At 44.3% G+C, this 57671-nt stretch carries 32 protein-coding genes (1 of these 32 only partly in view); 25 read left to right on the forward strand and 7 right to left on the reverse strand.

What is annotated here, in order from left to right:
- Positions 1-175: 175 nt before the first annotated feature.
- Positions 176-1666, reverse strand: coding sequence for a ligand-binding sensor domain-containing protein (locus BMX56_RS05090; RefSeq protein ID WP_090641879.1), 1491 nt, complete (start codon positions 1664-1666; stop codon positions 176-178).
- Between the two features lie 425 nt (positions 1667-2091).
- Between BMX56_RS05090 and BMX56_RS05100 the strand changes: the two genes are divergently transcribed.
- From BMX56_RS05100 to BMX56_RS05115, 3 genes are all read left to right on the forward strand, one after another.
- On the forward strand, positions 2092-3840 hold the full coding sequence (locus BMX56_RS05100) for a response regulator (RefSeq protein ID WP_090641884.1): 1749 nt from the start codon (positions 2092-2094) through the stop codon (positions 3838-3840).
- A gap of 673 nt (positions 3841-4513) precedes the next feature.
- A complete protein-coding gene (locus BMX56_RS05110) occupies positions 4514-5599 on the forward strand; it encodes an AAA family ATPase (protein ID WP_090641889.1) in 1086 nt (361 codons plus the stop codon).
- A 6-nt stretch (positions 5600-5605) separates the two neighbouring features.
- Positions 5606-7966: a S8 family peptidase gene (locus tag BMX56_RS05115; RefSeq protein ID WP_090641892.1), complete on the forward strand. Its 2361-nt coding sequence runs from the start codon at positions 5606-5608 to the stop codon at positions 7964-7966.
- A gap of 720 nt (positions 7967-8686) precedes the next feature.
- On the opposite strand, the gene BMX56_RS29825 is transcribed toward BMX56_RS05115, so the two are convergent.
- From BMX56_RS29825 to BMX56_RS05130, 3 genes are all read right to left on the reverse strand, one after another.
- Positions 8687-9304 (reverse strand): hypothetical protein, encoded by a 618-nt coding sequence (locus BMX56_RS29825; protein WP_143065367.1) that lies wholly within the window; start codon positions 9302-9304, stop codon positions 8687-8689.
- A 635-nt stretch (positions 9305-9939) separates the two neighbouring features.
- On the reverse strand, positions 9940-10104 hold the full coding sequence (locus BMX56_RS30055; RefSeq protein WP_177183719.1) for a hypothetical protein: 165 nt from the start codon (positions 10102-10104) through the stop codon (positions 9940-9942).
- A 40-nt stretch (positions 10105-10144) separates the two neighbouring features.
- Entirely contained in the window at positions 10145-10594 is a 450-nt protein-coding gene (locus BMX56_RS05130) for a DUF6934 family protein (RefSeq protein WP_090641902.1), read from the reverse strand.
- A gap of 2324 nt (positions 10595-12918) precedes the next feature.
- Between BMX56_RS05130 and BMX56_RS05155 the strand changes: the two genes are divergently transcribed.
- Positions 12919-13872 carry a ligand-gated ion channel gene (locus BMX56_RS05155; RefSeq protein ID WP_090641915.1) on the forward strand — a complete coding sequence of 318 codons (954 nt, stop codon included), beginning with the start codon at positions 12919-12921 and terminating at the stop codon, positions 13870-13872.
- A 99-nt stretch (positions 13873-13971) separates the two neighbouring features.
- Here BMX56_RS05155 and BMX56_RS05160 read toward each other — a convergent pair whose 3' ends face one another.
- Together BMX56_RS05160 and BMX56_RS05165 are read right to left on the reverse strand one after the other, a co-directional pair.
- On the reverse strand, positions 13972-15669 hold the full coding sequence (locus BMX56_RS05160) for a GH39 family glycosyl hydrolase (RefSeq protein WP_090641917.1): 1698 nt from the start codon (positions 15667-15669) through the stop codon (positions 13972-13974).
- A gap of 90 nt (positions 15670-15759) precedes the next feature.
- Positions 15760-16440, reverse strand: coding sequence for a GNAT family N-acetyltransferase (locus BMX56_RS05165; RefSeq protein ID WP_177183720.1), 681 nt, complete (start codon positions 16438-16440; stop codon positions 15760-15762).
- A 314-nt stretch (positions 16441-16754) separates the two neighbouring features.
- Here BMX56_RS05165 and BMX56_RS05170 point away from each other — a divergent pair, with 314 nt between their 5' ends.
- From BMX56_RS05170 to BMX56_RS05225, 11 genes are all read left to right on the forward strand, one after another.
- Positions 16755-17039 (forward strand): hypothetical protein, encoded by a 285-nt coding sequence (locus BMX56_RS05170; protein WP_090641923.1) that lies wholly within the window; start codon positions 16755-16757, stop codon positions 17037-17039.
- 278 nt (positions 17040-17317) lie between these two features.
- Positions 17318-17836 (forward strand): RNA polymerase sigma-70 factor, encoded by a 519-nt coding sequence (locus tag BMX56_RS05175; protein WP_177183721.1) that lies wholly within the window; start codon positions 17318-17320, stop codon positions 17834-17836.
- Between the two features lie 196 nt (positions 17837-18032).
- Positions 18033-19127, forward strand: a complete 1095-nt coding sequence (locus BMX56_RS05180) for a S41 family peptidase (RefSeq protein WP_090641930.1) — start codon at positions 18033-18035, stop codon at positions 19125-19127.
- Positions 19128-19171: 44 nt separating this feature from the next.
- A complete protein-coding gene (locus BMX56_RS05185) occupies positions 19172-20284 on the forward strand; it encodes a helix-turn-helix domain-containing protein (RefSeq protein ID WP_090641933.1) in 1113 nt (370 codons plus the stop codon).
- A gap of 225 nt (positions 20285-20509) precedes the next feature.
- Complete coding sequence (locus BMX56_RS05190; RefSeq protein WP_090641935.1) at positions 20510-21592, forward strand: FecR family protein; 1083 nt, start codon at positions 20510-20512, stop codon at positions 21590-21592.
- 189 nt (positions 21593-21781) lie between these two features.
- The gene (locus tag BMX56_RS05195; RefSeq protein ID WP_090641938.1) at positions 21782-25150 is read left to right on the forward strand and encodes a TonB-dependent receptor; all 3369 of its coding nucleotides are present in this window, start codon (positions 21782-21784) and stop codon (positions 25148-25150) included.
- A 4-nt stretch (positions 25151-25154) separates the two neighbouring features.
- Positions 25155-26630 carry a RagB/SusD family nutrient uptake outer membrane protein gene (locus BMX56_RS05200; protein WP_090641940.1) on the forward strand — a complete coding sequence of 492 codons (1476 nt, stop codon included), beginning with the start codon at positions 25155-25157 and terminating at the stop codon, positions 26628-26630.
- Positions 26631-26994: 364 nt separating this feature from the next.
- Positions 26995-29193: an alpha-N-acetylglucosaminidase gene (locus BMX56_RS05210; protein ID WP_090641945.1), complete on the forward strand. Its 2199-nt coding sequence runs from the start codon at positions 26995-26997 to the stop codon at positions 29191-29193.
- Between the two features lie 729 nt (positions 29194-29922).
- Positions 29923-32868 carry a beta-galactosidase gene (locus BMX56_RS05215; RefSeq protein ID WP_090641949.1) on the forward strand — a complete coding sequence of 982 codons (2946 nt, stop codon included), beginning with the start codon at positions 29923-29925 and terminating at the stop codon, positions 32866-32868.
- 190 nt (positions 32869-33058) lie between these two features.
- The gene (locus tag BMX56_RS05220) at positions 33059-34186 is read left to right on the forward strand and encodes an acyltransferase family protein (protein WP_090641952.1); all 1128 of its coding nucleotides are present in this window, start codon (positions 33059-33061) and stop codon (positions 34184-34186) included.
- A gap of 278 nt (positions 34187-34464) precedes the next feature.
- Entirely contained in the window at positions 34465-37821 is a 3357-nt protein-coding gene (locus tag BMX56_RS05225; RefSeq protein ID WP_177183722.1) for a GH92 family glycosyl hydrolase, read from the forward strand.
- Here the strand turns inward: BMX56_RS05225 and BMX56_RS05230 are convergent.
- Positions 37818-38822, reverse strand: a complete 1005-nt coding sequence (locus BMX56_RS05230; RefSeq protein ID WP_090643884.1) for a LacI family DNA-binding transcriptional regulator — start codon at positions 38820-38822, stop codon at positions 37818-37820. The two genes, BMX56_RS05225 and BMX56_RS05230, sit on opposite strands and share 4 nt — an antisense overlap.
- A 201-nt stretch (positions 38823-39023) precedes the next feature.
- Between BMX56_RS05230 and BMX56_RS05235 the strand changes: the two genes are divergently transcribed.
- From BMX56_RS05235 to BMX56_RS05285, 10 genes are all read left to right on the forward strand, one after another.
- Positions 39024-40553: a glycoside hydrolase family 28 protein gene (locus tag BMX56_RS05235; protein ID WP_255369776.1), complete on the forward strand. Its 1530-nt coding sequence runs from the start codon at positions 39024-39026 to the stop codon at positions 40551-40553.
- Positions 40554-40827: 274 nt separating this feature from the next.
- Positions 40828-41697: an inositol oxygenase family protein gene (locus BMX56_RS05240; protein WP_090643896.1), complete on the forward strand. Its 870-nt coding sequence runs from the start codon at positions 40828-40830 to the stop codon at positions 41695-41697.
- A gap of 269 nt (positions 41698-41966) precedes the next feature.
- The gene (locus BMX56_RS05245; RefSeq protein WP_090641959.1) at positions 41967-42563 is read left to right on the forward strand and encodes an RNA polymerase sigma factor; all 597 of its coding nucleotides are present in this window, start codon (positions 41967-41969) and stop codon (positions 42561-42563) included.
- A 336-nt stretch (positions 42564-42899) separates the two neighbouring features.
- Positions 42900-43901, forward strand: a complete 1002-nt coding sequence (locus tag BMX56_RS05255) for a FecR family protein (protein WP_090641964.1) — start codon at positions 42900-42902, stop codon at positions 43899-43901.
- Positions 43902-44156: 255 nt separating this feature from the next.
- Positions 44157-47426 carry a SusC/RagA family TonB-linked outer membrane protein gene (locus BMX56_RS05260; protein WP_177183723.1) on the forward strand — a complete coding sequence of 1090 codons (3270 nt, stop codon included), beginning with the start codon at positions 44157-44159 and terminating at the stop codon, positions 47424-47426.
- A 20-nt stretch (positions 47427-47446) separates the two neighbouring features.
- Complete coding sequence (locus BMX56_RS05265) at positions 47447-49039, forward strand: RagB/SusD family nutrient uptake outer membrane protein (RefSeq protein WP_090641971.1); 1593 nt, start codon at positions 47447-47449, stop codon at positions 49037-49039.
- 457 nt (positions 49040-49496) lie between these two features.
- Positions 49497-51716 (forward strand): alpha-N-acetylglucosaminidase, encoded by a 2220-nt coding sequence (locus tag BMX56_RS05270; RefSeq protein ID WP_090641974.1) that lies wholly within the window; start codon positions 49497-49499, stop codon positions 51714-51716.
- Between the two features lie 18 nt (positions 51717-51734).
- The gene (locus tag BMX56_RS05275) at positions 51735-52934 is read left to right on the forward strand and encodes an acyltransferase family protein (protein ID WP_090641977.1); all 1200 of its coding nucleotides are present in this window, start codon (positions 51735-51737) and stop codon (positions 52932-52934) included.
- Between the two features lie 273 nt (positions 52935-53207).
- Complete coding sequence (locus BMX56_RS05280; RefSeq protein ID WP_090641980.1) at positions 53208-55493, forward strand: GH92 family glycosyl hydrolase; 2286 nt, start codon at positions 53208-53210, stop codon at positions 55491-55493.
- Positions 55494-56628: 1135 nt separating this feature from the next.
- Positions 56629-57671, forward strand: the start of a protein-coding gene (locus BMX56_RS05285) for a glycoside hydrolase family 78 protein (protein WP_090641983.1). 1612 nt of this gene lie beyond the right edge of the window; 1043 of the gene's 2655 nt are visible here — the first part of the coding sequence; the start codon lies at positions 56629-56631; its stop codon lies off the right edge, out of view.

A 57671-nucleotide genomic window follows, 5' to 3' on the forward strand; every position in this document is an offset into this window, starting at 1 on the left:
GGAAAGAGGGGCTTGCACGATTGAGTATATAATAATATTTATCCGAACACTAATAAAACACTTCCAAGCCCCTCTTTCCGGCGAAGCCGAAGAGAGGGTGGCGGGCGTAGCCTCGCCGGGTGAGTATTAACCAGCGTTCCCACCGGCTAATTCCATCTCACATCTCACATCTAACTCAAAACGTTCCTCTTTTCCTGATCCTCAGCAAGCCATTGGCCGTGGTAACATAAATAACCCCTTTGGAATCCTGCACCACCTGGTAAATTTTAAAGCCGGGGGCGGGCGAGTTGGCGTTGTTATAGTTTTCCCAGCTGTTTTTTAAATCGTACCGCACCAGGCCCGATTGATCGGTGCCCAGCCATAGTACGTGTTCAAACTTATCGTACATAATGCTGGTTACATGGTTTGATGGCATGCCCGAGTTTTTGTCGGTTAAGTGCAGCCAGGTGCCATCGGGGCGTAGTACGGCGATGCCTTCGTTATCATCGTCGGCCGCGCCTTTGGCGGTGCTTATCAGCGAGAAATAGAGGTTGCCCTGCTCATCTTCGGCGGCACCGGATATGCTGGCGTTTTTCAATGGCGAATCGGATGTGGTAAAAGTAGTTGGCAGCAGGTCTTTCTCGATGAGGATAGTGCCCTTTGATGTACCAATCCACAGGCGTTTGCGGTTATCTACATAAGCAAAAGTTACGTTGCTTGAGGGCAGCAGCGGGATGGTTTTCTTGTTCAGCACCACCACTTTATCTTTACGCACTACTACCATACCATCTTTGGTGGTAAACAGCAGTTCGCCGTTGCGGCTTTTTATAATACTGGTGACCGGGCTTTTTATAAACTTTTTAAAATCGTACACCTGCCAGCCGGCATCGGTGCATTTGTATATGCCGTTGTCAATATAGGCCCATTTGGCGTTCTCCTTATCAACAGTAATTTCCTGCACGGCGGTTTCGGATGTAAAGGGGGAGTTGTACTCATTAACCGGGTTAAAGGTAGTACCATCAAAACGGGTAAGGCCGTGGGCGGTGGCATACCAAAGTACGTCGGTGGCATCAACCGCGCTCGATTGGCTTACGTTATCGGGCAGGGGCGAATCGTATTTGGTCCACTTGGTAAACTCGTAACTGTTGAGCGAGGGGTTGGTATACTGGGTACTGGTGTTGTAAATTGTTGGCGGGCCGGCCGGTTTCATTTGCTCCAGGTCCATCCGCAGCATCTGGGCCGAAATACGACCAAAAGCTATTTTAAACTGCACATTTACCGATGATGCCACCCGTTTGCCATGGTCAACAGCGGCTTTCCACAGGCTGCCGTTTAGCAGGCGAATGATATCGGCGGTAAGGGGGCTGTTGGTAACATCGGTATGGCTTAGCACGCAGCTAAAGCCCGAAGGCTCAACCAGTACCTGGAAAGTGAGCGAGCCATTGGCATCTTTAAACGAATATTTGCGGTTAATACGGTCGCACAGCTGGTCGAGCGTAAACTGGCTGCAGGTAGCTTTGGGGCTGCCGCAGTCGATACAATAATTTTCGGCGCTGCACAGTTCAATCTTTTGCAAAAAAAGATTTTGCGCGCAAACTACCGCGGGAAACACGAAAACTAAAAAGCAGGTAAGCAGCAATAGCTTACAGGTTTTGGGTGGGTATAACAATGTCAGCATTAATTTCATAAAATAAAGAAAGCAAACGCAAACCACCAAACTTATAATAGTTAAATTAGGTTAAAGTTTTGTTACAAAGGGGGAGGGGGGAGTTTGCTTATCGGTTTTTAATAGCGGCTTGTAAGCACAGTATCCAATTTTCCTGTCATCCTGAGGAACGAAGGATCTATCAGCCGTGCATGACCGAAAGAAAAGTTCGTCAATAGATGCTTCGTACCTCAGCATGACAGAGGTGAGCGTTATAAAGATGACATAGCAATCGGCATGACATTCAACTCCCATTCCCATTACAATTTTTCAAGAATATATAAGTACTTTTACAAAGCCAAATACTTGTTACACACGGTTGTAAGTACTTCACTTACAACCGTTAAAATTCTTTTGGCAAAATACAAACATCACATTTAATCAAAGCAGCGGGCCTGCTTACCCCTATGGATAAAATTACCGATAAATACCATCAGCCGGTTAATGCGGGCGCTACGCGCCAGGATCTTTTGTTTGATTTAAAGGAAGTATCCAAACGCACTTACCAGCTGGGGCTTTCGGCCTTGTCGCTGGGGGTGTTTTTGTCGGTTTATGATGCCTTTATCGGCATGTATGTGTCGTCGTTTTTGCTGGCTTGCTTTTGCCTGGCTATTTTAATGTTTGTGGTGTTAAAATGGCAGGATGCCATTAAAGACCTTACCATATCCATATTTTCGGTCATATGCGGGCTGCTGGTTTGCCTGGTGCTGCTTGAAGGCTTGCAAACCGACCAGTACCTCTTCTTTTTCCCCGCCCTGATAGCCGTACCGCTGGTTGTCGACCTGAAGCATAAGCACGCCAAAAAGCCCGGCATTTTTGTGGGCATCATGATATTTGCCTTTGTTGCCTGTATTGTTATTGGCAATTACGTACCTCCGCTGGCCAGTTTTACGCCCGGGCAGGCAGCGCGGCTGGCCCTGGTCAACCGCTTTACGGCGCTTGGCTCAACCATTGTGCTGGCGGCGTTGTACACGTTTTTCGAAAAAAAGTATATCGAAGAGATTGTTACCCAAAGCAACCGGGTTATTAATACCAAAACTCAGTTCCTGGCCACCATGGGGCACGAGCTGCGCACCCCCTTAAACGGCATCATCGGTATTGTAAACCTGCTGAAACAGGAAAACTCGGCCACGCGCCAGGCCGAGTACATCAGCATCCTCCAAAACTCGGCCGACCATATGCTGCAGCAGGTAAATGATATCCTCGATTTTAACAAGATAGAGGCCGGCAAACTGGAGCTGCACCCCGTCACCATCAATTTAAGCAACTTTTTGCTCAATGTATGCCTGCCCTTTAAAGTGCTATCAGCAAACAGCAATGTGGAGGTACTGGCCGAGATTGACCGGCAACTGGATACCCTGGTACTGGCCGACGATATGCGCCTTACGCAGGTGCTCAACAATATTTTTGCCAACGCCCTTAAATTTACCGGCAACGGCTACGTAAAGCTAAAAGCCACCTGCCTTAAAAAAACCGACAAGCTGATAACCGTCGACTTTGTGATTGAAGATACCGGCATCGGCATTGATAAGGCCGACCAGGAAAAGATTTTTGAGGGCTTTTGGCAGGTGTACCACGAGGGCACCCGCGAGCTTACCGGCACCGGCCTGGGCCTTACCATTTGCAACCGCATATTGCAGATGATGGGGTCCAAACTATCGCTCGAGAGCGAAAAAGGCATGGGCAGCAAGTTTTCGTTCGGTTTAACGTTTGGCATTGCCGATGCGGCGCCGCTTCCTATACCGCTAAAGCCCGCAGCAGGCAACGGCGACCTTAAATTGCTAAGGGTACTACTGGCCGAAGACAACAAAATAAACATGATGGTAGCCAAAAAGGCCCTCACCGGCTTTGGCGCCACCGTTGATGCCGCCTACGACGGCGTGGAAGCCCTGGCCCGGCTGGAAGATTTCCCCCACTATGATGTGGTACTGCTCGACCTGGAAATGCCGGTAATGAACGGCTACGAAGCCGTTTTCGAAATCAAAAAGAAATACCCGCAGGTACCCGTCATCGCCTTCACCGCCTCGCTGGTAGATCAAAAAATGCTTGCCGACCTGCTGGCCAGCGGCTTTAACGATTGCATCCTGAAACCCTTCAACCCGCAGCAGCTATCAACCGTTATTAAAAAACATACGGGTATTAAGGAAGGGGTGTAGTTTGATTTCGGATTTCGGATGTTCGATTTCGGATTTTTTTATTTTAGAATTAAAAGGCCCAGGCATGTGCGATTCCCTCCCCAGGGAGGGTAGGGAGGGGGTTCTCCACCCTGCAAATCCCAGTGTTAAGGAAGTGAACCCTGATTTTTTTTTTCAGAATTTGAAAGCATCCCGGCCCCGTAAGGAAGCCAAAAAAAGTCTTGCTACTTACTACTTGATACTAAAACGGGCATGTCCCCCGCCGGTAGAAGCAGGGGCCGGGCTTTCCGTTCATACTGCGCAAGGCATTAGCCACAGGCCGGTACCCACTTCAATCCCTCATGCGGAAGTTGGGGAGTGTTTGGCTTTGCGGGTTATTATAACGCTGTAATATGTATGGGCACATCCCGGCATTACCGAGGCGGCGGCGGTCGACATTTATTTCCATAACGCGAACGCCGAAGAGTGGGCTTAATGCTTCATAAAATATCGTGATTTGCATGGGGAGAGCTGGGTGGCGGGAGGAGTGTCTGACACTGCTGAGGTTTTTCGTAAATAAGTAGTTGTGTTGTAGTGTGTTGTGGTATTTTAATTGCGATTATTGCTTTAATAATTACGATATTCGTTATTTTTATTACATTTATTGTAACTTTAATTACGATTATTTATATATTTGTACACATCAATTGAAAGCATGTATACTGAAATTATTAAAATTATTGAAGGTGGCTTAAATAAAGACACTCAAAAAGTATCTAACTATGCGCGAATGCTTGCCGAAAATCTTGCAAAAGGTGGTGACGGGAAACTATCTGAAAAAATAAATAGTCTATTAAAGAATACCAAATCGCAAGCCGTGTATCTCGATCAACTCGTTGCAACCCCGGTTGATCAGGAGACTAGATTAAATATTGTAGATTTTGTTATGCCCAATGATAACCAGATTGATCTCGTTTTCTCAAAACAATTGGAAAACGCCATTGGACAATTTGTTACAATGAACGCCCACCAAAACATTTTACGATCAGCAGGGCTTGACGTGAATTCATCTTTGTTGTTGTACGGTCCTCCTGGTTGTGGTAAAACTACAATAGCGCGCTATATATCTAAAACACTGAATCTTCCATTAGTTGTGGCAAGGCTTGATTCCCTGGTGTCGTCGTTGTTAGGTAACACCTCAAAAAACATAAGAAAAGTATTTGAATTTGCCAGCAAAACACCCTGCATACTCTTTTTGGATGAATTTGATGCGATAGCTAAAGCGCGTGACGATCAGCATGAACTTGGAGAATTAAAACGAGTGATCAATAGTCTGTTACAGAATATCGATGAGTTTACAAGTAATAATATTTTGATTGCTGCAACAAACCATCATGAGTTATTAGATAAAGCTATTTGGCGCAGGTTCAATCATATTATTGAAATAGGACTGCCAGGTAAAGATGAGATACCGGATCTTCTTGAGCTGTATTTTAAGAATTATGAGTGTGAGTTTTTATCAGACAGTAAAAAAATAGATAAAGCGATTGGTTTGCTAGAGGGGTTATCACCAGCTAATATTAGGTCTATCGCGCAAAATACGATTGCAAAGAATATCATATCATCAAAGAACACTATAAGTTTTGAAGATTTTATCTTTCAGATATTTCTTTCCAATCAGCATGGTGCCTACAATCAGGAACAACTAATTAATTTTCTAAATACCCAGGGGGTTGCCCAAACAGTTATTAGTGAATTGTGCAATATCTCTATCAGACAAGTAAGGAACGTCCTAAAATAGAATACTATGGAAAATAAAAACTTACCCATCAAGCTGTTTAAAAAACGCGACGAGGTGGATGACCGTCGTACTGAAGGTATGTCCAATGATGAATTGCCAAAATGGGCACCAAGTCGTGAGAAATTGATAGAGCGGTCGGCTCAATTCATCAGTGTGATGGAGGTTACTAAATCAATATTGACAGAAAGAAGGCAACGTCAAAATCATTTGCCTGCTGTAGTGAAGGTAACACTTAACGAAAAAGCAATCGCAAAAACGCACCGCAGCCACGTGGGTAAAATATTTAATGTTAACCATAAATTCAATTTTGTGGGTATGTCTGATGAATGTGATCTGCTTATTAAAGTTGACAATATGCAGGATGCAGATAATATATCCAGAAATCTGCGCCTTATAGATGATAACGCGCATGGTTTAGCCTCAATAGATAAAATACATGTTTATAGCCCGTTTGTGGAAACAGAGGATGGAGGTACACTAAAGGCCAGGTTGTTTAATTACAACGATTACAATCTTAATCGAATTGTAGAACAGCTTTTTAGAGAAAGTTTAGAGTTGCGGGATATTGCATTCAAAAAAGTACAATATGCTGATGATTTAACTATCTATAAACTGGAAAACGTAACGATTGACCAGTTACATGAAATAGAACATTTTGAAGCGCTTTATTCAATTACACCGATGCCTAAAGTAACTATCGGGATGGATTTTGTAGAAGCGGATAAAGCCGTGGAAATTAAGTTGCCAATAAAAGGAGTTGAATATCCAATTGTAGGCGTATTGGATTCTGGAATTGAAGCCAATGAACACCTAAAGCCTTGGTTATTGCCTGATTCGTTTTCGCCTTATCCTGAAGATTTAATGGACAGGTCCCATGGTACTTTCGTAGCTGGTATAATTGTTTATGGTGATGAATTGGAAAGTAGGCCGTGGACTGGGGTTGACGGATGCATGTTATATAGTGCAACTGTATTTCCTGATTTAAGAAAGGAAGGTATTGATGAAGACCAGTTAATCGAAAATATCAGGGAGGCAATAAATTCAAAGCCAGATATAAAAATTTGGAACCTTTCGGGCGGCCTAAAAATGGAGTGTGACCTGCACGATTTTTCAGATTTTGGCAAGTTTCTAGATAACATACAGCAGAAAAACGATATCGTGATTTGTAAGTCCGCGGGGAATTGCCAAAACTTTATAATACCGGCCACGCCGCAAAGGATACCGAAATCAGCAGACACATTACGTTCGTTGGTTGTTGGCAGCATTGCCCATACAAAAGGTCTTAACGATATCGCTGAAGTTGATTGGCCGTCGCCATTTAGCAGGACCGGCTTTGGCCCTAATCATTTGATAAAGCCTGACGTAACCCATTATGGCGGAAACGCAGGTAAATTACCAGGTGGGCGCCTAAGTACCTCTGGTGTATATTCATTTGCGACAGATGGTAAAATCGTGAGCAATGTCGGTACAAGTTTTTCAACGCCTCGTGTAACTGCTTTAACTGCAGGCTTAGATCACAAGATTGCAGAGAATTTTAATCCGCTGCTATTAAAGGCACTAATCGTACATTCAGCAAAATATCCATCTACTGTCAGCCTTAATGCGGTCGAAAAGATTAAGTCAATGGGCTATGGCCTACCAGACGATGTTAATAACATACTTTACAATTCGCCCAATGAAATCACGCTTATTTTACAGGATACAATTACCAAAGGGAGTTACTACGAAATTCTAGATTTTCCTTACCCAACGGATATGGTCGAAAATGGTTTATACTATGGTGAAGTTATAATTACTTTGGTTGCATCGCCACTTTTAGATAGCAGCAGTGCAACGGAATATTGCCAGTCGAACATTGACGTGTCTTTTGGTACTTATGATAAAATAAAGGAAAGGGATATATCAATGCGGCATATTCTAAATGAGTTTGGGCCTGATGGTGCATTAAATTTATTAAGAGAAGCACTTTACAGTAAACGGGTGATGGATAGCCCGTTGAATCGTTTTTCAAACGAGCGTGTGTTAAGAAACTATGGCAAAAAGTTCCATCCGCTTAAAAAATATGCTATAGATCTTACTGAACTTACGGAAAGCAATTCAGTTAAGGCCCTAACTGTGCCAAAAAAATGGTTTTTTCGTTTAGAAGGGTTATTTAATGCCTATGCCGAAGCTAAAGCTGCCAATGACGATAGTATTGAACTTTCTCAGGAGTTTTGTGCAATTGTCACTATTAGAGACAGGAAAAATAACAGAGAGGTTTATAATTCCGTTTCTCGTCAGTTAGATAGTAATAACTTTATTGCCCAAAACATCAAACTGAGGAATGAGGTAAATCTTAGATATGGCAGCGGAAATGCAAAGCCATAATTTAGCAACTTCTAAACAAAAAGCCCTGTCAAAAATTAACACGGGGTAAAATAAATTTTGTCAGTCCTTGTCGACCCACGGGCCAGCAAGGACTGATTGCTACGTCAGATCCAATATCATTCTGCGCCTATTTGTAGTTCTACTATGTTGGAGAACAACACCAAAAACTCTGCCCTCCCTGGTGTTCCTACCTGCAGTTTGTTGAAGTTGTCATCCAACAAACTGGTTACTCCTTATGTTATCCCGGAAAACCGTAGCATCTTCCGCAATAGCCTAAAATTGGGTTGGCGAATATTTGTAACCTCCTTTTTTTGATGTTGTTACCAGCCAGCCAACATATAGTAAAAAAACACGAAAATATTTAAGCCACTTTACACGCCAAGCCAAAACGATTTAATTACGTATGGCTCGCACTTTGTTGGAGTTGTCCTCCAACAAACTCGTTATCCCTTATGCTGTCGCTGAAAACCGAAGCATCTTTGGCATTAGTACAAAATCGGGCCGATGACATTTGTAACCTTCGGCCTTTTTGATGTTGTTACCAGCCAGCTCACGTATAGCCAAAAAAATATAAGATATTTGAGCCATTTCACGTGCCAATTTTTGTTGGCGTTGTCGCCAACAAAGTCCAATTCTGTAAACACGCCAAGCCAAAACGATTTAATTACGTATGGCTTCTTGCCATCCCGGCACTTGCGCCATCGGAGCTAAAGGAAAGCCCTAAATTTTATTTATTGGCAAAACCCTTAAAGCAGGTGATAAATAAAGTAACATAGTATCTTTTTTAATTTCCATATTTTTCTTGTCGGTACCTAATAAATTGAAAGTGACTAAAAAACCCCTAAAACCCTTTGGTTTGTTTTTCCTGATTTTTAAGTCGTTTTCAATCCTCTGCATTTCGGCGTTTACTTTTTTGGCAGAATCAATGTAAACAGTACTTTTATCCAAATTTTCTTTAAGGCTTGCAATTTTTGATTTCGCATCATCTGCTGACATGCTACCCAGTGTTGAGGAGTTTAGATACTCATAATATAAAGTCGATTGTTGTTGACTAAGTTTTGCAGACCGACCATCTAATTCAGCTTGTGTTTGATACATTTTAGATCGAGAAAGATAGTAGTCAAAAAGCTTTGATTTATTTAGCAGTCGCCGCTCGGCATATAATGAATCTGTTAGGGTATCGATTTTTAATATTTTGATTGAGTCGATTTTGTGAACTAAACTATCTTGAATAATAGCATTCGTTAAAACTGGCAGAATACTCTCTTTAAGTTGTTCCTCTTTTGATTTACAGGATGTTAAAGCCAATATTATCAGGAATGGTATAACGTACTTCATTTTTTAAGGTTAAGGAGTACAAATATATCGAAAAGCCAACTAATTTCTATAGGCTTTTCGATAACAATAACTTGATAATTAAGTCCTTTTAGCCAAGTGTTGCGTGGCAGCCTGCAAATTAGGGTATTTGCGCCTTTATAGCCGGAACCTATCGTGAATTACAGGTTGGTCATCGCAAAACCTGGGCACAACACCTATGCTAAAACATTTTAGCATGGTAGCTATTTTTTTGAAAGGTAGATGCACCGCCTTAATAACCTGCACGAAGATCAGTACAGCTTGTATGTAGTTTAGCCCCTACGCAAAGTTCGGCGGCTGATATGTCACCCTTTTCAGGGCTGTTGGTTGATGCATTTTTAATCGATGGGCGATGCCCATCGCAGTTGGATGCCGCCCTTTCGGGGCTGTGTAACCGGGATAGTTTTGGTACAGCGCTTGTTTGGTACAAGATATCGTTTAAAAGAAATCCGTCTATTACTGCCGCCCGGGAATTTTTAGAGTGTAATTAATGGTAATGATTAGATTCTACTTATCGGTCAGACAGATCAATAGGCTTGCTATAATTACAAATACCACTAAAAAGAGAAAAGGCCGGATTAAATATCCAGCCTTTAATTTATAAACCGTCAAATACGCTATTTCTTTTTTTTGCCCGGCAAGTCAACCCTTAGAATGGTCTTGGTGGCTTCCTCGACCTTTTTTACCACGAAAGGATCATTAGCATGACTTTTAACCTGGTCGCTGACAGTACCGGCACCAAATCCTTTTTTTACAGATAAGCTATTTGTTATCGTTGCCATTTTATTTCCTTTTCTTCTTTAGTTATCCAAATTTAATCAATTACATACGCTTTACCCAAAAAGCATCATAATTATAACTGTTGGGTTCAAAATCCCACCAGTCGTTATCTTTAAGTCCGTACACCTCAAAATCTATACTGATTTCTTGCCATAAGCTTGTTATACCCATTTGATAAAGCCTTGTAGGGGACGGCGTACTGCCTTTGGCATAGATGTAATGGTTACCATGATGGTTACAAAACTCCGCAATAGTGTTGGCTACAGTGGCCAATACTATATCTCTGTCCTGATTATTACTAATTACGGTATCGTCCAATTCCCCGGTATCGGTATTTAGATCGCCAAATGCTAAATTATAAATAGCCGGGTTGGTATTTGGGATACGGGAAAAAGTAACCATTTTACTAATTCGTCCATTGGGCCCCTCGCTATAAAATTCATAATCATGATAATCATTACTGTTAAAATATTGATAGCGTTCTAAATTCATTTTATGGCATTCCGTAAATAATCGGTTTTAAAAATAATATTATTTAGCCGGTTTCTTTGTAACTGTAGCTTTGCTCTTTATTTTTTTAAGCTACCCTATTTTAGCACAAGGTATGCGCGGCTGCTTGCAGGTTAAGTCACTTGTAACAGCCCTCCCGCGGCCATGAGCGGGCCGATGTTGTAGCTTCTGCAAAGTAATTTCGTAATCCACAAAACATGAAGCAGAGCGATGATGCTGGCGTAGTGACATGTTTTGCTAAATCGTTCCCCGGAAAGCAAATAGTTCATTAACCCCTCCCTGCCTTTGCCCGCATTGCTATCGCGCCCCTGCCAAGGGAGGGAATTGGGGAAAGTGGCTTTGGAATTCGAAAAAGTTCTCGTGATCCCCAAAGTGTCAGCAGAACAGCTTCGGGCGAAAACGGGCAAAACAATGCGGGGTGGTGCGGCTGCAGGGCATAGGAAGTTTTTGCATGCGCGTTGGGAAAGGAGCCTCGGGGCAAAATAATTCCAGCCCAGGTTTTGCCCGTTTTGCAGGGCAGAGGCCCCGAGCGCAAAGCATTTCTGGTGACAGCGGTTTTGGTTCCTTTTGCCAAGACAAAAGGAAATAGGCCCTCCCGCGGCCATGAGCGGGCCGGTGTTGTAATTTCTACAAAGTATTTTCGTAACCCACAAAACATGAAGCAGAGCGATGATGCTGGCGTAGTGACATGTTTTGCTAAATCGTTCCACTAAAAGCAAATAGTTCATTAACCCCTCCCTGCCTTTGCCCGCATTGCTATCGCGCCCCTGCCAAGGGAGGGAATTGGGAAAAGAGCCTTTGGAATTCGAAAGGGCATCGTGTTCCCCAAAGTGTCAGCAGAACAGCTTCGGGCGAAAACGGGCAAAACAATGCGGGGTGGTGCGGCTGCAGGGCATAGGAAGTTTTTGCATGTGCGTAGGGACAAAGTGTGCCGGGGCAAAATAATTCCAGCCCAGGTTTTGCCCGTTTTGCAGGGCAAAGGCCAGGAGCGCAAAGAAGCATTTCTGGTGACAGCGGTTTTGGTTCCTTTTGACAAGACAAAAGGAACTAGGCCCTCCCGCGGCCATGAGCGGGCCAAAGTTGTAGTCTCTACAAAGTAATTTCTTAACCCACAAAACATGAAGTCGGCAATATAGCTTGGCGCAATGACATGGTTTTTGTCCTGCTAAATCATTCCCCGGAAAGCAAATAGTTCATTAACCCCTCCCTGCCTTTGCCCGCATTTCTATCGCGCCCCTCCCAAGGGAGGGAACTGGGGAAAGTGCCTTTGGAATTCGAAAAAGTTCTCCTGTTCCCCAAAGTGTCAGCAGAACAGCTTCGGGCGAAAACGGGCAAAACAATGCGGGGTAGTGCGGCTGCAGGGCATAGGAAGTTTTTGCATGCGCGTGGGAAAGGAGCCTCGGGGGCAAAATAATTCCAGCCCAGGTTTTGCCCGTTTTGCAGGGCAAATGCCAGGAGCGCAAAGAAGCATTTCTGGTGACTTGATTTATTCGCTTGTTATTGGCTTTTTTGGTGCTCATTATCTCGCTACGCTCGGTCTTGGTTACTTTGTATCAAGACAAAGTAACAGCCCTCCCGCGGCAATTGAGCGGGCCGGTGTTGTAATTTCTACAAAGTATTTTCGTGACCCACAAAACATGACGCGGAGCAAACAATAGTCTTTGTTTTGCTAAATCGTTCCCCCGAAAGCAAATAGTTCATTAACCCCTCCCTGCCTTTGCCCGCATTCTATCGCGCCCCTCCCGATGGGAGGGAACTGGGAAAAGCAAATTCGGAATTCCCGGATTCTACAACTTATAATCACATAAAATTATGTACCCCGCAGCCTGCGTTAGGGATGGCAGCGGATACCGGCCCGGCGCCTAAGGCCGGTGTAGTATGAGCGTACAGCCCGGGCCCCGTTTCTACCAACGGGGGCAACGCCCGCATGTTTTTTTATGGTGTAAGTTTGGTGCCATAAGGGTGCCGCTTCGGTGCCGCGGCGGGTTGGTTTGGGGTGTTTCGGGGGTGCCGGAAGTGGGGTAGAAGTGTGGCTATTTTGGGCTTTTTACTTGTTTAAGTGTGAAAATAACAATTAATAACCTGCCAAAAACGGGCCGTTTTTTAAGGGAATTACCGGTTTGAATTTATATGCTATTTGTGTGTTTTTTTGGAACTTTTTGAAACTTTTTTGGATATTTCCGGATCATTTTAAAGCTTTTTGTATAGTACATAAAAATTGGGGCGATGGAGGGTTTTTAAAACCAACGCCGGTATTGCCCGGCTATTTTGTTATATTAGCGTCGCAACTATTTTAACCATTGCCCTTGAAAAACAAGCTGATTTTTGCACTGGTACTCCTGCTGGCATGCACGGCCGCCCATGCCAGCAAGCCACACGCCGATACGGTGAAAACCGGGGTGTACATTACCAGTATTCACGACATTAACTTTAAGGATAAAGAGTACACCATTGACCTTTGGTTATGGCTTAAATACAAAAACCGCGACTTTGATTTTGTGCAAAACCTGGAGGTACCGCAGGCCAAAACGGTTACTAAATCGTTTTCTACCATCGATTCGTCGGGCAGCAAGGTGTACCTGCTCATGAAACTGCAATGTGTAATGAAGGACTCCTGGGCCATTAATAATTTCCCTTTTGATAAGCAGAAACTGCGCTTCTCGATAGAGAATTCGCAGTTTGATTCACACTCGCTGATATTTGTGCCCGATACGCTGGGCAAGCATTTCGACCCCCGCTTTACCCTGCGCGGCTGGCGTGTTGACAGCCTGGGCATTGCTGCCGGCATCAAGAAATACGAAACCGGCTTTGGCGATACCACATTGGCCAAACCCCATACCGAATACAGCAACTTTAAAGTTACCCTGAAGATAGCCCGCGACGCGATGGGCTTGTTTTGGAAGATGTTCCTGGGTATGTATGTGGCCTTCCTGATAGCGTATATGTGTTTTTATATCCACACCGATAGCATCGATTCGCGGTTTGGGCTGAGTGTGGGCGCGCTGTTTGCGGTAATTGGTAACAAATACATCATCGATTCGTCGCTGCCCGAGTCGACTACCTTTACGCTGGTGGATACACTGCATGGCACAACGCTGTTTTTTATACTCTGCATTATTATTTGCACCGCGTACTCGTTACGGCTCATTAAAAAAGGCCAGGAAACCAAGGCCAGACGCTTTGATTTTATATGCGCACAGGTGTTGCTGGCGGTTTACCTGCTATTGAATGGCTGGTTTATATATGGGGCTATTGATTGAAGCTCTAAGTCTGAAGTCCAAAGTCTTAAGTCAGGAAAGTTTTTTTTGACTTAGGACTTCAGACTCAAGACTCAGAACTCAAGACTTCAGACTCAAAACTTACTCCCAGTTTAACTTCAACAGAGCTACACCTTGCCGGGGCAGGGCAATGGTGGTATTTAAAAGCCCGGCTTTAACCTGCACTTTTTGGGGTTTGCCAACGGTTTGCAGTAGCCCGGCCTGCTCCAGTTGTTTTACCTGGTCGGGCGTGGGGCTTTGTGGCGATCCCATTTTTTTCCATACCTCGTAGGAGTTACTGTGCTGGTTATCAATTTGGTATTGTACAAGGGTTGCGGTGCGTGCGGGCAGGTTGCTGAGTGTTATTGCTACGGGTTGCCCTGCAGCCTGGATATCATCGTCGTGGTAATTCCATACCATTACGGTTGCCTGTTTTTTGCCTTTGGCGGCCAGCGCGCCAATATCGGTGTTGGCCCCCCGCATGCCCGAATCGGTAACGGCGGTAAGCGGGTACATCTGACTGGCGTTAACCTTAAGCCGTTTGCCCTGCATCATCCCAAACATCCGGAATACGTTAAGCACCGGCTTATCAACCCCGTTGGTAGCCAAATCCCTGAACCCATAAAACCAGGGCTGGTTTTCAAACTCAAACGACCAGGATACCGCCCCCATAAAGTTTACCCCCAACGAGTCGGCCAGTAAGTACTTGCGCGCAAACGACGCCGCTGTATAGCTGGAATACATGGTGCCGTTGCGGTATGCGTTGGATGGATTGGTGGCCATACCGCAGGCCGCGCAGCCTTCCGGGTCAGATTCGCCGATAACAATGGGGATGTTTTTGGTTTGCGGGTACGATGCCACTATTTTAAAGCCTTCACGGATATCGCACATCTGCGGGGCCATATTCATGCGTACGTGGCCATTAACCAATGTAGGCTGCCCCTTGGCATGAAAGGAAATAACATCCAACGGCGAGCCTGTTTTGCCGGTGGCATAGTTGGTGCCGGTGAGGCAATGTTCAATAAATGCCCTCAAAAACTTCATCCCGCTCTGGCTCGATCCGCCTGCTATTTCGGGGCCGCCAATTTTGGCGGTCGGTAAAGCCCTGCGCAGGCCCTGGGCGGCGTAGTCATACATCTTAAAAAACTCGGGCATAGTGCCTTTCCAATAGCTAATGTTGGGCTCGTTCCATACTTCCCAGTACCAGCTTTCTACTTCTTTTTTGCCATAGCGGGCAACCGAGTGTTTTACCCACTGGTATATCAGTTCTTCCCATTGGTTGTAATCTTTAGGCGGATAGGCCCAGCCGGTGTAAATATCATTATAGTCGTCGCCCGGTTTCCAGTGATGGCGGTAAGGCTCGGGATGGGTGGATAGGGCCTGGGGCATAAAGCCTATCTGGGCGTAGGGTTTCATGCCCAGTTTAATATAAGTATCAAATATGCTATCAACCAGGTGCCAGTTGTAAACGGGCTTCCCCTCAGCGTCTTCAGTATACGCATTAGTCGATCCCCACTTGAGGGCGGCCTCGCCATTGCCGGTGGTAAGCAGGTTATGTACCCGCATATGCACCGGTGTGGGGCTTAAAGCGGCCAGGTGGGAAAGCAGTTTGCGGCCATCTTTCATGTAGGTGTAGTTGGGCTCATCGTGCCCAAACCATGCCCAAACGGGGCTCATGTTGCCGGTTTCGGCATTTAAATCTATGTTGATGGTGGCGGTTTGCTGCTGTGCGCAAATGCACTGGCTTTTTAGCAGCAATGTAAGTAAGCTTAAAAGCGCAAATCCTGTTTTGATATTCATATCCGGAATGTATAGGTTTATTATCGGGAATAACAAACATAGCACATTACTTGTAATTTACACACTTAATTAACAAAAGTTTTACGTTGATTAATTCTTAACTATTGCGCAGATATTCATTGCAGTACGGGTGACAAAGCCCAGTTTTTCATATACTTGAATGGCATTTGTGTTGCTTTGCAGCACATGTAAAAACGGGACTCCGCCTGCTTCTTTAATCAGCCGCACCTGGTGCATAATAAGGCGGCTGGCGTAACCCTTCCCCAGGTGATCGGGGTGATTGCAAACGGCGCTTACTTCCATATAGGGTAAAGGCTGTAACCTGCGCCCGGCCATGGCCACCAGCTCACCGCCAATAAAAATGCCAAAATAGTTGCCAAAATCGATAGTCCGGTCAAAAAAGGGACCCGGATTTGTTAGTTTGGTGAGCGCCAGCATAGCAGGGATATGCTCATCAGTTAACGGGCTAAATATCAAGTCGGTAATTGCCAGCGGCGCAGGGTTTTCATACACCATTTGCAGGCATTTCATGGGATTTACTACTTTCCAGAGTTGTGGTATTTCGTAGTCTCCGGGGCTGAAAACAGCAACCGTGCGTTTGGGTTGAACAATATCGTAAAGGGCAGCAAAGTTTTCGGGCGTGTTTTGTATCATCCCGGCAAAAGGCGATACATCAGGCAAAAAACATTTAACCGTATCCGTACCTTCGGCAAGGTTTTGATTGCCGGTGATTGAGGCGTTCCAGGCAGGATTATCAAGCGGGTGTTCCATATTTGCAAATGTAATGATTGGCTTTTTTATCGATGTGATAAATACCGGCAACGTCATTTACAATTGGATTGTAGGGCGATAAGTTAAGGCTTTTGCTGATAGCCGTTTATGCTGATGTACTGAAAGCCAAACAATTGATGTATTTAAATTCGCAATGGCTGTATTGCCATCACCCGTAATGTTCATATTTCAAATTAAAAAATATAACTAATTGATTAATAATGTATTTTTCATGAATTTGGTTTAATTTTTGTTGCGTACAACGTAACAAAACATTCTAAGTTTACGTCTATTACCTGTAAAAATGATCGATCATGAAAAACAATAAAATAAAACTTAATAATCAACTCACCAGCAGGGTGATAGACCTGCATAACCAGGGTTACACCGACGATTTTTTGCCCGTAAAAGATGAATTCTTTTGCCTTCAAAACAGCGAGAACTTTTCGCCTGCCGATTTAAACATCCAGGTAATTGACCAGTGTTTTGATCAATTCAGCAATACGTATAAATATATCCATACTATCGAAACCACCACCGGCAACAAGGGTTTGTTAATGGCCGATTTGATGTTTGCCGATATGGAAGCGGTAAGTTAATATGCATGCCTGTTAATGACGGGCTTCATTCCGGTTACTCGGTTTTGCCTTAAAAGAACACCCGCAAGTTTAATTTGCGACAGGTGACTAATGGGCGTTTATACCACTACAATAACGGCCCCGCGCTGCTCTAATTTCTACATTGATAAATTACTTAAAACGATTTTTTCTGATCCGGCTTAAATTGTTAAAATTGCAGTACTGAAAGCGTTACATTTATACTGCTAAACAGGCAATTTCATATACTGAGAAAATTAACCGGTTTGAGTATACAGGATTTGATCAGACGTATCCAGATTAATCAAGATGAATCTGCATTTAATGAACTTTACAGGCAACTGTTTGGTAGGTTGTTTCAGTTTGCCTATTCGTTTTTAGGAGACAAGGAACCTGCGGAGGAAATTGTTAATGATATATTTGTTAATGTTTGGTTAAGCCGTAAAGATGTGGGCAAGGTGCTCAATATCCAGGTATACCTTTACGTTACTGTAAAAAATGCCTGTTTAAATTATTTAAGGGGCACTTCATCAAAACAACTTAAAGAAGTAAACATAGCCGAAGCTTATTATTTTCACCTATCGGTTGATCCGGCTCAACTGCTCATTAGTAAAGAATTGCAGGCAGTGCTTTTAACGGCTGTTGATAGCTTGCCCCCGCGTTGCAAACTCATTTTTAAAATGGTTAAGCAGGATGGCCTGTCCTGCAAAGAAGTAGCCGCCATCCTCGGCCTATCCGATAAAACCGTATTTGCACAACTGGCTATCGCGCTAAAAAAGCTCGAAAGCATCCTGTTATAGGCCTCTTCACCCGGTATTTTTTGTAAATGGCATAAGCCGAGTTTACACCTTTTACATTATAAGACTTTACACATCAGGACATTTGTTATCAGGCAATCGTTCACCACTCAAATCGGGATTTGAGCGTTATACTAATTGGAATTCGTCAGGAACTCTTGCAATTTTGGTCCCTTAGAAAGATCCCAGGATAAACCTTATGAAAAAAATTGTATTCACCTCGTTATTGCTGATCGCGTATGGTTTGCCCGTACAGGCGCAGGATAAAGCAACTCAAAAAATGGGCGCTGCTGAACGTAAAGCAGTGATCGACACGCTCGTCGTCAAAGTCAATGCTCTTTATGTCTATGAGGACGTCGCTAAAAAAATGGCCACAGCGATCCGGCAACATCAGCAGCACCATGACTACGATACGATAACCAGCCGCCAGGTGCTTGCTAAAAGATTAACCGCAGACCTGCATGCCATCGCTGGTGACGGGCATTTAGGTGTAGAAGCTTCGGCTACGCCGATCATCGAGGAAAAACCTGAAGCGCCGTCGCAGGAAGCTGCCGATGCCTTCCGTAAAACCTGGGCACGCAGCAATTTTAATTTCAAAAAGGTGGAGCTGCTGGACGGCAATATCGGCTTGTTGCAGGTGGACTCCTTTTTTCCCTCGGACTGGATCAAGGACCTGGCCCTGTCTTCCATGACTTTCCTCGCTAACTCAGACGCCATTATCATCGATATCCGTAAAAATTACGGTTTTGCCGACGGCGGTTTTTTGATTGCGAGTTATTTCTTCAATGATCCGGTACACTGGAACGATAATTATGACCGCGATGCCAGGACGCTGCGGCAGTCGTGGACCTTACCGGTGGTTCCCGGTGTAAAGCTGGCCGACAAGGAGGTTTATATACTGGTCAGCAAGGACTGCTTTTCTGCATCGGAAGATTTCGCGTATAATATGCAGGCCCTCGGCCGCGCAAAAGTCGTCGGGGAGGTCACTGGCGGCGGGGCGCACCCTACCAAACCCTACAAGATAGGCACTTATTTCCTGGCCGATATTCCATTTGCTTACAGCGTAAACCCTGTTACACACACCGATTGGGAAGGCAAAGGTGTACAGCCGGATGTACAGGTACCCGCGGACGAGGCGCAGCTCACCGCGCAGCTCATGGCGATCAAAGCCCTGGTCAAAAAAATACCTGCCGGAACTGATCGTACCGCCGGGCTCCAAAAAGTGATCGCGCAAAAAGAGCAGGAACTGGGTCAACTCAAAGCAAAAAAGCAGAGAGCCGTGGAAACTTTTTGAGTGTGCTGCCCATTGCTTAGCTTTACGCTAAGATTCAGCCAGCCATGGGTATTCACTTTAATCTTTTTAATATTGTCTTGCTTTTTGGCATCGTACAAGGGGTGATTATCAGTTTCACCCTATTGTTTCCCGGAAAAGATCACCGGCAGGCTAAATATTTCCTCGCGGCTTTCCTGCTGGCGCTGGCCTATAATAGCTTTGGTACCTTTTGCTGGAGTTCCGGGCTCAGCCTTCCCTGGTTTTATCTTTTTGACCGGAGTTTCCCTTATACGTTTATTTTCACGACCGGGCCCAGCTTATACCTTTATGTCAAGACGATCACAGGCGCCGAAAAAATACCGGCAAAAGTTATATTGAAAAACTATTTGCCCGCTATCGCAGACCTGGGCCTGCGGTTGGCTTTAATGAGCTACGGCCTAAAAAAGACCAATCATCTTTACCACCCGGCGGCCCTCATCCTGATGGTCGTTATTTTCTGGGCTTACCTGCTATCGGCAATTCGCCTGTTCAGGCACTCATCATTGCAGATGCCGACGGCAGAACAATTTCAGTTAGCCTCCTGGACCAAAATATTCCTGGCCGTTTTGATGGGTGTCGCATCGCTTTGGGCAGTGACGATCTTCGGCACAGTGCTGTTCCAATTGCGCACACTGGCGTATTTTGAACCCATTGAAGTCCTTTTGGTCATCTTTGTTTACTGGATAGGGTTGAGAAGTTATCATTGCGCAAGGGTTGTATATATCCGGGCTCAACATGCCGTCAAAGCGACTGCAGATAAACTGACCATGGAAGATGCGGAGGTTTATATCAACTTGTTAAAAAATGCCATGGAGACCGACCGCTTATATCTTGACCCTGCACTGTCGGTCAGCAAACTTGCCGATATATTGAAACTCAATGTCAAATTGCTGTCGGCTGTTTTGAATGGGCATCTGAACAAAGGATTCAACACCTTTGTCAACGAATATCGCGTGAATGACGTCAAACAACAACTGCTTCAACCAGCCTATGACCACCTGACCAATCTGGGTATTGCTTTGAATTGCGGATTTAAGTCGGAGGCAACCTTTCATCGTGTCTTTAAAGAGATTACCGGCATGTCTCCGTCCGCATTCCGGAAAAACAACCATCAACATGCCGCTGACAGTTTAACTTAATCAATCCAGATTTAGCAATAATAAGCTAAACCTAACCAGATGTACGCGGAACACTTGGTCCCGTCTGGTTATGATGTCCAAAATGTTAGCAGTGTAAAGTCTTCTGATGTAGAAAGTGTAAACTCACCTTATGTTATTTACATTTTTGGCGCGGTTAAAATTTATTTCAAATTCTTTTAGGAAAATCGCGGTTGCCAGGTGTCCTTACACCAGATCGACTAAATTATGGGAAAATCAAGATTTATTGAGCTGATGGCTAAAAGTATGGACGGATCGGCCAATAAGGAAGAGTTGGATGAACTCGAACTATTTTTAAAACAACACCCCGGATATAAAAAAATTCAACAGGTAACAGATGCCTTAACAGGTACACTTAATAACAACGACGAAATTTTGCCCACAACCATAAACAGTAAGCTGGATGAGTTATGGGTTAAAATAAAAGATTCTGAAGAAACAGAAACCGAAATTTTTGCAGGCAATGTACGGCCATTTAACTGGAGGTGGCTTGGCGCGGCTGCGGCTGTCGCCGTGCTCGGTTTGTTTGGCTTTTTGTTTTATAGCCAGCGGGCCAATCAGCAACTTAACGCCGCTGTAACAAAAAAAATTGATGTGCCTTTTGGCAAAATGATGCAGGTTACTTTATCAGATGGTACCAAAGTGAAGCTGAATGCGGGCAGTCATTTTTCGTACCCTTCGGTTTTCGAGGCCGGGCAAAGGGAGGTTAATTTAGAAGGTGAGGGCTTTTTTGAAGTGACCAAAAATCCGAAGAAACCATTTTTGGTGCACACCGCCGGCTTCACGGTAAAAGTTTTAGGTACAGTATTTAACGTAAAAGCTTACCGCGATGATAAAACTACCGAAACTACTTTATTAAAAGGAAAGGTGCAGGTTGAGCTGGCCGATGACCCGGAAAAGAAGATCATTTTATCGCCGCATGAAAAACTGACCATTAATAACCCGGCGCAAGGTGCGCCTAGCCAGGCCGTTAAAACGGCAGTTGCCAAGATTAAATATGAAGTAGCCACATTGCCGGTTGTAAGCAATGATGTGTATGCAGAAAATGCCTGGATAGACCACAAAATTATGTTTGCCAATAATGATTTTGAAGATGTTGCCCGGCAAATGGAACGCAAATACAACGTAAAAATAGTTTTTGCAGACGAAGCCCTTAAAAAAGAGCAGATAAGCGGCGTGCTTGAAAATGAAAGCCTGGATACTGCCCTGAATTTCCTGAGGCAAATTGTGCCGTTGCAATCAAAAATCGATGGCAGTACGGTGTACTTATCCTATAAGAACAAAAAATAAAACAACATAACTAATATTAACTTAACAGCAGCACATGAAGAGAAACAATTACTTATCAGATTCCTGAAAACCCATAAATAAACAAGGGAAGAGGTGCAACTCTTCCCCGCAAAAATCTGGGATTTATCATTGTGAGTAAGCGAGTTGGAACCGAGCTTACTCTATCCATTAATTTTCAAAACAAATGTAATGAAAAAAACAAGAAGGGCATTTGCCATTCCGGGTGCCCCCGTATGCCTTAAAGTTATTTTGCTAATGAAAGCAGTTTTCTTGCTAATCCTGGTTACCTGCATGCAGGTTTCGGCCAGTGTTTATTCACAACAGAAATTTACACTCAGCATTAAGCAAACCGAGGTAAGTACTATACTTGCCAAAATTCAAAAACAAAGCGATTACCGTTTCTTTTACAACTACGCCGCCATAAAAAAACTGGGCAAGGTTGATCTTGACGTTAAAAACGCTTCTATCGAACAAGTGTTGAGCTCGCTTATGGACAATAAGCTGCCCTACAAAATGGCCGATGACCACGTAGTGATCATATCAACAGCCGAAACCACCAATGCCCTTTTGCTTGTAAAAGGAAAAGTGGTTGATGGCAAAGGCGAACCGCTCATTGGCGTAAACATAAGGCTGCAGGGTACCAACCTTGGGGTAACAACTGATGTTAACGGTAACTTCGTGATAAATGCCCCGGTTAACGGTGTATTGGAGTTTAGTTATATAGGCTTCGAGAAAAAGATAGTGACCGTAACCGGCGATCAGGCCTTGTCTATCACGCTTGTTGCCCTGCCATCGGCTTTAACTGAAGTTGTTGTAGTAGGTTATGGTACCAGTAAAAAAGTAGATGTAACTGGTTCTGTAGCCAGCGTAAAAGGTGCCGAGATTCAAAACTTGCCGGTAGCGTCTGCAGCGCAGGCATTAGATGGCCGTGCAAGCGGTGTAAACATTGTACGTAACGATGGTTCGCCTGGCGCGGCCCCAAGTATCCGTATTCGAGGTACCGGTACGTTAAATGATGCCAACCCGCTGGTGGTTGTTGATGGTGTGCCTACCAGCAACCCCGATGCGTTAAGTGACATCAACCCTAACGATATAGCTTCGGTAGATATATTGAAAGATGCATCCGCTGCGGCTATTTATGGTACGCGTGCTGCCAATGGCGTAGTGCTGGTAACTACCAGAAAAGGTAATTACAATCAAAAATTGGCCACCAATGTTAACTTTTACAACGGTTTTTCAAATACCACCAAGTATTTGAGCCTGCTGACAGCCCCCGATCTTTACAAATTGAAAAGGGAACGCTACACTAATGATGGTGTTGCAATTGACGCGCCCTGGAACGATACTTATTATTCCACCCAAAGAACCGACTGGCAGCGGGCCATTATGAAAACCGGCCATGTTACCAACGGCGATGTCAGCATTACAGGTGGTAACGAGGTATCCAACTATTATTTTTCGACCGCTGTTTATAATGAGGATGGTATCATCGATAAAACCAACTTCAAACGCTTCAGCACCCGTATCAATTCAGAACATAAAGTAAGCAGCTGGTTAAAACTGGGCGAAAATATCCAGTTGAGCTATGCCAATAACAATGGTTTTGATAATAACAATTCGCAAACAGGTTTAATTTTTTCGGCGTTACGTTTTAATCCTGCCATACCATTGGTTAATGCCGACGGATCATATGGTACTTCAAAGGCTTTTGCCAACCAGTTGGGCGATATAAACAGCCCTTATGCAACCATCCAGGAGGCAGATAGGTTTAACAAAAAATACCGCGCCCTGGCCAATGCCTTTGCCGAGGTTACGTTTTTGAAAGAATTAAAACTACGGGTAAACTATGCATATGATGGTACCCTGAACCGCACATACAATTTCAACTTAGCCGATGTTAACCAGGCACGGCAAAATACAACTTCGCAGTTAACACAAACCGAAGGCGAACTGTCATCTCAATTGCTTGAATCATTCCTTACCTATGATAAGGTTTTTGGCAAAAGCCACGTAACGTTTACCGGTGGCTACTCCTACCAAAACTTTAAAACCTACGGCTTTAACGCCTGGCGATTAGGGTATGATGATACTTCAGAAGATCAAAGGGTGCTTAGCCTTGGTAACAGCCAGTTCAATTCAAGCGTAGTTCCTGATGAATCGTCATTACAATCGGGCTTTGGCAGGTTATTTTATGATTACGATAGCAGGTTCCTGGCAACATTAACCTTCCGTGCGGATGGATCATCAAAGTTTGCACCAACCAAAAGATGGGGATATTTCCCGGCATTTTCTTTGGGCTGGAGGTTATCAAACGAGCAGTTCATCAAAAATATATCGTGGATAAGCAACCTGAAGCTAACCGGTGGTTATGGCGAGTTGGGTAACCAAAACATAGGTACATTTCAATACGCCAGCTTAATTAAACTGGGCAGTACCTATGAAAACAATGGCTACACATTTGGCGGCACAGGTTATACAGGTGCAGCAGTTTACAGCCTGGCCAATCCTGATATTGCATGGGAACGTACAGCCATGACCAATGTGAGCGTTGATGCCGGTTTTTTAAATAACCAGTTATCAACAACTTTAACCTGGTTTAACAAAAACACCAAGGATATGCTTTTATCGCCACCTGTTGTAGGGGCGGCAGGCTCTGTATCTATCCCTAACCAAAACATCGGTACCATGAACAATCACGGTGTTGAGTTTGAAGTTAATTACCAGGGCGGTAATAAAGTAAAGTACTCTGTTGGTGCTAATGCCTCGTTCATCAAAAACAAGGTAACCAAGCTGAACGGCGAAGGTACATTTGTGGGCGCCACAGTTTACGGCCGTTCAAGCCAGGAAATTTCCAGAACCTACCAGGGCCAGCCAATAGCCTCATTTTATGGCTGGAAAACCAATGGCTTGTATCAAACGCAGGCTGATATAGATAATGATCCTGCCTTGAAAAATGACCCCCGCAAGGCTAATATTAAACCGGGCGACGTACGTTTTCTTGATTTAAATAGCGATGGACTGATTGATGGTAACGATCGTACTAATCTTGGTAATCCAAACCCGAATGTTACGGCAGGTTTACAGGGCAGTATCTCCTATAAAGGGTTCGACCTTTCGGTAAACTTTACCGGGGTATTTGGTGTAAGCCTGTATAATGCCGATAGGATGCAAGGTATAGATCCTACTTATCCGTTTAACCTGTATGCCGAAGACTTAGGACGCTGGACAGGCGCCGGTACAAGCAATACCATCCCAAGAATGTCTTTGGATCGTGCGAACGATAACTATCGTACATCTGACCTGTTTGTAGAAAGCGGAAACTACGTGAGCCTTAAAAACGCCACGTTAGGTTATACGCTGCCTGTTACCTGGACAAAAAAGGCCGCTCTGAAAGGAGTAAGGCTTTATGCATCGGGCCAGAACCTGTTTTTTATAACCAACTATAAAGGCTATACGCCCGAGTTAGGTTATACTAACGGTAACCTGCAAAGAGGGGTCGACGTAGCACAGTATCCGTCGGTAAGAACAATCACATTCGGTTTAACAGTTAAATTATAAGATCATGAAATCGAAAAAAATATTATATATGCTTACGGCACTTGCTCTGTTTGGCAGCAGCTGTAAAAAAGCGCTCGATTTAAAGCAACAAGGTGTTTACAGCTCAACAAACTATTTCCGTAACGAAACGGATGCTGTTAATGCAATAACCGGTATCTACAGCATTTTACCGGAAGAAGATTATATTGGTCACGCGGAAGCTACATTTGATACACCATCTGACGATTACTGGCGCTCGGGCGACCACGGCGAGGATGAAGGTATTGAAAATTTGACTTATGATGCATCAAACGCGGCTATCAGGTACCCATGGAAGTGGAGATATGAAGAAATTAACCGCGCTACTAATTGTATCATCAATATCCCTAAAATCACCGCCATTTCTGCCGATGTTAAAAGCCGCAGCATGGGCGAAGCTTATTTCCTTAGGGCTTTTGGTTACTGGCGGTTAATGGTTATTCATGGTGATGTGCCTATCATTACCGAGGATGACTATACCAAACTGAATTTTAACGTACCTAAATCGCCTATTGAAGAAGTACGCAAACAAATAGAAAGCGACTTATTGAAGGCGGTTGACATGCTGCCCGAAAGCTATGGTGCAGCAGATCGTGGCCGTGTAAGTAAAGGAACAGCTCTTGGCCTTTTAACCAAGCTGTACATGTATTGGGAAAAACTTCCGGAGGCCATTGCAACCGGTCAAAAAGTAATATCCAATTCGCACTATGCATTGGCTGCTAATTACAGCGATAACTTTACCCGTGCAAATGAAAACAGTACCGAGATTCTTTTCTCTATCCAGGCGGTACAAAACGTGGTACAAAACGATTTTACGGTTTACTACATTCCACGCCCTTGGGGTGGTTACGGCTTTAGCCAGCCTTTACAGGGCTTGGCCAATGAATTTGAACCGAATGACCCCCGCAAAGCAGCAACGTTATTAAGTGTTGGCGATAAGGTTGACCTTGGCGATGGTAACGGCTTAACCACTTTTACCGCCGATTTGTCGGCAACCGGTTTTGCATTTAAAAAGTATGCCGTATTTAATACTGCGGCCGATGGCGGCGGGGTTGATCATAGCTTCGCGGTGCCTTTAATGCGGTCGGCAGATATTTACCTGCTGGTAGCCGAGGCGCTTATCCGTACACAGGGTGCAGGTGCAGGTGATGCCTTGATAAACCAGGTGCGCCGCCGCGCATCAACGTTGTTGCCACCCGTTGTAGGTGCAGGCATGACACAACTGATACACGAGCGCCGTGTTGAACTTGCCGGCGAAGACCAACGCCATCAGGATTTAATGCGTTGGGACAAGAAAAACATTGTTGATATAGCCGCCATATACAACAAAGCGGTATCAAAAGCACCTATCGACCAGTCGAAAACAGTGACTTTTGTTCGCCCTAAAAATTATTATTTCCCGCTGCCGCAGGTAGAAATTGATAAGAGTAAAGGCGTTTTAGTACAAAATCCAAACTTTTAAGTAAAATGATCTATTAAATGCCGGTAGCCAGCAATAATTTGTTAAGTCAATTTGTGTTGGTCACCGGCATTTTTATTTATTTAAACAGAGTACGATTTAAACAGAGTACGATGCGTACCGCTCTTTTTAAAACAAAAAAATGTCATTTCGATGGAGCGGCGCAGGAATGGGCAATGGGGCGAAAGAGAAATCTTATACGCCCTGCATAGATTGATTTGTCGGATTGCAAGGCGTACAAGATTTCTCCTCGTACCTCGTTCGAAATGACAATAGTTTTATGAAATTAGAATTTAGAAGACGTGTACAGTAATCGTTTTAAGAAAGCTTGAAAGGGCTTATTTATTTTAGAAAGCAAGGCATATCAATGAGAAAGTGGTTGTTTATTTTTATAGGAGTCGCATGCGGCTTAAATGCCAATGCGCAGGTTGATCAGCAGGCATCCATCAGCTTTATAAACCGGGTAATTCCAGGCAGGGCAAGCGCTTTTGTAATTGAAGCTATCCCGCAGGATAACAATAAAGATGCGTTTGAGCTGGATAGCCGCGACGGTAAAATAGTATTGCGTGGTAACAACGGGCTATCTGTAGCTGCAGCTTTAAATTATTACCTTAAAACCTACTGCTTTTGCGATATAGGCTGGAATGGTACTAATTTAAACCTGCCTGCAAACCTGCCCGGGGTAACCGCCAAAATTCATAAAACCACGCCTTATCAATACCGCTATTACCTTAACTACTGCACATTTAATTATACCATGGCCTGGTGGGACTGGGCCCGCTGGCAAAAAGAAATTGACTGGATGGCGCTCAACGGTATCAACATGCCGCTGGCTATTACCGGCGAAGAAGCTATTTGGCAGGATGTATACAAAAGCATGGGCTTTACCGATAAAGAACTGGACGCATTTTTTTGCGGGCCGGCCTATTTTTCCTGGTTTTGGATGGGCAACATTGATGCCTGGGGCGGCCCGCTGCCACAGCATTGGATGGATAGCCACAGGGCACTGCAAAAAAAGATCCTGGAGCGCGAACGTTCATTCGGCATGAAACCGGTATTGTCGTCATTTACCGGCCATGTACCGCCGTCGTTTAAAGACAGGTTCCCGAAAGCCAAAGTAAAAAGAACAAACTGGGATGCAGGCTTTCCTGATGTATTCATTCTTGATCCTGATGATGAACTTTTTGAAACCATCGGCAAAAAATATATCGAAGCTCAAAACAAGGAGTTTGGTACCGACCATTTATACTCGGCCGATACTTTTAACGAGAATGTACCACCCACAAATGATTCAACCTACCTGGATGGCATGAGCAAAAAAGTATTCCGCTCCATGACCGCTGCCGACCCAAAAGCGGTTTGGGTAATGCAGGGCTGGATGTTTCATTACAACAATAAATTCTGGCAGCCGCAACAAATAAAAGCCCTGCTGAACGCGGTACCTAACGACCAAATGATTGTACTTGATTTGTACAGCGATTCGCACCCGGTATGGAACCGTACCGAAGCCTACTATGGCAAGCCCTGGATTTGGAGTATGCTGCAAAACTTTGGCGGCAACATCAGCCTGTTTGGCCGCATGCGCCACGTGGCTGCTGATCCGGCCGTCGCCCTGCATGATCCCGAATCAAAAAACCTGGTTGGTATAGGCATAACGCCCGAAGGTATTGAACAAAACCCGGCCCTGTTTGCCCTGATGCTGGAGAATGTTTGGCGCGATACACCGATTGATGCCGATGCCTGGGTAAATAATTATGCCCACAGGCGCTACGGGCAAACCAATGCCAACGCCTCCGAAGCCTGGCATATATTACTGAACACTGTTTACAGCAGTGGCCTGAGCGAGGGTGGCCCCGAATCGATCATTGTGGCCAGGCCAACCATGCAGAAAACTATCGACAGGGTTTTAACCAAATTGAGCTATGATCCCCTAAAACTGGCCAAAGCCTGGGAGCTATTGGTAAACGCTGCCGATAGCCTGAAACAAAGCGACGGCTATCAATACGATATAATTGACGTAACCCGGCAGGTGCTGGCCAACTATGCGTCGCCATTGCAGCAAAAAATGGCATCGGCCTATAAAAGCGGCGATAAGGAAGCCTTTAAACAATACAGCACAGCCTTTTTACAGCTGATGGATGACATGGACGATTTGCTAAGCACCCGCAAAGATTTTTTATTGGGCAAATGGATTAACGAGGCCAGGGCCAACGGCATTACCGACAAAGAAAAGAACCTGTATGAACTAAACTCCCGCGACCTGGTAACCCTTTGGGGCGATAAAGAAAGCGGATTGAGCGAATACTCCAACAGGCAATGGGCGGGCTTAATAAAAGGCTATTACAAACAACGCTGGGAACTATACTTTAGCCAGCTAAACAAAGCCATGGCCACAGGCGCCGCCTTTGATGCCAAAGCATTTGACGCCCAGGTGAAAAACTGGGAATGGCAATGGGTAAACAAACACGATAACGCCTATACCGATGTTGCTAAAGGCGACGGGGTACAAAAGGCGAAGGCGCTGTTTGCAAAGTATAATAGTTTGGTGTTGCAGGCGACGTATTGATAAAGTAGGTTATTTTCCATCTGTCATAATGAGTGGTAAAATCCATTGATTAGGAAGGAAAAGTGACGACTATCGCATGGCGGCCAAGACTCACCCGGCGAGGCTGCGCCCGCCACCCTCTCTTCACCTGCGGTGGAAAGAGGGGCTTGAGTGTTGAAAATCAACATGTTATAAAGGGAAAAAAATAATAAATTTTCAAGCCCCTCTTTCCGGCGAAGCCGAAGAGAGGGTGGCGGGCGGAGCCTCGCCGGGTGAGTCTTAGCCAGCGTTTAAAGCCGACCGTATCGGTGAAGATGCCTATAGAGACACAGGCATCGGGAAAAGAATGACGTATGTTGCAGGCGGCGACGACTCACCCCGAACATCGCTACGCTCGTTCTGCCCCTCTCTCCGACTGCGTCGTATAGAGGGGCTAAAAAAGAAAAAGGTAAGAAAATAAAAATGAGCTTCACCCTCTTTGCGGCTTTAGCCGGAGAGGGTCGGCCAGCGCAGCGTAGCCGGGGTGAGTCGTCGCCTGCGTTCAAAGCCGGGCGTATCAATAATAATGACTGTTGGGTCACTGTCATCGGAAAAAATATCTCCGTGTCATTTCGAACGAGGAACGAGGAGAAATCTTATAAGCCCTGTAAACCGAATATGCATATAGAATGCGGCTCGTATAAGATTTCTCCTTCGTCGAAATGACATGGTTGTTTTATAATTTATAACAACAATCAGGTTTTCGTAACTATGATGAAACATCACATCCTTTTAGCTATCTTACTATCAGTAACCATTACCACTGCTCGCGGTCAGGATAGTAACGACCACATTTTCCCGCCATCTGCAGCAGCTAGACCCTATATCAATTTTGACAGCAAGGGCTTTTTGATAAATGGCAGTCGCACGTTTATTGTATCGGCAGGGTTGGAGTATGCCCGCATTCCGCATCAGCTTTGGCACGATAGGTTGCTGCGTATTAAACGTGCGGGATTTAATTGTATCGAGATATACACCATCTGGAACTTTCATGAAGCCCAGGAAGGCAAATTTGATTTTACCGGCGACCGCGATCTGAACCTGTTTTTAAAGCAAGTTAACGACTTAGGTATGTACGCCATTGTACGCGTTGGCCCGTATTATTGTGCCGAGTGGGATAACGGCGGCTACCCCATCTGGCTTAAATTTAAGAAAGGCCTGAGTGTTCGGGAAGATAATCCCTTGTTTGAAAAATATGTCGACAGGTTTTTTGATCACCTTTTACCTATCGTGATGAATAACCAGGTAAACAAAGGGGGGCCGGTAATACTGGTGCAGTTGGAGAATGAGCATCCCAAAGGATGGGGTACCGTGATGCCCGATGGCTATTTTAAACATTTGCAAACCAAGGCGCTGAGTATGGGCCTGCAGGTGCCTTACTTTTTCAGCGGCCTGCACCATGCCAGCGATCCGGCAGGAGATGGCAAACTGGACGACGCTGCACGACCAAACCCATGGTTTTCTACCGAGTTTTGGAGTGTATGGTATTCGCAATACGGCGCCAAACCGGGCGACGACCAGCTTTACGACAGGCGCACCTGGAAAATCATCGCCAACGGCGGCAATGGTTATAATTATTACATGGCACACGGCGGATCGAACTTTGGATATACCAATAACGACGAAGACGCGGCATCGTACGATTACGGCGCTGCTATTGGCCAGGCAGGCGATTTAAGACCGATTTACTATGCCTTTAAACGGGCGGCCTGGTTTAGCCGGAGTTTTGAAGAGGTGCTGGAGAATAGTGTTGACAATAATGCCGCTTACAGCAATATAGTTTCGGAGCCTGCCTTAAAAGTAAGCGTGCGCAGAAGCCCCGCAGGTGCGATTATATTTTTGGATAACACGGGGCAGCAATCCATAACTACATCATTGGATATTGCTGATAAAAACCTGACTGATAAAAAGGTAAGCGTTTTGCCCGGCGAGATTTATCCCTTAATCCATAACTATAAACTGACAGATGGGGCTACCCTCAACTGGGCTTTAACCAGGGTATTTGCCATTGTAAGGCAGGATAATACCACTACGGTTATTACGGATGCCGAAGCCGGATCGCCCTTGTGTTTATATTTTAAAGCCAATGGAAAGGCATCAACAGAGAACCCCAACGTAAAAATTGACGGCGAAAATGTAAGCATTAACCTAACTATGCCCTCCATTACCCAGCCATTAGCGTATAGCTTTAAAGCAGGTACACAAACCATCCGTGTACTGGCCATGAACAGGCAGCTAACAGATAAAACCTATATCGATAAACCGCGCAATACCCCCTACATTATATGTGGTGCGGATTATGTAGGAAAAATTGAGATTAATGATCAGCCTTTTACCGCTGATATAGAGCAGCCCTTACTAAAAAGTAAAAAAGACCCGGTTTGGATTTACACGGCTCAAAAAACGGTGCTTTTAAAACAGATTCCATCAACAACGGTCAATCAGCCCAAAACAGTAGCACTCAGCAATTGGGAATTTAAAAATGCATCGGGTGCGTCTGCCGTAAATTATAACGCGGATAAATGGCTATCCTCAAAGAACCCTGTACCGATGGGTGCCGACGGCGATGTAACGGCCGATGCCTGGTACCGCACCACGCTTACAACCACGGTTGCAGGTAAATACACCTTGCAGGTAAAAGGCGGCGGCAGGGGGCAGGCTTTTGTTGACGGTAAGCCTGCTGCTAAATGGAAACTGAATGATGGGGAGCTAACACTCGATCTGAAAAAAGGGAAACATACCCTCGCCATTTTTGCGGCGCATGATGGTAGGGACAAACTGGCAGCTTATCTTGGGCCGATTGATGAGGTGGACAGTAAAGGTGTGTTTGGTGTGGCGCTCATCAAAAAAGGAGGTCCGTTTATCAGCGAGTTAAGCAACTGGTATTTTGCCAGGGCCAATAAAATAAGCGATGTTAAACAAGGGCCACCAGCGTTTGATACCACCATATTTAAACCGTATAAAATAAACACCGATGTTTTTAATTTAAAGGAAGGATATGGTTGGTTTACCACAATTATACCACAACAGCCCGCAGGCACATCAAAAATCACCCTGCAGTTTAAAAGTGTGGACGAAAATGCTACGGTATTTATCAATGGCGAACAGGTATTTAAACACGATGGCTGGAACCAGCCTTTTGAAGTGAATATTACCGATGCAACTACCTTAAAAGCATCTATACGGCTTGCAGTATTTATAGAAAACTACTCTAATGAAGGCGGTATTGATCAGCCTGTAAAAATTAATGCCATTGGCGACGCGCCTGCCGTAACCGGCTGGAAAATGAAAGGCGGTCCCGTTGATGCGCTGGCCGTAAAAGGCTGGCAAAACTTTACCGGCAAGGTTAAAACCAATGCCCCTGCGTTTTACCGGTCAACCTTTACCGTACCACGGGCAAAAGGAAAAACCTTTATCTGGCGGTTTGAGCCAAAGGGGCTGGGGCATGGCTCGGTATGGGTTAACGGGCATAACATTGGGCGGTACCCGGAGAAGATATCCATTACCAGTTTATACATTCCCGAATGCTGGCTGAAAACAGGCCCGAATCAATTGGTGATTTATGATGAAGATGGAAAACAACCCGGTGATACTTTGATAGTGGCCGAACCGGAAGCAGGCCGCACTTTAACGGAAACTAATACAGATATTAAATAATCAATGAGTATTCGTTATTTGGTTTTAAATTCTCCTCTTGAGAGGGGGCGGGCAGGAATGGTGTAATGGCAGGGGTGTGTTTGAACGCGCGATAACACACCCCTGCCCCTCTCGAGAGGGGAACCCACTGCACCGGGCCGTTTGAACCAAATAGCAAAATAGCATATAGTCAATAAATAATCAATACAACATGGCAATAAGTACTGAAAGGTTTACCGCATTAGATATTTTTAGGGGGATGACCATCTGTTTCATGATCATCGTAAATGCCCCCGGCTCGGGCGCGGATGTATGGACACCGCTTGACCACGCCCCATGGATAGGTTTCACACCAACCGACCTCGTTTTTCCCTCGTTCCTGTTCGCAGTAGGCAACGCCTTAAGTTTCTCTAAAAAGAAATTTGAGTCGGACACCGCCTTTATCAGCAAAATTTTTAAACGTACGGTTATCATCTTTTTATTGGGGTACCTTATGTACTGGTTCCCGTTCTTCCATCGCGTTGCCGACGGCTGGGCTTTTAACCCGCTAAGCCATACCCGCATCATGGGCGTGTTGCAGCGCATAGCCTTATGTTACTTTTTTGGCGCTTTGATTGTTCACTATTGCTCTCAAAAAACAGCGGTTATCATATCGGGTTTACTGCTTATTGGCTACTGGTTGTTTTTAATGCTATTTGGCGAGGCAGGAAAAGAATATACCATGCTGGGCAATGCCGGCACCAAACTGGACATTGTGTTATTAGGCAACGATCACTTATACCACGACAAAGGCGGCCCCATAGCTTTTGACCCCGAGGGCTTGTTGAGCACATTAACCGGGATAGTAAATGTGATAGGCGGTTTTTTAGCGGGCGCGTTCATCCAGCGTAAAGGTAAAACTTACGAAACCGTGGCCAAGCTCATGATTTTTGGCGGGTTGCTTATCGTATCTGCCTTGTTCCTTGGCCAGTTTTTCCCTATAGCCAAAAAATTGTGGACAAGCACATTCTCGCTGCTCACCATCGGTATCGACCTTGCCATATTAGGCCTGCTGATATTTGTTATCGAAATAGAAAAAGTAAAACGCGGCACCAACTTTTTCCTTATCCTGGGGCGTAATTCATTAGCCATCTACCTGCTATCTGAATTGCTGCTTACCGTTTTTCAAACCATATGGGTAGCCCCCAAACTGAGTTTTTACGATTGGATAAACCAGGTATTTTACCAGCGGTTATTCCCCGGCGCCTTGGGCACGTTGGTATTTGCCATTTGCTACATGATGCTGTGCTGGCTGGTAGCTTATGTATTGGATAAGAGGAAGATATATATTAAAATATGATAATGTTAAAAGCATTAGGATCTTATTGGAGAATGGTATTATACGGAGATAAAATGTCTATTCTACCGTCATTGCTAGGGACGAAGCAATCCAGAACTTTACAGGGCGGGTTTGCAAATCTGCTTAGTATATTGGGGTGTATCCGTTACGTTTCGGAGAATTTTCCGTTTGAACGCTCGCTTAGACTCACCCGGCGAGGCTGCGCCCGCCACCCTCTCTTCGGCTTCGCCGGAAAGAGGGGCTTGAAAATTTATTATTTATTTTTTTTATCTAATATATTGGTATTAAGCGTTCAAACCCCTCTTTCCACCGCAGGTGAAGAGAGGGTGGCGGGCGCAGCCTCGCCGGGTGAGTCTTCGCCGCCATACGATAGTCGCCACACGACTTTTGCCCTTTTTTTGTTAACGTTCATTTTAACCATCTTCCTTACCAACACCGCCTCAGCCCAACACACCAACCACCTGCCCTATGTAAACCCTTTCATCGGCACAGCCCAAAGTAATGTACTTACCAAATGGGGGAGTGAAGGTGGCACCTATCCCGGTGCTGTAGCGCCATCGGGTTTTATACAGTTAAGTCCTGAAACCAGGTTTGGAAAGGGGTACAATTATGGTGATAGCGCTATTTGTTATTTCAGCTGCTTCGGTCATATGAGCGGCTTTCCAGAGGGCTCAGCCGGCAGGTTTTATGTGATGCCGGTTAATACAGATTTATTTGAACCCGGTAAATACAGCCGGAAATTTTCGCATACCAATGAAACTGCAAGCCCTGGTTACTATAAAGTGAGCTTTGATGACGACCACAGCACCACCGAGGCAACAGCTACAACCCGTACGGGAATGTTCCGCTTTACGTTTGCTGCCGGTTCATCACCTCAGTTATTTATCGGCGAAGCCGGCGAGATCAGAGTCATATCTTCCAAAATATTGCATGCGGCAAACGGTAATATGGTCATCAACTTTACCGAAGCGTTTACCTCAAAAAAGCAGGTTAAAGGCGGTTGGGTATTCAGTTTTGCAGCTGCGGTAAACGGCACTAAAACTATTGGGCTTAAACTAAGCGCTTCGGCCGTTGGTTACGCAAGTGCCCAAAAAAATATCGATACGGAAATTGGTACATCGTCTTTTGATCAGCTGCGTAAACTTACTGCTGATGAGTGGCAGAAAAAACTGGCCGTTGTTGAAGTAACCGACAGCAACTATGCAAATAAAACCGTTTTTTATACCGCCCTGTATCATTCGCTTTTAATCCCCTGGGTTATCGACGATGTGGATGGCCGTTACCGGGGGTACGATGATAAAATCTATCAAAAAACAGGTACTCACCAATATGGTGCTTTCTCTCCCTGGGATACTTTCCGTTCGTTGCACCCACTGCTTACCCTGTTGTACCGGGATAAGCAGCAGGATGTGATTTTATCTATGCTGGATATTTATAAACAAACCGGCCACTTGCCAACCGAATCGATGACGGGTAACCATGCTATACCCATTATTGTGGATAGCTACCTGAAAGGGATTACCGGTTTTGATAAACAGTTGGCTTATACCGCCATGAAAAAAAGTGTACTGGAGCCGCCGTTTATCCAGCCCGACATGGAGATCTTTAATCAAAAAGGTTATATCCCCTTTACCCGGTCCGAGTCGGTTACCCGCACGGTTGAGTATGCTTATGACGATTGGGCTTTATCGCAATTTGCTAAAAACGTTGTCCATAATGATAAAGATTACCAGTTGTTGCAAAGGCGTGGCTACAGCTACCGCAACCTTTTAAATAACGACCAACTATTACTATTGCCCCGCAACGATGATGAATTTAAATTACAGCCGGGCATGTCGGGTTATAAAGAGGGGGATAAGTGGGTGTATTCCTACTTCGTGCCCCAAAACATTAACGATCTTATTAACCTCACGGGCGGCACCGACCAATTTGCCACCCGGCTCGATTCGGCGCTTAGCAACAATGTGATCCTGTTTGATAACGAGACCGTGTTCCATTTACCCTACCTGTTTAACCAGGCAGGCAAACCGGCTTTAACCCAAAAATGGTTAAAGCAAATTATGCTGCATCGTTTTAGCAACAACCCCGGTGGTTTGCCCGGTAATGACGACCTGGGCTCAACCTCCAGCTGGTATGTTTTTAGCGCCATGGGTATTTACCCCGTTTGCCCCGGCAGGCCTTATTATGCTATCGGCATGCCCTTGTTTAAATCGGTTACTCTGCATCTGCCAAACGGAAAACGGTTTAGCATAAATAATAAAGCGGCATCAGCTAAGGATGGTTACATAAAGGCCTTAACCGTTAACGGGAAACCCTGGCAACAGCTAACCCTGCCGCATTCAGTATTAACGGCAGGCGGTTCAATGGGTTTTGATTTAACGCATAAGGTGGGCAATTGGCCAAAGGATAACAACCCTGTTGAATTATCCGAAACAAAACAAAGCCCTGGTTTTAAAATATTAAGTTGGTCCGTTTCAAAAAACAGCGTCGCGCCCGATGAACCTTTTACCGTTCATTTTTCAATCAGCAACGCGGGAGCTACCGGGGTTAAAATTGTTACGCTATTGGTAAACGGCAAATCGTATGCTCGCAAAAACTGTATGGTAGTTTCGGGTGGTACTCAAAAAGATTCGCTGGTATGCCGGCTTTATCCCATCGGGAAAACGGAGCTTAAATTGGAGGGGCTGCCTCCGGTTGTGGTTGACGTAAAACTGTCGCCAAATCCGCCGGTGCATCCCTTTAAAATTACAGGCCTTGCAGCTACCTCAATGCTTAAAATAAATGAGCCGCAGCACCTCGCTTATGTCATCCAAAATATTGGCGGCGTTAAGCAAACTTTTAACGTCCCGGTAACAAAAAACGACACCTTAATTTTTACCGATACCGTTGTTTTGGAACCCGGCGAAAAAAAGGTGATCGGGCATGTACTGGCGGGTGCTTCAAAAGGGTTCCAAAGGATATTGGCAGGTGATCAAAAGGTGGTTTACAAGGTGTACCGGGACAACACAGAATCACTTTTGCTTGATCTTTCTCCAATAGATTATTCGGCCAATAATTTGGTAAAAGACAACTCCGGGTTCCAAAATAACGGGCAAATAATTATCACCCAAAATACAAAAAACAGCGGCAGGCTTGAGTTTAATGAGCACACTTTTGTTGAGGTTCCCAGCACTCCCTCCCTTGATAATATGGGCGAAACCATCACCGTGATGGGCTGGGTATACCCTACCGGGAACGAAAAAGGATTGGTGGATATGATAACCAAAGGCGATAGCCACGTTTTGCAGGTAACTGATCACCAAACGCTTACTTTTTTTGCAGGCGGCTGGGGTCGTGGCGATTGTACCGTTAACCTGCCCGCCAACTGGAATAATCATTGGCACCACATTGCCGGGGTGTGTACAGGTAAAACACTCTACCTGTACATCGATGGTGTATTGGCGGGGACCACCGTGATGGAAACCACCGCAAACCTATCGGTAACCAACAAATGGACTTTAGGCAGGAATGAGGAATTTCCGTCTGAAAGGATTTTTCATGGATATATGGATAAGGTAAAGGTGTTTAAAGCGGCTTTAACAGCTGGTGAAGTGTCGGAGATAGTAAAGAAAGAAAAACCTGATCAGAATCGTTAAAACCCCGTCGATTCCCTTTTTATTATGGTTGATTTAAGTACCAGCGTTTCGTTCGGTTCAAAATACTTTTTGTTCAATATTTTAAAAAGGATGTTTGCGGCTTCTTTGCCCATCTCAAAAGCTGGCTGTGTAATTGTGCTGAGTGAGGGGTTTAAAAGCGGCGCGGTTTTGAGGTTCGAAAAGCTTATTATTTTAATGTCCCGCGGGATATTCAGGTTAAGATCCTTACAGGCGTAATAACATGGCAGGGCCAGATTTTCAATAGAGGTAATAATGCCGTCGGGTTTTTCGTTAGCGAGCAGTTTTTTTATCAGCTGATAGTTTTCATCTTCATTGTTGGTGTCATGTACAATTAATGCATCGTTTTTGGCAATATGGTTGTCGTTTAACGCTGCGCAATATCCTGCAAACCGTTTTTTTCCTGTAGATAGGTTATTTAAGGCCATAAGGTAGGCAATTTTCCTGCACCCGCGTTCAATTAAATGGCAGGTAGCGCTATAAGTGCTTTCGTAATCATCTGTAGTTACCTTTACGGCGTCTATATCTTCATTTACCCTGTCAAAAAAAACAACCGGCAGCTGGTTAATAATATCCTTAAAATTTTGATCGTTATTGGTTTCACTTGCTACCGAAATCAGGATGCCGTCAACGCGTCCACTCAGCAAACGGCGCATAAAGGCCATTTCCAAATCGCTGTTTTCGTGCGTTTGGTATATTAAAACATGGTAATCATGCTGGCGTGCTATTTCTTCGATGCCATTAATGGCCTGCGAAAAAAAATTATTGGTTACTTCAGGAATAATTACGGCAATGGTTTTTGTTTTGTGGCTCCTTAAATTACTGGCGGCCGGGTTGGGCTCATAGTTTAATTGTTTAGCCAGTTCCAAAACCTTCTTTTTGGTTTCGGGGCTTATTTCATGACTGTCCCGCAGCGCCCTTGATACTGTGGCGGTTGATAAATTTAGCGCTAAAGCGAGTTCTTTTAAATTAATGTTACCCATTGCGGATACCTTTTTATAACGGTATAATTTTACTAATATAAAGGAGTTTATGCAAACGTTTACGTAAATAAATGGATGCCGTTGCCCCAAACTAAAGTAAAAGTTTAACAACTTAGGTGCCTGATGTAAAAATAAACCCCTGTCGTGTGGCATACACAGGGATAATAAACCTGCTTAATTTTTCTTTATCGATAGTTTATCATGAAAATATTTTCTTTTTTGGCTTTGCTTGCAATGCCTTTTGCCGGTTATGCGCAGCAAAAAGTTTTTAAAATAACTGATTATGGCGCTAAAGCCGATGGTATTACCAATAACACCGCAAGCATTCAAAAGGCTATTGACAATGCAAACGCACAAGGCGGCGGTATAGTGCATGTTCCGGCAGGGAAGTTTTTAACGGGGGTTATCAACTTAAAGTCAAACGTTACACTAAACCTGGCAGCCAACGCAGTATTGCTGGGGAGCGCAAAACGGATTGATTATGGCGAAGGGCATGCTTCGCCATTAATATTTGCCAAAGATCAGCAGCACATTGGTATCACCGGTAAAGGAACAATTGACGGCAACGGCGACGAATTGCTGAAAGACCTTTTCGCGATGCTGAAGGCCGGGAAATTGCGCGATTCGTTGTGGCAAAGAACTAATCCCTGGGGGCAGGTCCAACCCGAAGAACCCAACCGCCCCAAGCTAATCGGCTTTTATAACTGCGCTGGTATACAGGTAAAAGGTATAACTATTCAAAATGGCCTGGTGTGGATACAGGATTATCGGGAGTGCCACGATATGGTTATCGACGGCATTAAAGTAATAAGCAACACCTACTGGAATAATGACGGCATAGACCTGGTAGATTGTAAAAACGTAAAGCTCACCAACAGTTTTTTTAATGCCGACGATGATGGCATCTGCCTGAAATCGAGCAACCGGAACAGCTGCTGCGAAAATATATACATAGCCAACTGTACCACACGTTCAAGCGCCAGCGGTATTAAATTTGGCACTGCTTCATGGGGTGGTTTTAAAAAAATAACCATAAAGGATATTAAAATTTATGACACCTACCGCTCGGCAATTGCCCTGGAATGTGTTGATGGGGGAGTGATGGAAGATATTGACATTAGTAACATTAATGCCGTTAATACAGGTAACGCCATTTTTATTCGCCTTGGCCATCGCAATAAAGATACGGTAGTAAGCAGGATTAATGGTATCCGCATAAGCAATGTAACGGTTGATGTGCCCAAAGGAAAACCCGATAAAGGATACCCAATGGAAGGGCCCGAAGTTAAAGGCAGGCACAACCCCTTCCCATCATCAATTGCCGGTTTACCGGGGCATCCTGTTCAAAACGTAACCCTACAAAATATCAAAATAGTATATCATGGCGATGCCAGTAAAACTGTTGCCCGTGTAAGTTTAGATTCACTGACCAGGATACCCGAAAATCCGCGTGATTACCCTGAGTTTTCAATGTTTGGCGAATTGCCCGCCTGGGGTTTTTATGCCCGCCATGCGGCAGGGGTAAGCTTTAAAAATGTAACACTTAGCTGCGCCGGGCGCGATTTTAGGGCTGCCTGCGTGTTTGAAGATATTGATGGGCTTACCCTTAACTCGCTCAAAATACCGCAGGTTAAATCATTACCCGTAATAGCGCTTTTTGGCGTTACTAAATCGGTAATGCAAAATATTTTGATGCCCGGAAGCGCTAAAAATAAGGTACTTACAAAATAGATAACGGCGTGAGTACGTAATCGTTTACGTAAATAAATACCCCCAATTATGTAAAACCGATGTTTTTTTTAGTGAATTTTAAAACATTATAAAGCTAAACTGTGCCTTTAAGCGCAGCTCATTTTAAAATTTATTTATCGGATAGCCAGTTTATGAATAGCCTGCCGTAGTTTTTACTTCAAGGTTTCTGGGTGTAGCAATAAGTATATTTTAGAGTTTAACAGAAGAAGGCTTTACCAATGTTTAATAATTAATTGTTTGAATGGTTTACGATATGGAAAAGTTAACTGAAAAAGAAATTTCGCCGCTGCCAAGTTTGGATGTTTGGGAAGATGATGTATTAAGCAGATACCCTGAGCCTGGTACCGCTAAAGCCAAAGAGGAGTTTAGGGTTTATAACGATGCCGAAGACAACCCGGTAAGGGAGTTTTACAGGCTTAACCATACCTACCAAACCTATGGTAACGTTTTAGCAAAAAAGGCTAATTTTTTACAGTTTGATAAAATGGAAATGCCATGGTGGTCGGCAATGGAATATTTGAATACGCTGGTTGATGAATCCGACCCGGATATTTCGCTCGATCAGTTACAACACTTACTGCAAACATCTGAGGCTATTCGTGCCGATGGTCATCCCGATTGGTTTGTACTAACCGGCTTTATTCACGATTTGGGCAAGGTGCTTTGCCTTTTTGGCGAACCGCAATGGAACGTAGTAGGCGACTCGTTCCCCGTGGGGTGCAAGTTTTCGGATAAGATAGTTTACCCTGAATTTTTTGCGGCCAACCCTGATAGCACTGATGAGCGCTATAATACCAAATATGGTGTTTATACCCACCAATGCGGATTAGATAATGTGCACATGTCATGGGGGCACGATGAATATCTGTACCATATTACCAAAGATTATTTGCCCGAAGAAGCGTTGTATATGATCCGTTATCATTCCTTTTACTCGCAACACCGCGAAAAGGCTTACGATCATTTGCTGAACGCGCATGACCAGGAGATGTTTAAATGGGTTGATAAATTTAACCCGTATGACCTGTACTCAAAAAGCCCAAAACCACCGGTAGTATCGGAGTTAAAGCCTTATTACGAGGATTTGATTGCCAAATATTTGCCGGCTACAGTTAAATTGTAATTAATGTACCCCTATAACAACGAGTTTTTTTGATTTATTTGATTTTAGCCTGTTTGCTTAACCTGTAAAAAGCAATGCCTTTTTACAGGTTAAGCTTAAAACAGGCCATCTTAAAAAAAGCAGCAATCGTGCTTTTGAAGTTATTGCTGAAAAATTAAATAGATTATCAAAAAAGCCGGTGCAGGGCACATTTGTTGGTAAATAAATATTTGTACTTTTCACAATAATTTTTGCTTGTTGATTAATGATTAAATAGTTACCCGTTTGTTATGAATATGGATGCAGATAAAGATTTAGTGCTTCGCCTACACGATGATGACATCGGCGCATTTGATCTGCTTTATCAAAAGTATCACCAGGCCATTTATCGTAATATTTACAAACTCACTAAGGATGATGATATCTCCTGCGATATTTTACAGGATATTTTCATTGCACTATGGGAAAAACGCGCCGAAATTAATGCCGATCAATCTGTAAGTGGCTGGCTTTTTGTGCTGAGTTTTAACAAATCGATATCATATTTACGTAAAAAGCTGCGGGAAGCTACGGTTGTTAATACGATGCCTTTTGCCGAAATTGAGCAGGAAGATAGCAACCTTCACCTAATTGACGATCAGTATTATTTATTGCACCAGGCCATTAACCAGTTATCGCCCCAGCGTAAAAAAGTTTTTACACTTTGCAAGTTAGAAGGGAAAACTTACGAGGAGGCTGCCGAAAAACTGAACATATCTAAACATACCGTTAAAGAATATCTCGGGCATGCGGTCGCTGCCGTTAAAAACCATATCCATGAACACCAGGCCGAGTGGAAAACCGCCGGCGTATTGCTGGCGTGTTATTGGATTGGTATCGACCAATAGTTCCGTGCCTTTGTAAAATCAACAGGAGTAGTTTCGGTTTATTAGTCCAAAGCAATAAATTATCTTCAATTGCTTTCCCCGGGCAAACGCATCTAATTGGGTTAACATAACTTAACACATTTCAGATAAAATATTTATAAGTATTTAATAATCAGTATTTTGTATTTTATCATGGTTAACACTAAACCGATGGCACAATTTAAGCGCATCCAAATATTTGTGCCAGTTATTGACCAATACAAGTACCCTGTTTGTAATTTTTGTTTTTTTTTAAAATTATTTACAAAACCATCCCCCCGTTTTAAACCTCCCGGCGTATTTATATAAAAATTGCTCGTGGAAACCATTGTTCAACGTTTAGAAAGGCTTTATAAAACTGATATCCTGACCCAGGACGACAAGCGCTGGCTTGCCGAATACCTGAAGGGAGATATCTCGGAGTTATATCTTATAGCCCTTGATGGTTTCAGTAAAGACGTGCTGGAACAAAAACTCACTCTTAGCGATCAGGCATCCAGCCAAATATTAAAAAACATCCACCAACGTATAACTAAACCGCCTGAACAGGCGTTTCCCATAAGGCGTTTATTAGTAAAAATGGCCATTGCGGCATCTGTTGCCACTGTTTTTTGTACCGGCTACTTATTCAGAAAACAATTGGATAATTGGATAGACCCGGTTAAGTACCAGGAGACGGTAGCCCTAAACGGCGAAATAAAACTGATTAGTTTATCTGATGGCACTACCATATGCCTTAATGCGGGCAGCCGGTTAAGCTATCCAGATAAGTTCAAACAAAATACAAGGGAAGTGACCCTTACAGGCGAAGCTTTTTTTAAAGTAGCGCATAATAGCGCTAAGCCATTTATCATCCATTCGGGCAAAATTACAACCACAGTTTTAGGTACCAGCTTTAATGTTAAAGCTTATAAAGAAGATAAAGCAATTAAAGTAACCGTGGTAAGTGGTAAGGTGGGGATATTAAACACAAAAGCAAAACAGCCTGCCGTTTTGCTTACACCCAATATGCAGCTGGTATATTCCAAAACTGACGAAACACTGGTTGCAAAAAAAATTGACGATGCCTTATCGGTAATTAGCTGGCAGGAGGGTAAACTACAATATCATAATACACCATTGTCTGATGTTCTGGCCGATGTTCAGCGCAAATATAACGTAACGATCAAGGCCGATAAAAATCTGCTCAACTGCACTTTGTATGCCGATTTTAACAATATGCCATTGCAAAAAGTATTAAAGCTGATAGAAGCACTTATAAATGCCCGCTTTAAAAAGGAAGGCAGCATCTATACCTTAAAAGGTAAGGGATGTAACTAAAACACCAATTGTATAAAACAAATAATGTTTGACACCTAAATAAAAGCTATGAGTTAAAACCCAGGGAAAGAGAAAATGATCCTCCAAAATGGCCGGGCCAGTTTTGGAGGAATAAAATGCCAAAGATTTATTAATGGAGCATGCAGGAGGCCTCAAGAACCATAGCACGTTCCAGCTTGACCTATAACACTTTAATATAGCAAAAATATGAAAAAAACCATACCCGAAAGATTCTTTCGAGCCATAACACTCGTTATGAAAATTAATGCGATTATTTTATTAGTTGTCTGCTCGCTATCGTCCATTGCTATGGCCGATAACTCATACGGACAAAGCGTACTGGAAAAGCCAGTTACCCTTAAGTTGAAAAAAATGCCGCTTTCTGATGCGCTTGAACGCATTTCGGCAAATACGGGTGTACGGATTATGTACACCGGTAAAAATATAGAAAGTGATGTTAAAGTAACGCTGACAGCGCGAAATGAGAAGCTGGAAGCCGTTTTAAAGAAGGTTTTGCTGGACAACCAGTTTACCTACACTGAAGTTGAAGGCAGCTTATTGGTTAAGCCTGCACCAAAGCCACCGGTGGAGAAAAAAGAGGAATTGCCACCGCCTACCATTATTACAGGTACCGTTGTTGATGATAAAGGACTGCCGCTTATAGGTGTTTCGGTAAAAATTGCAGGCCTTTCAACAGGAGCTGTTACAGATGTAGACGGTAAGTTTAAGGTACAGGTTGCCAACGAAAATGCGGTGTTGGTATTCTCCTACATCGGTTTTGATACGCAAAGAATAACCGTGGGGTCGCAAACCGTTTTAAAGGTTACTTTGGTGCCTTCGGCCAATTCATTATCAACCGTAGTAGTTGTAGGTTACGGTACCACAACCAAAAAGGAGCTAACCAGCGCCATTGCTACGGTTAAGGCCGAGCAATTTAACGCCGGTGTGGTATCAAGTCCTGCCGACTTGCTGGAAGGTAAAGTAGCCGGTTTAAATATTACCAATGATGGTAACCCCAATGGAAAAGCTTCTGTTACCCTCCGTGGGCCATCATCAATAAGAACAGGCGACGCTTCGGTACCATTTTATGTGATAGACGGTGTACCCGGAGCCGATTTTAACTTGCTTGCTCCATCGGATATTGCTTCGATTGATGTGCTAAAAGATGCCTCTGCTGCTGCAATTTACGGAACCAGGGCTACCAATGGTGTAATTATAGTAACTACCAAAAAAGCCAAAGCCGGGCAGATGAGGATGACTTACAATGGTTATGGCGCATTTGAAAAAGTATCTAACCAGTTTGATGTAGCCAGCGCCGACCAGCTGAGGGCCTACGTAAAAGCTAACGGGCAAAGTTTTACCCCCGCAAATGATAATGGCGGAAATACCGACTGGCAAAAAGCGGTTGAACGCAACACTGGTTTTTCGCAAAACCATAACCTGTCTTTTGGTGGCGGTACCGATAAAACTACTTACAACGGAAGCTTAAATTATCTTGACAACCAGGGTATTGTAAAAAGCAGCGGTTTAAAACGTATTACGGGCAGGCTTAATATTACCCAAAAAGCGCTGAACGATAAATTGAAACTGGATTTTTCATTGAGCAATGCGGTTACCAATTCAAACCTGTTGGTTAATGATATTCCGTTGTCAAGTGCAAATGGTCAAAGCCCCGGATTGTTTAAGTCAATAGTTCAGTATTTGCCTACCCGTACCATTTATAATGCCGATGGTACATTTTATAACGACCCTACTTTAAAACTGGGTTACAACCCGGTTGGGCTTATCACCAATGATACCTACAAACAAAAAGTGAGCTTGTTGTTGGGTAATGTGCGCGGTGAGTTGATATTACCTGCCGGTTTGCTTTACAATTTTAACTTAGCTTACCAGGAAACAAATACCGATAACAATACCTATTACAATTCGGCATCGGAGCTTGCTCCCGGCCTTAACGGTAAAGCTATCCGGTCGACTTATACAGACACCAAAAAGCTGTTTGAAAACTATTTAACTTACTCACATAACTGGAATGAAAAGCACACCTTCAAAGCGTTGTTTGGTTATTCAATAGATCAAACCACAAAGGGTGACGGTTTCCAGTCAACTAATCAAAACTTCATTTCTGATGCAACCGGCTACAGTAACCTGGCCTTAGGTACGCCTGCCGCCGGTTACCGGGTTGATTACGGTAGTGTTAACCAGGAAACTTTACGCCTGATATCATTTTACTCCCGCCTAAATTACAGTTACCTGGGTAAATACCTTTTGCAGGCATCATTACGCCGTGACGGATCAAACGCTTTTGGTACCAACAACCGCTGGGGATATTTCCCGGCTGCATCGGCTGCATGGCGCGTGATCGACGAGGGTTTCATGAAATCGCAATCGCTGTTTGATGATCTAAAACTGAGGGTTGGATATGGTAAAACAGGTAATTCATTAGGTTTCTCGCCTTATACACCAATAACGCTTTACGGTACTACAGGTAGTTTTTATTACAACGGTGCATACATAGGTGCTATAGGTGTTATACAAAACCCCAATCCCGATTTGAAGTGGGAAAGTACAGCCACGCTTAACGGCGGTATCGATTTCTCTATATTAAAAGGAAGGCTGGGCGGTTCGGTTGATATCTACAATAAAAAAACAACCGATATGATCACTACCGTTCCGGTATCACTGATCAATAACTTCGTATCTACCAAAGTAGAAAACGTAGGTAGCATGTCTAACAAAGGTGTTGAAATTGCCCTTAACGGTACACCTATCAAATCAAAAGATTTTACCTGGAGCAGCTACGGCAACATTTCATTCAATAAAAACAAGATCACATCGCTGGCCCCAAATCTTTCTAAAATATATGTGGGCGATCCTGAAGGACCCGGACAAAGCGGTATAAAAGTATCTATTATTGAAGCCGGCTATCCGCTTGGCGAGTTTTATACGCTGAAATACCTTGGCCGTACAAACGGCGTATCCACATTTTTAGGTGCCAACGGTCAGTCAACCACAACACCTACAAGTGCCGATCAAACCTATGCAGGTAATGCGCAGCCAACCTATACATTTGGTTTGGGTAACGATTTTACATATAAAAACTTCAGCCTTAATTTCTTTTTCAGAGGTCAGGGTGGTAACAAAATCATGAACGCATCTTTAGCCAGCTTTAACCAGCCAACCCAGGCTTCGGCACATGGCGTGCCTACTTTAACATTGAGTGAGCCAGGTACCGATGTTAACGCCAACTTGTATTCAACACGTTATCTTGAAAGTGGCGCGTTTATCAGGTTAAGTAATGCAACACTTGCTTACAAATTTAATGTTGCAGGTAATTATGTACATGGCATCCGTTTGTATGTTACTGGTACCAACTTATTTATTATCACCAAATACAAAGGGGTTGATCCCGAGTTGAATTTGAACATCGATAACCAGGCAAGCGGCCAGTTTATCGGCGTTGATAGTAATAATTTCTATCCAAAAACAAGGAGCTTCCTTGCAGGTATACAAGTTGATTTATAATAACCATTAACCTAACTGACATGAATAATTTAAAAAGATATATAAAACCTGGCCTTATTGCCATGGTTGTGGGCGCTATTTACCTTTCGGGTTGTACAAAATTAGATATTACGCCTAAATCAGCACTTACCCCATCTATTTTCCCAACTACCCCGGCGCAGTATGTAGCAGCCACCGGGCCTATTTATACCTCGTTCCGCGGGGCGCCGGGCAGGCAGTACTGGTTATTACAAAATTTAAGTACCGATGAAAATGTGCTGGTAGCACGTGGAGGCAACTGGCTTGACGGAGGTACCTATTCAACCGTGAACCTGCATACGGTAACACCTGATAACGGTATGACAGAAACCTGCTGGCAGTGGGGGTACGGAACCATAAGTTTATGTAACCAGGTATTGTCGTTATTTGACGCAACACCGGCAAGCGATGCTAAAAAGCAAACTGTTGCCGAAATTAAAACCATGCGGGCATTGTCATATTTTTACCTGATGGATCTTTTTGGAAATGTGCCTATCAGCAAAAAGTTTGGGGATACCACCAACCTGGGCACTCAGCCAAGAGCCGCGGTGTTTGCATTTATCGAAAGCGAATTACTCGCGCAGATTCCGGATCTGAGCGCTACATCCGGCGTAACAACCTACGGCAGACCAACCAAAGGTTTAGCTTATGCCATACTTGCAAAAATGTACCTTAATGCCCAATATTACATTGGCACAGCAAGGTACCAGGATGCGGTTACCATGTGCGATAACGTCATAAAACTAGGCCAGTATTCTTTAGATGCCGATTATTTGGGCATGTTTAAACCAAATAACGGTCCGCAAATCAAAGATTTTATTTTTGCAGTGCCTTATGATGGCGTGCAGGCGCAAGGCCAATATTATGCCCGCTGGACAATTAACCCTAATTTGAAAAATAAATATAAAATGCCGTACACGCCCGATGGGCCGGTATATACATACAAAGAGTACTATGCTTTGTTTAACGATGATAATGACATCCGTAAAAAACAATACCTGGTTGGCAAGCAGTACAACAATGATGGCACGCCTATAAATATTACGACAACCAACATTGGGCTTGACGCCAGTTATAGCGGTCCTAACCCCAACGCTACGGTTGTACACCAACTGGAGTTTACGCCCGATATTGTTTGGAAAAACCCTGCCACTTTTGATATCGGTAACGACGAACTTGCTAACGAAGAAGGCTACAGGAACAACAAATTTTATCCGGACAGCTTAAATACAGATCGTAACCAAGGTAACGATGTGCCTATGTTTAGGTATGCCGACGTGTTGCTGGAGAAAGCCGAAGCCATTTTAAGAGGGGCAACTGCAACCAACGGCGATTCGCCTTTATCATTGGTTAACCAGGTTAGGGCACGTGCAAAGGCTTCGCCAATGGCGGCTGTTACCTTGCAGGATATTTTAGATGAGCGCGGCCGTGAGCTGGCGATGGAAATGTGGCGCCGGAACGATATGATCCGTTTTGGACAGTTCGAGAAATCATGGGGTATCAAAACCGATGCAAATCCCGCAAAACGCATTTTCCCGATACCAAGACCCGAAATGCAGTTAAATCCAAAACTGGTTCAAAACCCAGGTTATTGAGCAGTATGTTTGGTAATAAATACAGGCCGTACACCGGCCTGTATTTGTTTTTTACCGTCTTTTATTTTTAATATAATTGTTCTCTGAGACTGTTTAACAATAAAAGAAAAAGAACATGATTGCATGTTAAAGCCTGGCGATTGGCTGAGGCGGAATGTCGTATATCGCGTGGCGGTGACGACTCACCCCGGCTACGCTGCGCTGGCCGACCCTCTCTCCGCTTCGCGCAAAGAGGGTTGAGGAAAGAAAAAACAATCTTTTCGCCCCTCTATGCGGCGCAGCCGGAGAGAGGGTGGTCGGGCGTAGCCTCGACCGGGTGAGTCGTAGCCGGCGTTCGAGCAAATGTTTATGACATAAATTTCAAATAACTCGTAAGTAGGTAAAAAAGTAATAACGTAAATTAAAAGTTAAAGCCCTCTTTAACATTTCTATCTTATCAAATTTAAACAGGCTCTATATGTTGTTAAGCAAATTTTTTTCAGTACGTTTTTTTGCCCTGCTTGTTATTTTAACCTATACCGGAAGTGTTGCAAATGCCCAGGTTAACAAGAATGCATCATATGCGTTAATTGGCCGCGTTATACCCAAAGCAGCAGCACATTTTAAAGTAGAAGAAATCCCGGCGATAAATGGCAAAGATGCGTTTGAAATAGAAAGCATTAACAACAAAATTGTATTAAGGGGTAATAACGGTGTCGCGATAGCATCGGCATTATATTATTATTTAACCGAATACTGCCACTGCCAGGTAACCTGGAATGGCACCAATTTAAACCTGCCCGCAAAATTACCCGCGGTAACCACTAAAATTCGTAAAAACACACCCTACCAATACCGGTACTACTTAAACTATTGCACGTACAACTATAGTATGAGCTGGTGGGATTGGAAACGATGGGAGAAAGAAATTGACTGGATGGCTTTGCATGGCATTGATATGCCGCTAGCACTAACCGGGCAGGAGTATACCTGGTACCAGGTTTATAAGGATATGGGGTTTACAGATAATGATTTGAAGTCATTTTTCTGCGGCCCGGCTTATTTTTCATGGTTTTGGATGGGCAACCTGGATGGCTGGGGCGGCCCGCTGCCGGTAAGCTGGATGACAAACCACCGCGATTTGCAGCAAAAAATATTAAAGCGCGAAAGAGCGCTTGGCATGAAGCCCGTTTTACAATCATTTACCGGCCATGTACCCGCCGCGTTTATGACACGCTTCCCCAAATCAAAACTGAAAAAGACTAACTGGAACAATGGTTTTGGCGATACCTATATATTGGACACCCACGACCCAATGTTTGACTTAATTGGCCGTAAGTTTTTAGAAACCCAAACCCGCTTATACGGCACCGATCATCTATACTCGGCCGATACCTTTAATGAAAATGAGCCGCCAACGGACGATCCTGCTTATTTATCGGCTCTAAGTTCAAGGGTTTACCAGGCCATGAGCAGCGCCGACCCGAAAGCCGTATGGGTAATGCAGGGCTGGCTTTTTTACAGCGACCGCAAATTCTGGAAAACGCCGCAGATAAAAGCTTTGCTTCAAGCCGTGCCCAACGATCATATGATTATGCTTGATTTGGCAACCGAGATTGAACCCGTTTGGAAGCGTACCGAAGCCTATTACGGCAAGCCCTGGATCTGGAACATGCTGCATAATTTTGGCGGCAATATCGGGATGTTCGGCAGGATAGAAGGTGTGGCAAGCGGTCCCGCCTTGGCACTTAAAGATACCGCATCGGGCAAACTGGCAGGCATTGGCCTTACCATGGAAGGCATTGAACAAAACCCCGTGTTGTACGAATTAATGACCAGCAACACCTGGCAAAGCGAACCCATTAACCTGGATAACTGGCTTCGGTCATACATTTTAAACCGCTACGGAAGTGTAAACGAACATACAATCAAAGCATGGCAGGTATTAAAAGAAACCGTTTATAACGGTAAAGACATCCGCGATGCCTCGGAGTCGATCATAACAGGCAGGCCAACGTTTGATTCGGCAGCAGTGTGGACGAGGACTAAGCTAAATTATCAGCGTAAAGGCTTACTACCCGCCTGGGACGAATTGATGAAAGCAATACCTGCAAACAGGAAGAGCGATGGTTTTCAATATGACCTGGTTGATTTATCGAGACAGGTGTTGGCAAACTATGCCCGGCCATTGCAGCAAAAATGGGCAAAGGCTTACGAGGATAAAAACATAACCGACTTTGATAAATACAGCAGTCAGTATCTTCAGTTAATAACCGATATGGATGCGCTTTTGGCAACACGTAAAGATTTTTTATTAGGCCCCTGGCTTGCCGATGCCCGTAAGTGCGGAACTACCCTGGCCGAAAAGGCAATTTATGAACGGAATGCCCGCAACCTGGTTACCCTTTGGGGCGACGAAAAAAGCCCGCTTCATGAATACTCCTGCCGCCAATGGAGCGGCTTGTTAAATGGCTTTTATAAGGTGAGATGGCAAAAGTTTTTTACGGAAGCTAAAACTGCGTTGAAAGCCGGAAAGCCAATAGATGCATCGGCATTTGATAAAACTATAAGCGCCTGGGAATGGAACTGGGTAAATATGCAAAAGCCCTACCCGGTAACCACAAAGGGCAGCAGCATATTGCTGTCCCAGCAACTATATAAAAAGTACCGCACCAAAATAGGGGCAGACTTAAAATAACATTAATATTTAAGGCATATGGCCAATGCACCAATTGTATCTGATCCTTTAATAAATACCGGCAACGGTAAAAACGCGCCTGTAAAGTTACCCCGCTTACTATCGTTAGATGCGCTGCGTGGCTTTGATATGTTTTGGATAATGAGTGGCGAAGGGGTGATTCACGCCCTGGCGAAAGCAACCAACTGGCCGGTTTTACTGTGGATGTCGGGCCAGTTACACCATACCGATTGGAATGGGATTACATTTTATGATATGATCTTCCCGCTGTTTTTGTTTATAGCCGGTGTGTCTATGCCGTACTCTATGCACAATAAAATGATGAAGGCCGGTGTGAGTGATGCGCAGTTTTTGCCTAAAGCCGATAAACGGAGCATCTATTTATCCATGCTCCGCCGTACCGTGATACTGCTTTTTTTAGGGCTGATTGTTAACGGCCTTTTCAAGTGGAACGGTTACGAGCAAACGCGCTTTGCAAGCGTGTTGGGGCGCATTGGCCTGGCCTGGTTTTTTGCAGGCCTCATTTATTTGAATTTTAATACCCGGCAGCAACTTGTTTGGTTTGCGGTGTTACTGTTAGGCTATTGGACTGCTATGATGCTTATTCCGGTGTCGGGTTATGGCGCAGGGGTTTTAACCATGAATGGCAGCCTGGAATCATATGTCGATCGTTTACTACTTCCCGGCCGGTTACATGATAAAGTACATGATCCCGAAGGGGTGTTATCAACCATCCCGGCAATTGGCACAGCCATGCTGGGCATCTTTGCCGGTCAGTTTTTAAAATACCAGTCGGTAAAATGGCCCATGTGGAAAAAGGGCGTGGCTTTGTTTGTGGCCGGACTGATACTAATTGCCATCGGCTCCGTATGGAATTTAACCTTCCCTATCAATAAACGCCTCTGGACAAGCTCATTTGTTTTGTTTGTGGGTGGATGGAGCCTGGTTTTCCTGTCGGTATTTTATCTGATTATCGATGTGGCGGGCTATCGCAAATGGGCATTCCCGTTTGTGCTTATCGGCGTAAATTCAATCCTTATTTATCTTGCATCCGAAGGCATGATCGATTTTCAGCATACCGCCCATTACTTTTTTGGCGGACTGATCCAGTACGTATCGCCACTGTGGCAAGCGGTATGGCAAGCCATAAGCATAGTGATTGTGCAGCTTGCGTTGCTTTATTTTTTATATCGAAATAAAATATTTTTGAAAATATAATGACATCAAAAAAAAGTCTCCCCTACCGGGCTACTTTATGTACACATCTTTTGGAAACGTACCAATAATAAAAAAAATGTCATTTCGAACGAACCGGGGAGGGCTTTGAGTGTTGGCGTGAGGAGAAATCTTCTGCAACATGCTTGCAAATTTGCATGGTTGAATGTATGACGTACAGGATTTCTCCTCGTACCTCGTTCGAAATGACATTTTCTTTTGTTTTAAAGATGTGTACACACGGTAGCCTACCGGGGGAGATTTAGAGGGGGCTATATGATACTATTTAAAGCGCTACGTTTATATTTTACTTTTTTGCTGCTGGCTATTTCGGCATCTGCATTTGCGCAGGATGTTGTTAAATATGTACAACCATTGGCCGGTACCGCTGTTGCCACAACAGCATCGGCAATAAAGCACGGTTCGGGCTATGCCGCATCACAGGCCAATACCATCCCCGCGGTAACTACCCCTTTCGCAATGACGCAGTGGACGCCGGAAACCCAGGCAACTGAAAATAAGTGTGTACCACCGTATCTTTATAAAGATAGCCTGTTTTACGGTCTGCGCGGCTCGCATTGGTTAAGTGGTTCATGTACGCAGGATTACGGCAGCTTTACCATTATGCCCATAACCGGGAAATTAAAAACCAACAATTACCAAACCTCATTTAAACACACCGATGAGCTGTTAACCCCCTATTTATACCAGGTTAATTTAGCTGAATATAACGTTCATGCCGCCGTAACCGCTACCCCACGCTGTGGGATAATGCAGTTTACGATGGATAACGCAGATAGCCTTTATTTACTGATTACTCCCAACAGCGACAGGCACGAAGGCTATGTACAGGTGGATGCCCAACGCGGAGAAATATGCGGTTATAATCCGGCGCATCGCATTTACCAGGGATGGGGTAAAAGCGCCGGTTTTAACGGCTTTTTTGTAATCCGTTTTGAAAAACAGGCCAATCGCGCGGGGACTTTTACCGGGGAGAAGATTTTATCGGCCACAAGCCTTAAAGACATGCCAGGTTTAGGCGCATTTGCTGGTTTTAAAATGGACAAAGGCGAAAAGCTGGTGATCCGGATAGGTACCTCATTTACCAGCCTGGATGGCGCCCGTAAAAATTTACAGGCCGAAATGCCCGGGTTTGATTTTGACAAAGCAGTTGTAACCTGTAAGGAGGTTTGGCAAAAAGCCTTAAGTCAAATTAGCGTTGCTACCGATAACCTGAAGGATAAAAATATTTTTTACACGGCCTATTACCATACCATGCAGCAGCCCCGGTTGTTTAGCGATGTGGATGGCAGCTACCCTATGTTTGCTACCGGCTATAAAAACGCAAAGTTGGCAAAGGGCAATTACTACGATGATTTTTCGATGTGGGATATTTATCGCGCCGAAATTCCCCTGTATGAAATACTGAAGCCCGCTTTTGTAAATGACCTGGTACGGTCGCTGATCATCAAAGGCAGGCAGGGGGGCTGGATGCCTATATTCCCTTGCTGGAACAATTATACATCAGAAATGATAGGCGATCACACAGCCTCGGTTATCAGCTCCGCGTATCTTAAGGGCATCCGCGATTATGATGCAAACGAAGCATATGGTTTATTGCGGCACAACGCATTTGATATACCGGCCAATAAAGCTGATTATGTAGAAGGCAAAGGCCGCCGGGCCCTGGATAGCTATTTAAAATATCACTATATACCGCTGGAAGATAGCGTGCCCGATGCCTTCCATAAAAAAGAGCAGGTTAGCCGTACGATGGAGTATGCTTATGACGATTATGCCTTATCGCAATTCGCCCGGAAATTAGGTAAAACAGCAGATTATAAATCATTGACCAGGCGGGCAGGCTACTATAAAAACGTATTTGACCCGGCAACAGGCATGGTACGGGGCCGCTACGCCAATGGCAATTGGATAACGGATTACAACCCCGACAAAAAAGAAAGCTATATTACCGAGGGCACGCCCCGCCAATACACATTTTACGCACCCCAGGATATTCCGGGTCTTTCAAAACTAATGGGCGGTCCTGCCAAACTGGAGTCGGCTTTGGATAGCTTGTTTTTGAAAAAAGAATACTGGCACGGCAATGAGCCGGGGCACCAGATTCCGTTTATGTACAATTATACCCCTGCTCCCTGGAAGTCCCAACAGGAGGTTCGGGAGATACTTACAACGGAGTACAGCGATGGTCCGGGTGGTTTGGGAGGTAATGACGACGCGGGGCAGATGTCGGCCTGGTATATGTTTGCATCTATGGGTTTTTATCCGGTAAACCCGGTATCGGGCCAATTTGTATTATGTTCGCCAATTTTTGATAAAATAATATTGAAGCTGCCCAACGGGAAAAGCGTAACCATAACCTGCCACAAGAAAAGTAAAAATTCAGCACACATTTACCAGGTTAAGCGGAACGGGAAGCTAAGCTTGAGTAATTATATCAGCTATAAAGAGATCATGAACGGCGGCAGCCTGGAATTTTTTATGCAGGATAACCCGGACGCTAAATGGGCGACACAACCTCAATATCAGCCTGGCCGGTAAAACTTGAATAAGGGTAAGTCAAATAAAAATAGACAGCGACCTTATCCACCAATAAAAAGGGCAAATTGCGTTTAAGATTTCATGATCAACTATATTGTGCTATATAGGCATCAATGGTATCAAGTTATTAGATTTTTCGCGCAAAGTCGCAAAAGAAAAATAAGCAAATCACTTTGCGTCTCTGCATCGTTGCGCGAATTAAATCTTATAAATTTAAAACGCGATTTCCTACACAGCTAATAAGTTTTGGCTTAATGCCGCCAAGCTAAATTATGCAACAACTTTATTCTTCAATAAAAAGGGCTCTATGATGGTTTGTATGGTTGTTCGATTTCAATTAGCTTTTACATAATTATTTCTAAGGGCCATCGGCCCGACACATATTGTAGCCACGGGTTTCAACCCGTGGATGATTGGCCAAAGGACAGCGAGAGTGCAATCGGCACGGCCGATATTTTGGGGTAAATCCACGTATTTCAATTTTGCTCAAACGATATACACGCATTGCTCATATGGGTCGAACCTACGGCTCTCAATCGTTTTCTTCGTTTCTGTCCCCGGGTTAAAACCCGGGGCTACAAGATTGGCCGAGGCTATGCCTCTGATTCGTGTAGAACAAGCCCGGACGTGTCAACAAAGAATATCTTTAGAAACTAATCAGTAACCGCATCTGTGTTACCTATACAATCCGACTTAAAATAATAAAAGGGATACCCGATTTTTGAATTGCTCTAAAATTTACTCCCTGTCGTACCGCCTCAAAAGGAGCATCATTACCGAACAGCGAATAGCTATACAAAAGCTCTCTGTCTTGCAGGACAGAAAGGGACGGTTATCATATCTGCTTAATTTAATTTTGATTAACCATTTATAATCTATCGAATTGCCAGGTTGGCAACCAATGATAAAATATTGTTGAATACGTATTGTTTCGAGTGATTGTAATTGAATTGTTTTGGCTTTTAACAACCGGTTATGCCCTTTGTGGCGAGTGAACCAATAAAGCCTGTGATAACCCATTTGCTTCTGAAGGATAAAGATGAAGTTGGAAAACAAACTATGCCAGCATGGCCGCTAACCAGGCTATCCCGGTTTTTGATGGTCGACTTTAGACAATAAAAACATTAACCTATATATGAGAATAACCCTTGCCTCGGCCTGTTTCTTATTAGTATGCAAAATTGGTACAGCACAGGTAACCGCCACCAATCTTTTAACCGAAGATCAGAAAAATCCCATCAGCATTGATGCCCGTAGTCCCCGGTTTAGCTGGCAGCTGGTTGCAAATGGCAGCAAGGCCAACAGCCAGGCTGCTTACGAGGTTCAGGTAGATGCTATTGATGCGGAAGGTGGCAAACCCGTTAGTTTATGGTCAACAGGTAAGGTGTTATCAAGCCAAACGTTGTATGTGCCATACGGAGGCCAAACGTTGCAATCGGGACATAGTTATTCATGGAAGGTAAGGACCTGGGATATCAGCGGCAAACAATCCGCCTGGAGCGAACCTGCCTTGTGGACGATGGGGCTATTATCACCGGCCGACTGGCAGGCAAAATGGATAGGCCCTTCAACTCCCGATGCAGTGAATGGCCCTGTCCCGTTATTAAGGACGGGGTTTTTGTTAAACAAACAGGTTAGCAAGGCAACCGCCTATATCACATCCCATGGGTTTTATGAGGCTCAAATCAATGGTAAAAAGGTGGGTGATGCCTACCTGACACCCGGGTGGACAAGCTACAACAAAAGGCTGCAATATCAGGCTTATGATGTTAAAGATCTTTTAAAATCGGGCGATAACGCTATTGGAGTGGCGCTTGGCAGTGGCTGGTACCGCAGCCCGCTGGGGCCGTACAATCCACGGCCGGATTTTTATGGGAAAACCCTTGCGCTTTTGCTGCAAATTAAAATAGTTTACACCGATGGCACCGAAAAACTGATTGTATCCGACGAAAGCTGGAAGTCATCAACCGGCGCCCTGCGCTTTGCCGAAATTTACGATGGATGTATCCTGGATACCCGGCTTGCCCGGCAGGGTTGGTCGGAGGCCGGTTTTAACGACCGGGATTGGCAGGGTGTAAAAGTACAGACCCTGGATAAAAACAACCTGGTGGCCACCATCAATGAGCCGGTTAGGCAGCATGAAACATTCAAACCTGTTAAAATCATCACCACTCCCCG

Origin of the sequence: Mucilaginibacter sp. OK283, assembly GCF_900110415.1 — a bacterium.
GTDB lineage: Bacteria > Bacteroidota > Bacteroidia > Sphingobacteriales > Sphingobacteriaceae > Mucilaginibacter.

Excerpts from the sequence above, each read along its gene's own strand:
- BMX56_RS05275 (WP_090641977.1), top strand. The coding sequence starts at position 51,735 with ATGGCCAATGCACCAATTGTATCTGATCCTTTAATAAATACCGGCAAC.
- BMX56_RS05260 (WP_177183723.1), top strand. The coding sequence starts at position 44,157 with ATGAAAATTAATGCGATTATTTTATTAGTTGTCTGCTCGCTATCGTCC.
- BMX56_RS05270 (WP_090641974.1), top strand. The coding sequence starts at position 49,497 with ATGTTGTTAAGCAAATTTTTTTCAGTACGTTTTTTTGCCCTGCTTGTT.
- BMX56_RS05190 (WP_090641935.1), top strand. The coding sequence starts at position 20,510 with ATGGGAAAATCAAGATTTATTGAGCTGATGGCTAAAAGTATGGACGGA.
- BMX56_RS05100 (WP_090641884.1), top strand. The coding sequence starts at position 2,092 with ATGGATAAAATTACCGATAAATACCATCAGCCGGTTAATGCGGGCGCT.
- BMX56_RS05215 (WP_090641949.1), top strand. The coding sequence starts at position 29,923 with ATGATGAAACATCACATCCTTTTAGCTATCTTACTATCAGTAACCATT.
- BMX56_RS05090 (WP_090641879.1), bottom strand. The coding sequence starts at position 1,666 with ATGAAATTAATGCTGACATTGTTATACCCACCCAAAACCTGTAAGCTA.
- BMX56_RS05220 (WP_090641952.1), top strand. The coding sequence starts at position 33,059 with ATGGCAATAAGTACTGAAAGGTTTACCGCATTAGATATTTTTAGGGGG.
- BMX56_RS05245 (WP_090641959.1), top strand. The coding sequence starts at position 41,967 with ATGAATATGGATGCAGATAAAGATTTAGTGCTTCGCCTACACGATGAT.
- BMX56_RS05265 (WP_090641971.1), top strand. The coding sequence starts at position 47,447 with ATGAATAATTTAAAAAGATATATAAAACCTGGCCTTATTGCCATGGTT.
- BMX56_RS05195 (WP_090641938.1), top strand. The coding sequence starts at position 21,782 with ATGAAAAAAACAAGAAGGGCATTTGCCATTCCGGGTGCCCCCGTATGC.
- BMX56_RS29825 (WP_143065367.1), bottom strand. The coding sequence starts at position 9,304 with ATGAAGTACGTTATACCATTCCTGATAATATTGGCTTTAACATCCTGT.
- BMX56_RS05240 (WP_090643896.1), top strand. The coding sequence starts at position 40,828 with ATGGAAAAGTTAACTGAAAAAGAAATTTCGCCGCTGCCAAGTTTGGAT.
- BMX56_RS05230 (WP_090643884.1), bottom strand. The coding sequence starts at position 38,822 with ATGGGTAACATTAATTTAAAAGAACTCGCTTTAGCGCTAAATTTATCA.
- BMX56_RS05180 (WP_090641930.1), top strand. The coding sequence starts at position 18,033 with ATGAAAAAAATTGTATTCACCTCGTTATTGCTGATCGCGTATGGTTTG.
- BMX56_RS05160 (WP_090641917.1), bottom strand. The coding sequence starts at position 15,669 with ATGAATATCAAAACAGGATTTGCGCTTTTAAGCTTACTTACATTGCTG.
- BMX56_RS05210 (WP_090641945.1), top strand. The coding sequence starts at position 26,995 with ATGAGAAAGTGGTTGTTTATTTTTATAGGAGTCGCATGCGGCTTAAAT.
- BMX56_RS05170 (WP_090641923.1), top strand. The coding sequence starts at position 16,755 with ATGAAAAACAATAAAATAAAACTTAATAATCAACTCACCAGCAGGGTG.
- BMX56_RS05110 (WP_090641889.1), top strand. The coding sequence starts at position 4,514 with ATGTATACTGAAATTATTAAAATTATTGAAGGTGGCTTAAATAAAGAC.
- BMX56_RS05235 (WP_255369776.1), top strand. The coding sequence starts at position 39,024 with ATGAAAATATTTTCTTTTTTGGCTTTGCTTGCAATGCCTTTTGCCGGT.
- BMX56_RS05200 (WP_090641940.1), top strand. The coding sequence starts at position 25,155 with ATGAAATCGAAAAAAATATTATATATGCTTACGGCACTTGCTCTGTTT.
- BMX56_RS30055 (WP_177183719.1), bottom strand. The coding sequence starts at position 10,104 with ATGGCAACGATAACAAATAGCTTATCTGTAAAAAAAGGATTTGGTGCC.
- BMX56_RS05130 (WP_090641902.1), bottom strand. The coding sequence starts at position 10,594 with ATGAATTTAGAACGCTATCAATATTTTAACAGTAATGATTATCATGAT.
- BMX56_RS05165 (WP_177183720.1), bottom strand. The coding sequence starts at position 16,440 with ATGGAACACCCGCTTGATAATCCTGCCTGGAACGCCTCAATCACCGGC.
- BMX56_RS05185 (WP_090641933.1), top strand. The coding sequence starts at position 19,172 with ATGGGTATTCACTTTAATCTTTTTAATATTGTCTTGCTTTTTGGCATC.
- BMX56_RS05115 (WP_090641892.1), top strand. The coding sequence starts at position 5,606 with ATGGAAAATAAAAACTTACCCATCAAGCTGTTTAAAAAACGCGACGAG.
- BMX56_RS05280 (WP_090641980.1), top strand. The coding sequence starts at position 53,208 with ATGATACTATTTAAAGCGCTACGTTTATATTTTACTTTTTTGCTGCTG.